Raw genomic sequence first — 46,209 nt, forward strand, 5'->3', positions numbered from 1 at the left:
GTGGCGCCGGCGGGGCTGCGCCGCCCTGCCCCGCGAAGGCCGGCGGGGCCGCCTCCGCATGCAGGTGCGCGCGCCCGTGAGCGCCGGCCGGGGCGCCGGCCGCGGGGGCGAGGAGTAAGGAGGCGGCCAGGGTGAACGGCGTCAGGAGGGCGGTCGGGCGGTTGAGGCCGGGCATGGGGTGCTCTCCTGGGCGGCGGGCGAGATCTCGGCTTCGCGTGATTACTAGTCACATCTGAATCCCAAAGCGGAGGATCGGCCACTCCGGGTGGACCCGGACCACCGTCAAGAGTGATGCTCGGTCAGCCAACCACTCCCAGCGCCCCATCCATGAGCAGCATTCATGGAAACCGGTCTTCCATCACTCCACACCCCTGCATCACCGCAGGTCACCCGGCCTAACGTCAGCTGCGTGACGATCATCCAGACCACGGCCACCTGCCCCGCACCCGCCCGCACCCGCCGCCGCGACGGCCTCGGACGGGACTTCGGGCAGCTGCTCTCGGCGTACGCGATCCAGACCCTCGGCGAGGGCGCGCTGCTCACCGCGCTCCCGCTGCTGGCCGGGCGAATGACCAGCGATCCGCGGCTGATCTCCTGGGTCGGGATGTGCGCCGAGCTGCCCTGGCTGCTGCTCGCCCTGCCGCTCGGCGTCCTGGTCGACCGCTACGACCGGCGCAAGCTGATGATCGGCACCCAGGCGGCGCAGGCGGGGCTGCTGCTGCTCGCCGCGGTGCTGACCAGCCTCGGACTGACCCGGATCTGGGTGCTCTACCTGCTGGCCTTCGGCCTGGGCACCGGTGACATCGTCTTCCTCGGGGCCAGCCGGGCGATCGTCCCGGCCCTGGTGCGGAACGACCAGTTGGAGGCGGCCAACAGCCGGACCACCACGGCCGAGACGCTGGGCCGCAGCTTCCTCGGTCCGCCGCTCGGCTCGGCGCTCTTCGCCTTCCTGCTGCCGCTGCCCTTCTGGCTGGACGCCGCCACCTACCTGGTCTCGCTCGTCCTGCTCACCCGGATCCGCGGCCGGGCCACCTTCACCGCCCGGCGGCCGACACCGACCCCGACCCCGGCCCCGACCACCGCACCGGCGACCACCGCGGCCCCGACGACCACCGCGACCGCCCCGGCCACCGCCGTGCCCGTGGGCACCCCCGGCGCGCCCGTCCGCCGCCGGCTGCTCGCCGAGGCCACCGAGGGCCTGCGCTGGCTGGCCCGGCACCGGGTGCTGCGACTGGTGGTGCTGCTGGCCGCGGTGGGCAACTTCACCGTCTTCATGGCGCAGTCGGTGCTGGTGGTCTTCGCCGACCGGGTGCTGCACGTGGGCGGCCGCGGCTACGGGCTGCTGCTGGCGGCGATGGCGCTGGGCGGAGTGCTCGGCGCACTGGTGAGCAGGCGGGTGGCGGAGCGGGTGGAGCCGCGCACCACGGCGCTGGTGATCCGACTGGCGGGCGGCGCGGCGATGCTCGCGATCGGGCTGATCGGCCGTCAGGTCTGGGTCGTGGTGGCGCTGTTCGGCGCCTGGTCGGCCGGACTGTCGGTGTGGAACGTGACGGCCGCCTCGCTGAGCCAGCGCCTGGTGCCGGACGAGCTGCGCGGGCGGGTGGTCAGCGCCAGCCGGATGGTCTGCTTCGGGGCGCTGCCGCTGGGCGCGCTGACCGGCGGCCTGGTGAGTTCCTGGTTCGGGCCGACGGCGCCGTGGACCGTCGGCGGCGGGATCGGCCTGCTGGTCGGCCTCGCGGTGCTGCCGGAGCTGCGCCGCTGGCCGCCGCGCGCCGAGCTGCTCGGTCCGACTGCGGGGCCGTCCGCCCGGCGCTGAGCGTTCCACTCCCGCCACAGCCCGTCACACCCCCGCCGACCTGGGGTGTGGCGGGCTGTCGGGTTGACGGGCGGCTCCGATTCCCAAGAGTTGACCAAACCTCTCAAAAGATGGCCAAGCCTTTCAACAGCATGTTGACGCTGATGGCGGACGGCTCTACGTTTCTCCCATTCGGAAACTGAATTCCACATCATGGAATCACTGGCGCCTGCCCTCTCGCGGTGGGGCCGCAGTCCCAGGACCGCCCGATACCCGACGGCACCGCCCGACGCCCCTCGCCCCGAACCCTCGGGGCCGCCGAGCCGTGCCCTGCGCCCCCGCAGCCCGGAAGGAGTGCCCCATGAATCTCGCGCCACGGGAGATCGACAAGCTCTACGTGTACGTGGTGGCCGACCTCGCGCGCCGCCGCCGGGACCGCGGGGTCAAGCTGAACTACAGCGAGGCCGTGGCCCTGATCAGCGAGGCGATCCTGGAGTCGGCCCGGGACGGCCGGACGGTGGCCGAGTGCATGGAGATCGGCAAGAAGGTGGTCACCGCCGCCGAGGTGATGCCCGGCGTGCGCGAGATGCTGCCGCTGCTGCAGATCGAGGCGGCCTTCGTGGACGGCACCAAGCTGGTCTCCTGCCACGACCCGGTCGGGGCCTGAGCAATGACGGCCGGAACCCCGGACCCGAGCGCCGGTCGGGCCGCGAGACCCGCCCCCGCCGCCACGCTGATCATGGTCGGCGGGCACGAGAGCGGCGGCGCGAGCCGGCTGCAGCCGCTGCTCGCGGCCGGGCCGTGGGGCCCGGCGGCCCGCGCGGTCGGCGTGGGGCGCGAGCTCGCCGCCGCGGTCACCGAGGCGCTGGCCGCCACCGACCAGCCGGTCTGCGTGGTGCCGATGACGCTCGGCCGCGACCCGCGGCTGATCGCCGACACCGCCCGCACCCTGCGCTGGCTGGCCGGGCCGGACGGACACGGCCGGATCGCGCTGGCCGACCCGTTCGGCGACCCGGCCCACCTGATCGGCTGGCTGCGCGCCGCCGCGGACCGGGCCCTGACCGGCGACCCCGAGGGCACCGCGGTCCTGGTGACCGCCCCCGGCGCGGGACCGTTCGAGGACGCCGAGCTGTTCCGGATCGCCCGGCTGGTCCGCCAGTACCGCACCCACCGCTGGGTGGAGGTGGCCTTCGAGGGCGGCGATCCGACGCCCGCCGAGGGGGTCGAGCGCTGCCGGCTGCTCGGCGCCCGGCGGGTGGTGCTGCTGCCGGCCGCGTTCGGGGCGGCGCCGGCCACGGCGGACGCCGAGGACGGCGGGCCGCTGGTCTCCGCGCAGGCCGTCACCGGCGTGCTGCGGGCCCGGGTGGCGGTCGCCCTGGACCGCCTCGCACACGGCGCGGACGGCATCGCGGCCGGGCTGGACGCCGAGCACGGACACGGCTTCCCGCACTCGCACGGGCCGCAGGAGACCGGGGTCCGGGGGCACCGGCACGGCCACGGCGACGGCCACGGCCATGGCCACGGGCACAGCGCCGGCCAGAGCCACGGCCACGCCCCGCACAGCCACCCCGCGCTGGCCGGGCACCACCACTGAGCCCCGCCCCCACAGCACCGTTCACTCCCCCGGAAAGAGACGACACCATGTCAGGCAGGCCCGAGTACCTGTACGGAGACGATCCGGTCGAGCTCAACGCCGGCCGGGCCAAGGCCAGCGTCGTGGTCAGCAACACCGGCGACCGCGCCGTCCAGGTCGGGTCGCACTACCACTTCTTCGAGGTCAACCGCGCGCTCGAGTTCGACCGCAACCTGGCCTACGGCATGCACCTGGACCTGCCGGCCGGCACCGCCGTGCGGTTCGAGCCGGGCGACACCCGCGAAGTGGCGCTGACCGCGTTCGCGGGCAACCGCCGGCTGGTCGGCTTCAGCGGCCTGGTCGACGGCGGGCTCGGCTCGGCGGACACCCGGGCGGCGGCGCTGCGCCGCGCGGTGGCGGCCGGCTTCCGCGGCGCCCGGCTCGAGGGCCGCGACACCGGTCCGCAGCGGTCGGACCAGCAGCACCAGGAGGGCGAACTCTGATGGCGGTCATCCCCCGCAAGCAGTACACGGACCTGTTTGGTCCCACGGTCGGCGACCGTTTCCACCTCGCCGACACCAACCTGGTGGTCGAGGTCGAGCACGACCACAACCAGGGCCACTACGGCGACGAGGCGGTCTACGGCGGCGGCAAGGGCATCCGGGACGGCATGGCCCAGGACCCGGCGGCCACCAACCTGCAGGGCGCGCTCGACCTGGTGATCACCAACGTGGTGGTGCTGGACCCGGTGCTCGGGGTGGTCAAGGGCGACATCGGGGTCAAGGACGGGTTCATCGCCGCGGTCGGCAAGGCCGGCAACCCGCGGCTGCAGAGCGGGGTGCACCCGAAGCTGGTGATCGGCCCGGGCACCGAGGTGATCTCCGGCGAGCACCTGATCGCCACCGCGGGCGGGATCGACACCCACATCCACTTCATCGCCCCGCAGCAGGTCCAGGAGGGCCTGACCAACGGCATCACCACGCTGATCGGCGGCGGCACCGGCCCCACCGACGGCACCAACGGCACCACCTGCACGCCCGGCCCGTGGAACATCGGCCGGATGTACCAGGCGGTGGAGGACCTGCCGGTCAACACCGGCCTGCTGGGCAAGGGCAACGCCTCACTGCCCGAGGCGCTGCGCGAGCAGGTGGAGGCGGGCGTCTGCGGCCTCAAGGTGCACGAGGACTGGGGCGCCACCCCGGCCACCATCGACGCCTCGCTGCGGGTGGCCGACGAGTACGACGTGCAGGTGGCGATCCACACCGACACCCTCAACGAGTCCGGCTTCTACGAGGACACCCTGTCGGCGATCGACGGCCGCACCATCCACACCTTCCACACCGAGGGCGCCGGTGGCGGCCACGCGCCGGACATCATGCGGATCGCCGGCGAGCCCAACGTGCTGCCCTCGTCGACCAACCCGACGCTGCCCTACACGGTCAACTCGATCGACGAGCTGCTCGACATGGTGATGGTCTGCCACCACCTGAGCCACGAGATCCCCGAGGACGTGTCGTTCGCCGACTCCCGGGTGCGGGCCGAGACGGTGGCGGCCGAGACGGTGCTCCACGACGAAGGCGTGATCAGCATCTTCTCCTCGGACTCGCAGGCGATGGGCCGGATCGGCGAGTCCTTCGCCCGGGCCTTCCAGACCGCGCACCACTGCAAGGAGCAGCGCGGCAAGCTGGCCGGCGACAGCGAGCGCAACGACAACTTCCGGGTGCTGCGCTACCTGGCCAAGCTGACCATCAACCCGGCGATCGCCTCCGGCACCGCCGAGTACGTCGGCTCGCTGGAGCCGGGCAAACTGGCCGACATCGTGCTCTGGCCGATCCACTCCTTCGGTGCCAAGCCCAAGCTGGTGATCAAGGGCGGCATGGTCAACTGGGCGCTGATGGGCGACCCGAACGCCTCGCTGCCGACCACCCAGCCGATCTACTACCGCCCGATGTACGGCGCGTACGGCAAGGCCCGGCAGGCCACCCGGGTCTCGTTCATGTCGCAGGCCGCGGTGGACCGCGGGGTGCCGGCCGAACTCGGACTGGAGAGCCGGGTGCTGCCGGTGCGGCACTGCCGCACGGTGGGCAAGCAGCACATGGTGCGCAACGACGCGCTGCCGCGGATCGAGGTGGACCCGGAGACCTACACGGTCACCCTGGACGGCGTGCCCGCCACCATCGCGCCGGCCGAGTCCCTGCCGCTCAACCACCTCTTCTACATCTGATGGGCACCCCGGTGGGCACCGCGACCCTGGACAGCCTGCTGGTCAGCCTCCAGCTGACCGACTCGGCCTTCCCCAGCGGCCTCTACACCCTCTCGCACGGGCTGGAGGGCTTCCTGCAGGCCAAGGCGGTGGACCGGGACGGCGTGCCGGCCCTGCTCGCCGACCTGCTGCGGCACTCGGTCGGCCCGGCCGATGCCACCGCGCTGGCGCTGGCCCACCGGGCCGCCACGGCCGGTGACTTCGCGGGCGTGGTGGAGGTGGACGAGCGGCTGTTCGCCACCAAGCTCAACCGCGAGCAGCGGCTGGCCGCCACCCGGACCGGGCGGCAGCTGCTGGAGACCGCCCAACTGGCGCTCGGCGGCGAGGCGCTGGACCGGTACGCCGAGCTGGTGCGGGAGAAGCGCACCCCGGGCTGCCAGGCGGTGGCGGCGGGAGTCGCCCACGCCGCCGGGGCGGTGCCGGTGGAACAGGCGGTGGCGAGCGACCTGTTCGCCTTCGCGGTCAGCTTCGTCTCGGCCGCCCTGCGGCTGCGGCTGACCGACCACCGGCAGGCGCAGTGCACGCTGCGCGAGGTGGCGCCGGTGATCAAGGAGGTCACCGCGGCCGCGCTCGACCGGGAGGCCGCCGACCTGGGCGGCTGCGTGCCGGTCGCCGACGCCATGTCGGGCCGGCACGAGCGCGCCGAGGCGCGCATGTTCGTCTCCTGACGCACAGTCAGGACGTTTGTAGGACACGCAAGGAAGAAGGCTGGACATGGCGGACGACGTGCTGCGGGTGGGCATCGCCGGGCCGGTGGGCTCCGGGAAGACGGCGCTGATCGAGGCCCTGGTGCCGGTGCTGATCGCCCGGGGCCGGCGCCCCGCGGTGGTCACCAACGACATCTACACCCAGGAGGACGCCCACCACGTGCGACGCAACCTGGCCGGGGTGCTGGACCCGGAGAAGGTGGTCGGCGTGGAGACCGGCGCCTGCCCGCACACCGCGGTCCGCGACGACCCGACCATGAACCTGGCGGCCGGCGCCGAACTCCTGGAGCGCTTCCCGGAGATCGACACCCTGCTGTACGAGTCGGGCGGCGACAACCTGACCCTGACCTTCAGCCCGGCCCTGGTCGACCTCTTCCTGTTCGTGCTGGACACCGCCGAGGGCGAGAAGATGCCGCGCAAGCGCGGTCCCGGGATCACCGAGTCGGACCTGCTGGTCATCAACAAGGTGGACATCGCCCAGTACGTGCGCTGCGACCTCGACGTGATGACCGCCGACGCCCACCGGGTGCGCGAGGGGCGGCCGGTGCAGCTCACCAACAGCCTGACCGGCGAGGGCATCGAGCAGGTCGCCGACCTGCTGGAGAGCTACCGCAAGGTGGCCGCGTGACGGCGGCGACCCCGTCCGGCCGGCTGGTGCCCGGACACTACGAGCCGGCCCGCGTCCCCGCCCAGGTGCGGCGGTACGCGGGCCGGCCGGACGCGCTGGGCGTCGGGGCGCCGGGCAAGGTCGGCCTGCTCGAGCTCGGCTTCGAGCGGATCGGCGGGCGCACCGAACTGGTCAGCCGCTACCAGAAGTCACCGCTGCAGATCATGCGGCCGCTGTACTACGACCCGGCCCGGCCCGACCTGGCGGTCACCTGCCTGATGTCCACCGGCGGCGGCGTGGTGCAGGCCGACCGGCTACGCCTGGACCTGCACTGCGGCCCGGACACCGCGGTGCACCTGACCACCCAGGCGGCCACCAAGCTGCACCGGATGGACGCCGACTACGCCACCCAGCAGCTCTTCCTGACCGCCGGGCCCGGCGCCTACGTCGAGTACCTGCCGGAGCCGACCATCCCCTACCGGGACTCGCGGTTCTACCAGCGCACCGTGCTCACCGTGGACCCGGGCGCCACCGTGCTGGCCGCCGAGACGGTGCTGGCCGGCCGGCTGGCCCGGGGCGAGCGGAACGCCTACCAGGTGTTCGCCGCCGACCTGGAGTGGCGCCGCCCCGGCGGCCGACTGTTCGCCCTGGACACCGTGCGGCTGGCGCCCGGCAGCTCGCCGGTCGACGGCCCGGCGGTGCTGGGCGGCCACGACCTGGTGGCCGGCTTCTTCGTGGTCAGCCCGCTGGCCCCGGCCGCCGGGATCGCCGACGTGCTGCACGCGGCGCTGGCGGACTCCGGGCTGCTGTACGGGGTGAGCGTGCTGCCCGAGGAGGCCGGTGCCTGGCTGCGGGTGCTGGGCGGCGACTCGCCCGCGGTCGCGGCCGCGCTGCGGCGGGCCTGGGACGCGGTGCGCCGACTGCTGATCGGCGTACCGGCGTTCGACGTGCGCAAGGCCTGACCCCCCATGTTCCTCCCTCCCCCGTTTCCCGTCCCCCCAGAGAGAATCCGGATGCCTACCTCTATCGACACGGGCAATACCGCCTGGCTGATGGCGAGCACCGCGATGGTGCTGCTGATGACGCCCGGCCTGGCCTTCTTCTACGGCGGCATGGTCAAGACCAAGCACGTCCTGGTCATGCTGAAGATGAGCTTCGTCTGCCTGGCCGTGGTCACCCTGCTCTGGCTGGCCATCGGCTACAGCCTCGCGTTCGGCAAGGACGTCGGCGGGCTCGGCCTGATCGGCACGCCGAAGCACTGGATGATGCACGACATCGGGATGACCAGCCTCTGGGGCTCGACCGGCATCCCGACCGTGATCTTCTCCTGCTTCCAGATGGCCTTCGCCATCATCACCGTCGCCCTGGTCAGCGGCTCGATCGCGGGCCGCGCCACGATGCGCGGCTGGGTCTGGTTCGCCATCGCGTGGACCCTGCTGGTCTACGTGCCGCTGGCGCACTGGGTCTTCGCCCCCGACGGCTGGGTGACCGCGCACCTGGGCGCGCTGGACTTCGCCGGTGGTCTGCCGGTGGAGATCAACTCCGGTGCGGCCGGCCTGGCGGTGGCGATCGTGGTCCGCAAGCGCAAGGACTTCGAGCGCGAGACCATCCGCCCGCACAACCTGCCGCTGGTCGTGATCGGCCTCGCGCTGCTCTGGTTCGGCTGGTTCGGCTTCAACGCCGGCTCCGCGCTCGAGACCGGCGGCACCGCGCCGATGGCCTTCCTCAACACCCAGCTCGCCGCCGCCACCGCGATGGTCGGCTGGGCGCTGATCGAGAAGTGGAAGCTCGGCCACGTCGAGATGCTCGGCATGTCGGGCGCGGCGGTCGCCGGCATGGTGGCGATCACCCCGTCCTGCGGTGAGATCTCGCCGATCGGCGCGCTGGCGGTCGGCTTCGCCGCCGGTGTGGTCTGCGCCTTCGCGATCAACTTCAAGTACAAGATGGGCTACGACGACACCCTCGACGTGGTGGGCGTGCACGGCTTCGGCGGCATCGTCGGCACGCTGGCGATCGGCCTGTTCGCCACCGTCCAGATGAGCGGCAAGAAGGGCCTCTTCTACGGCGGCGGCATCGACCAGCTCTGGCGCCAGGCGGTCGCCGTGGTCGCCTGCGCCTCGTTCTCCTTCGCCGCCACCTGGCTGATCGCCAAGGTGGTCGAGAAGACCGTCGGCTTCCGGGCCGACGAGGAGTACGAGCACGTCCCGGGCCAGGAGGAGGAGCAGGCCTACGACGACGAGACCGTCTCCGAGATCCGCGACCGCCTGCTGGCGGCCCGGGTGCCGGTGCCGGCCGGTGCCGCCGGGAGCGAGGCCGACGTGGCCGCCGCGGACCACCAGTTGCTGGCCGAGCTCCGCGCCGTGCTGGTGCGCCGGGATCAGGAGAAGTGATGCTCGACTCGGGCAACTCCGCCTGGCTGATGATGGCCGCGGCCATGGTGCTGCTGATGGCGCCCGGCCTGGCCTTCTTCTACGGCGGCATGGTGAAGACCAGCCAGGTCATCGCCATGCTCAAGATGTGCTTCGTCTGCCTGGTGCTGGTGACCATCATCTGGTTCACCGTCGGCTACTCGCTGGCGTTCGGCAAGGACGCCGGCGGCGTCGGGGTGATCGGCGACCTGGGCCACGCCTTCATGGCCGGCGTCGGGATGGACAGCATCGGGCCGAGCGCCACCGGCAACGTCTCCACGGTGGCCTACTCGGTCTTCCAGATGTCCTTCGCCATCGTCACCGTCGCGCTGATCAGCGGGTCGGTGGCCGGGCGGGCCACCATGCGCGGCTGGATCGCCTTCGTCTGCGCCTGGACCCTGCTGGTCTACGTGCCGATGGCGCACTGGGTCTTCTCGCCGGACGGCTGGGTGGCCAAGCAGGTCGGCGCGGTCGACTTCTCCGGCGGCACGGTGGTCGAGCTCAGCTCGGGCGCGGCCGGCCTGGCGCTGGCCCTGGTGGCCGGCAAGCGGCAGGACTTCGAGCGGACCAAGATCCGCCCGCACAACCTGCCGCTGGTGGTGGTCGGCCTCTCGCTGCTCTGGTTCGGCTGGTTCGGCTTCAACACCGGTTCCTCGCTGGGCACCTCGGGTGCCGCCGCGATGGGCGTGATGAACACCCAGCTGGCGGCCGGCGCGGCGATGGCCGGCTGGGCGCTGACCGTCTGGCTGCGGGCCCGCAAGGTGGGCCTGCTGGACATGTGCATGGGCGCGGTCACCGGCATGGTGGCGCTGACCCCGCTGGCCGGTGGGGTCAGCATGGCCTGGGCCACGGTGATCGGCTTCCTGGCCGGCCTCACCTGCGCCTTCGCGATCAGCTGGAAGTACCGGTTCGGGGTGGACGACACCCTGGACGTGGTCGGCATCCACGGCTGGGGCGGTCTGTTCGGCATGGTGATGGTGGGCCTGGCGGCCACCGGCGTGATGACCGGCAAGAAGGGCGTCTTCTACGGCGGCGGCTGGGACCTGCTGGGCAAGCAGCTGGTCGCGGTGCTGATCCTCGGCCTCTTCTCGTTCGGGATGACCGCGCTGATCGGCAAGATCATCCAGCTCACCATCGGGCTGCGGCAGTCCACCGCCGCCGAGGAGCACGAGCAGGTCTACCAGAACGACTGGGACGCCCAGTTCAAGGAGATCGCGGACGCGCTGCGCGGCAGCGGCACCGGCGAGCAGGTCGGCGCCGGCCCGGATGCCAGCGCGCTGCTGGAGCGGATCCGGCAGGTGCTGACGCCGGACGAGGAGCGGGTGCAGGAGTAGTCCTGCGGGGTTCCGCGCCGAACGCGCGAAGGGCGCCCGGTGGTTCGGCCACCGGGCGCCCTTCGGCGTGCTCGGGGGCCGTCAGGCCCGCTCAGGGGTGCTGGAAGCTCACCTCGGGGTCGGCCGGGTTCGGGCCGGCCAGCAGCGGCTGCGGGCGGCCCTTCAGCTGCTGGTCGAAGTAGGCGGCGAGGTAGTCGCGGGTGAGCTGCATGCCGCGCCGGGCCGGGGTGGTCAGCTGCGGCAGCAGCGGGATGCCGCCCGCGTCGGCCAGGATCGGGACGTCGGTGAAGCTGGCGTGCACGGTGCCGGCCACGGTCAGCCACTCCTTCCAGCCGGTGAGCGCCGCGTAGGTGCTGCCCCAGGTGGGGTCGGAGCCGCCGACGTTGTGGTCCAGCTGGGTGCCGAAGAGCAGGAAGGACCGCCCGGCCAGGCCGTCGGCCGGCACCGGGGTGAAGAAGGTGCCGTCCAGGTCCGCACCGGCCCGCACCCGCGGGTCGGCGGCCATCGTGGTGAGCGCGGCGGCGCCGCCGAGCGAGTGGCCGGCCACGCCGATCTCCTGACGATCGATCAGCTCGGCGTACGGCCACGTGGAGTGATGGTCGGTCAACTGGCTGATGGTGAAGGAGAGGTCCTGGGCCCGACTGTCGGCGATCGCGGTCGGGCCGCCGGGGACCGGCCGGTTGCAGATCACGCAGCCCGGCGTGGTGCCGTCCGGGAAGGTGGTCCCGGGGTTCTCGTAGGTGTGGTCGACCACCGCCACCACGTAGCCGCGGCTGGCCAGGTCCACCGCGAGGCCGGTGAGCATCGCGCGCGGCTGCTCCATCCCCGGCGAGAGCACCACCAGCGGGAAGCGGCCGTGCGCCGGGCGGGCACCGGTGGCGGCGTAGGTCTTCGCGGCGGCCAGTTCGGTGGCGGAGAGCTTGCCGCCCAGGCCGTTGAAGTCGAGGAAGGCCTGTGCGGCGGCGGTGGTCATGTAGGGGGCCGGGCGGCCGGTGTCGTGCAGCGCCGGGTAGTACATCGAGACCATCAGCTGCCGCGGCCCGGCGGACGGCACCCAGGGGTCCTGGCGCTGCCGGTCCACCAGGTGCAGGTCGTCGGTGCCCACCGCGAACGGGCCGGTCGGGCGGGGCAGTCGGATGCTCTGCGCCGGTGCACCGACGGCCGCGGCGGCCGGGGCCGGGGCGGCGACGGCGGTGCCCGCGGCGGCGATCGGCAGCGGCAGGACCAGGGCGAGCAGCGCGGCGGCGAGGGTGGTGCGGCGGGTGGCCTTCAGGCGGCTGGGCTTCGGGCGGCTGGGCTTCATGGGTGAAACCGTAGGCGCGGGCGCCCTGGGCGGGCGTCGGCAGTCGGAGCGATTCCGGGTCGTCACCGCGGAGGAGGGTCGTCCTCGGGGATGATCCCGGGCCGGACGGGCCTCAGTTGACCCAGTGCCAGGGCAGGTCGGCGTGGACGGCGGCCAGGTCGGCGCGGTGGCCGAGCAGTGCGTAGCCCTCGCGCAGCGCGGCCGGCAGCCGGAAGCCCAGCAGGGCCTCGCGGGCGGCCAGCTCGGCCTCGGAGAGGCCGTCCGCGGGCCGCAGCGGGCGGCCGGTCCAGTCGGCGGCGAAGGAGCGCAGGAAGCTCCAGGCCTGCCGGCGGTCGCGCAGGCCGCCGCGCAGGGCGGCGGCCACGTCGAGGGTGTCGGTCACATCGCCGGTGTCGGTCATGGGGTGACCGTAGCCGGGCGGGGTGACGGGCAGGGTCAGCGGTCGGCGAGGTCGGCGGTGACCGCGGCCAGCACGGCCGGGGCCGCGGGGCCGGTGAGGAAGAAGTGGCCGCCGTCGAAGAGTCGGACCGAGGTGTCGGCGGTGGTCACCGCGGACCAGAGGTCCAGGTCGGCGGGGGTGACGTTGTCGTCCCGGCCGCCGAGGACGGAGATCGGGCAGCTCAGTCGGGGAGCCTGCGGGCGCGGCTGGTAGTAGCCCTCGCAGACCTGGTAGTCGGCCCGCAGCGGGGGCAGGATCAGGTCCAGCAGATCGGGCTGGGCCAGTACCTCCTCGGGGGTGCCGCCCATCTTGCGCAGGTCCGCGACCAGTTCCTCGTCGCTCCAGTCGGCCCGCCCGGGCTCGCGCGGTGCCGAGCCGGGGCCGCCGCAGCCGCTGACCAGCAGCCGGACCGGGGCGGGGTCGCCGTGTTCCGCGGCGGCCAGGGCCAGGCCGTAGCCGAGCATCGCGCCCATGCTGTGGCCGAACAGCGCGTAGCGGCCCGTCAGCAGCGGGCGCAGCGCTGCGTGCAGTTCGTCGACCACCTGCCGGTAGTCGGTCAGGCAGGGGTCGAACAGCCGGGTCTCGCGGCCGGGCAGCTGGACCGCCAGCACCTCGACGTCGGCCGGCAGGGCCGCGGGCCAGTCCCGGTAGAGCGAGGCGCCGGCGCCGGCGGGGTGCAGGCAGATCAAGCGGAGCCGGGTCGGCCCGGCCGGGGCGGCCCCGGCGTGGGTGGACCCGGCAACAATGGACGGCGCGGGCCGCGGGGTCAGCCGGCGGATCCACGCCCCGGCGGCGGTGGGGTGCTGCGGTGACATGGCGGCAGCCTCTCACAGGTGCCGGGGGTCGCGGGCAGGGGCCTAGGGCCTGTCTTCGAACCCCCGTCGTCCGCCCGAAGGGCGGGCGCGGCGGCGTTGGGGTGCGTGCATCGGCGGCGCCGAGGAAGGAGTCCATGCGGAGCATCGGCGACTGACGAGAAGCCGTCGAGGTGCGTGCCCCGGCGTCGCCGCGCAGACGGGGGTTGGAAGACAGGCCCTAGGGCCTGGCCCCTGCCCGCTGGACCGGTGTGGCGCGCGCCCGGTTACTCGCCCTCCGCCATCGCGCGGATCAGGCTGGCCGGGCGCATGTCGGTCCAGTTCGACTCGACGTAGTCCAGGCAGGCCTGGCGGTCGGCCGGACCGTGGACGGTGGTCCAGCCGGCCGGGACCTCGGCGAACTCGGGCCAGAGCGAGTGCTGGTTCTCCTCGTTCACCAGCACCAGGAAGGTGCCGTCCGCGTCCTCGAACGGGTTCGCCATGGGTCTCGTGTCCTCTCCGAGCGGTGGTCAGGTGCGGGGTCGAGCAGGGTCAAGCAAGGTCGAGCAGGGTCAAGCGGTGTGCGCACGATACCGGGCCGATCACGACCAGCGTGAAACTTGTCCAGCAGCTCGACGCTCCAAACGACGGCCCGGGGAGCATATTCGGCCAGGCGTGCGGGTAGCTGACGATCCCCCGGAGTGAGCACCGCAGTGAGCAGAGGAGCCCAGCGCCGTGACCGCGAGCACCGCCCGCACCCTTGCCGACACCCTCACCCTGGACGAGGTGGAGGAGCTGGCCCGCACCGTCCTGCCGCCCGACGTCCGGGACTTCGTGGCCGGCGGTGCGGGCGGCGAGCAGTCGCTGCGGGCCAACCGCGCCGCGCTGGCGGAGATCTTCCTGGTGCCCCGGGTGCTGCGGGACGTCTCGGCCCGCGCCACCGCCACCCGCCTGGTGGCCTCCCCGGCCGCGCTGCCGCTCGCCGTGGCGCCGGTCGCCTACCACCGCCTCGCCCACCCGGACGGCGAACTCGCCACCGCCCGGGCCTGCGCCGCGGCCGGGGTGCCGTTCACCGCCGCCACGCTGAGCAGCGACCCGATCGAGCAGATCACGGCCACCGGCGCCGACACCTGGTTCCAGCTGTACTGGCTGCGCGACGCCGGCCGGCGCCGGGAGCTGGTCCGGCGGGCCGAGGCGGCCGGCTGCAGCGCCCTGGTGGTGACCGTGGACGTGCCGTGGATGGGCCGCCGGCTGCGCGACATCCGCAACGCCTTCGCGCTGCCGCCCGAGGTGGTGGCCGCCAACCTCACCGAGGCGACCGGCTCCGCCGCGCACCGGACCGGCAGCGGCGGATCGGCGGTCGCCACCCACACCGCGCTGGCCTTCGCCCCCGACCTCGGCTGGGCGGACCTGGCGGAGCTGCGCACCCTCACCGAGCTGCCGATCGTGCTGAAGGGGATCCTGGCGCCCGAGGACGCGGTGCTGGCCGCCCGGGCGGGCGCCGCCGCCGTGGTGGTCTCCAACCACGGCGGCCGGCAACTGGACGGCGCGGCACCGGCGGTGCAGCTGGTCGGCGAGGTGCGCGAGGCGGTCGGCGACGGCTGCCAGGTGCTGCTGGACGGCGGGATCCGCAGCGGCCTGGACGTGCTGCGGGCGCTGGCCCGGGGCGCCGACGGCGTGTTGGTCGGCCGGCCGCTGGTCTGGGGCCTGGCCGCCGGTGGCGAGGCCGGCGCCCGGCGGGTGCTGGAGTTGCTGGCCGCCGAGTTCGACGACGCCCTCGGCCTGGCCGGCTGCGCCTCCCCCGCCGAAGCCCGTGACCTGCGCACCGTGATCCGGGCCTGCGCGCCCTGACCCGCGTCTGCGCACCGTGATCCGCGCCTGCGAAACCCCGACCCGCCCCACCGCCTGGAGCTGCCGTGACCGATCTGACCACCCTGGCCCTGCTGGAGCTGCACGGCTCACTGGCCGACCCGACCCTGGAGTCGATGAACTTCCTCAACGAGGTCGCCGGCCGCCATCCCGGGGCGCTCTCGCTGGCGGCCGGCCGGCCTTACGAGGAGTTCTTCGAGATCGCCGACCTCCACCGCTACCTGGAGCGCTACCAGCGGTACCTGACGGAGGAACAGGGGCTGACGCCGGAGCAGGCACGCCGCGCCTTCTTCCAGTACGGCCGGACCAAGGGCATCATCCACGAGCTGGTGGCCCGCAACCTCGCGGTGGACGAGCGGATCACCGCCGACCCGGAGTCGATCGTGATCACCGTCGGCTGCCAGGAGGCGATGTTCCTGGTGCTGCGCGCGCTGCGCCGCGACGAGCGGGACGTGGTGCTCGCCGTGGCGCCGACCTACGTGGGGCTGACCGGCGCGGCCAAGCTGGTGGACCTGCCGGTGCGCACGGTCCCCGGCGGTCCGGGCGGGGTGGACCTGGACGAGCTGGCCGCCACGGTGCGCCGGGCCCGCGCCGAGGGCCTGCGGCCGCGCGCCTGCTACCTGCTGGCCGACCACTCCAACCCGTCCGGCCTCAGCCTCGACCTGGCCACCCGGCGGGCGCTGCTGGAGCTGGCCGAGCGCGAGGACCTGCTGCTGCTGGAGGACAACCCCTACGGCGTCTTCGCCACCGACCCCGACAACCGGCCGCCCACCCTCAAGGCGCTGGACACCCGCGGCCGGGTGGTCTACCTGGGCTCCTACGCCAAGACCGGCCTGCCCGGCGCCCGGGTCGGCTTCGTGGTCGCCGACCAGCTGGTGGCCGCGGCGGACGGCTCCCGGTCGCTGCTGGCCGACGAACTCGCCAAGCTGAAGAGCATGCTGACGGTCAACACCGCGCCGATCGCGCAGGCCGTGATCGCCGGCAAGCTGCTGGAGCACGGGGGCAGCCTGGTCAAGGCCAACGAGCGGGAGATCGCGCTCTACCGGGAGAACCTGGCAAGGCTGCTGGCCGGCCTGGCCGCGGCCTTCCCGCCCGGCCGCGGGGTCACGTGGAACACCCCGAGCGGCGGGTTCTTCCTGGTGGTCGACGTGCCGTTCGAGGTGGACGACGCGCTGCTGGAGACCTCGGCCCGGGACTACGGGCTGCTCTGGACGCCGATGCACCACTTCACCGACGCCCCGCAGGCGCGGCGGCAACTGCGCCTGTCGGTCAGCCTGCTGACGCCCGAGCAGGTGACCGAGGGGCTGCGGCGGCTGACCCGGCTGATCGAGGACCGGCTGGGCTAGGGCTCAGCCGGTCCTCGCCGAAGGGCGACCGGGCCGCGATGGTCCCCGCCATCGCGGCCCGGCCCGGTCCGGCCGACTCACCCTTCCCCAACGGGCGGCCGGCCGGGGTCGGTCAGCAGGAGCCCTGGTCCGACCAGACCGACCAGGAGGCCGGCGCCCCGGGGGTGGCGCCGGTGGAGTACCAGGTGGAGAGCCACTTGTGGCCGCCGTAGGAGACCTGGTCGCCCGGCACGTACGAGGTGCTCGCGCCCCACGCCGTCAGCCCCGTGCACCCGGAGCCGCCGCCACCGGTGACGGTCCAGCTGAAGGTGGCGCTGCCGGTGGCGGTGCCCGAACTCGCCGTCACCGTCACCGAGGAGGTGCCCGCCGCCGTCGGAGTGCCGGAGACCAGACCCGAGGAACTGATCGACAGACCCGCCGGCAGACCGGACGCCGTGTAGCTCAACGCCTTGCCCGCCGAGTCGGTGGCCGCGAGCCGGAGCGAGACGGCGGTGCCCACGGTGGCGCTCTGGCCGCCCGGGTCGGTGACCGTGACCGTCTCGGCGGTGGTCCCCGCGGTGAAGCCGGTGGTGCCGTTCGGGGTGCCCCAGCCGGTCGGGCCGTCGTAGCCCGGGCCGGCGGTGCAGAGGTAGGCCGGGGTGCAGCTGCCGTTGCTGCCGCTGGTCACGTCGTTGAAGCTGCCGGTGTGCTGGTACGGGTACTGGTTGGCCCGGTCGCCCGGGCCCGGTGCGCCGGCCAGCGCCCAGACCGAGGCGATGATCGGGGAGGCCGCGCTGGTCCCGCCGTACACCGACCAGCCGTTGCCGCCGTAGGTCTGGTAGACCGCCACTCCGGTGGCCGGGTCCGCGACCGCCGAGACGTCCGCCTCGGCCCGGTTGGCGCAGCCGGTGTCGTGCTGCCAGGACGGCTTGGCGACGTACGCCGAACAGCCGGAGCCGGTGCCCTCGGTGGCGCTGGTGTTCCACACGCTCTCGGTCCAACCGCGGGTGGTGGAGGCCCGGTTGAGCGTGGTGCCGCCGACCGCGGTGACGTACTGCGAGGTGGCCGGGTACTCGGCGCCGTAGCCGGAGTCGCCGGTGCTGGCCGTGATCGCCACCCCGGGGTGGTCGAAGTAGGCCTGGTCGGAGGAGGTGTCGGTGGCGTCCTCGGCGCCGCCGTAGCTGTTGGAGACGAACTTCGCGCCCTGCGCCACCGCCTGGTTGACCGCGGTGCCCAGGTCGCTCATGTTCGCCGAGGCGGCCTCCACCAGCAGGATGTGGCAGTTCGGGCAGACCGCGCTGACCATGTCGACGTCGAGCGAGATCTCGCCCGCCCACCCGGTGTCGGCGGTCGGGTAGCTGCTGCCGCCGTTCTCGTCGATCTTGCGGAAGCAGCCGTTCGCGGTGGTGCAGGCCGGCAGGCCGTACTGGGAACGGTAGGCGGCCAGGTCCGACTCGGCGTTCGGGTCGTCCTGCGCGTCCACGATCGCCACGGTCTGGCCGGTGCCACCGCCGCTGGGCAGGTCGTAGGCACTGGCCAGGTCGCCCGGGCCGTAACCGGACGGGGTGGCCTGGGCGTTGTGCGCGTGCGCGGTCCGGTGCAGGTCGGTGCGCTTCAGGGCCAGGCAGGCCAGCTCGCCGGGGTGGGTGGGCGCGGCGCAGGAGCGGGCGACGGTGATCCCGCCGCCGGCGCTCGCGGGCGTGCCGGCCGAGGCGGTGCCGGTCAGGCCGGCGAAGGAAGCGGCCAGCAGGCCGAGGACGGAGAGCGGCGCGAGCAGCGCGGAGCGTGGCCGGCGGGGGCGCGCCGGTCGGCGCTCCGTTCGGCGCTCCGGTGCGTGGTTCTCCATGCGGACTCCTTGACGGAATTCGCCCATGAGGTGGGGGCGGACGAGGCCCGTGGACGGGGCCGCCCACGAGCACGTGGGGGTGGGGGTGTGCGTCCCGCGTTGACCGGAGAACGTAGTCGGGGCGGCAGGTCGGGTCAATGAATCGAAGTCAAAGTGCCACCCTTGCCCTGGAGTTGCTCGGTTCTAGGGTGACCCTTGCCCACTGGCCCGCCGCTCGGCCGGCGGCTCGGCCCGCCGCTCAGCCCGCCGCCGGGCTGGCCAGCAGGCCGGCGCGGTCGCGGACGCCCAGGCGGCGGTAGAGGCGGGTCAGGGCGGCCTCGACCGACTTGACGGAGACGTGCAGGGCGGCCGCGACCTGGCGGTTGCTGGCGCCCCCGCGGACCAGGGTGACGATCCGGCGTTCCAGGTCGGTGAGGGCCGGGGCCGCGGTGCCGGTGGCGGTGCGGCCGTCGAGCTGGGCCAGCCGGTCGTCCGTGTGGGCCAGCCAGGGCAGGCAGTGCGCGGCGGCGAAGACCTCGCGGGCCGCGTGCAGGGCGGTGCGGGCGGCGGCCCGGCGGCGGGCGCGGCGTTCCAGGTCGGCGAGGGCGAGCAGGGCCCGGGCCCGCTCCAGCGGGTAGGGGTGGGTGGGCGGCAGCTGGGCGCGCAGCTCGTCGGCGGCGCCGCGCGGGTCGCCCTCCGCTCCGGCCAGGACCGCTGCCGCCCGGGTCAGGCCGAGCCGGAGCACGCTGCGGTCCAGCCGCTCGGTCTCCGCCGCCGCCTCCGCGAGGATCCCGCGGGCCGCGGGGCCCGCGCCCGAGCGGGCCAGGGCCTCGGCCAGGTCGGCGTCCACCAGGAAGAGCGCGGGGTCCCGGAACCCGAGGCCGCGCAGCAGGGTGCGGCAGCGGTCCAACTCCTCGGCCGCCTGCGGGAACCGGTTCGCCACCAGTTCGGCGCGCCCGAGCAGGCCCGCGGCGTAGGCGGTCCACTCGGTGTCGCCGGCCGCCTCGGCCGCCCGCAGCGCGGCCCGGCCAGCTCGGCGGCCCGGGCCGCGGTGCCGCCGTTGAGTTCGGCGGCTGCACTCAGCACCAGGCCCGGGGCAGGCGTGGGCCCCAGTTCGCGGCGCAACCGCCCGCCGCGCCGGGCGGCCCGGAAGGCCGTGCCGCAGCGGCCGGCCCGTTCGTGCACCGAGGCGACCAGGTGCAGCACGTCGGCCAGGTCCCGGACCCGTCCGGCGCTCTCCACGTCCGCCCGCAGCCGGTCGACCTCCTCGATCGCCTCGGTCACCGACCCGGTGCGCAGCAGCCCGACCACCAGGCAGCAGCGCAGTTGCACCGCGGCGGCCGTGGGGGCGGCGGTGCAGCGGCCGGCGGCCAGGGCGGTGGCCGCGCGCAGCGCGGGCGGCACCCCGCCGGGACGCTGCTGCAGCTCGGTCGGCGCCCGCAGCGCGATCACCTCCAACTGCCGGTCCAGGTCGCCGCTGCGCTCGGCGTCGCGGGCCGCCTCGGCCAGCTCGGCCAGGCCGTGGTCCCGCCGGCCGGTGCTCAGCGCGTGCTCCGCGCGGTGCAGTTGGACCGCGGTGCGCAGCCGGGGCGTGTCGCCCGCCTCGACCTGGGCGGCGGCGAGCAGCGCGGGGACCGCGGCCCGGTCGCCGCCCGCCAGCTCGACCAGCAGCAGCCGGGCGCCGACCCGGGCGGCCCGGTTGGCGCCGTGCAGCACCGCCGCACAGGCCTGGCGGGCCTGGGCCGGCCGGCCCGCGTCCAGCGCGTGCCGGGCCGCGAGCAGCAGCCGATCGGCGGCCAACTCGGGGTCGTGGGCGGAGCGTTCGGCAGCCAGCTGAGCCAGTTCGGCGGCGAGTGCGGGCGCGCCGCGGTCGACGGCGAGTTCCGCGGCGGCGGCGAGGTCGGCGGCGACCTCGGCGACCTCGGCGGCCGCGGCGGGGTCGGCCGTGGGATCGGCGGCGGGGTGCGCGAGGGCCCGGTGGCGGGCCCGCTCCAGCGGGTCGGCCACCTGCTCGGCGAGCAGCGCGTGGCTGCGGCGGCGCTGCTCGGGGCTCGCCCCCGCGTAGAGCAGCTCGGGCAGCAGCGGGTGGGTGAAGCACGGCCGCCCGCCGGGCGACGGGCTCGCGCCGAGCACCCCGGCGGCCTGCCCGGCGGCGAGCGTGCCGGCGGACAGCGGGACCTGGGGTCCCGCACCGGGCAGCAGCGCTGCGGCCGCCGACGGCAGCAGCGCCTCCGCCGACTCCGCGGAGAGCCGGGCCAGCAGCGGCGCGAACTGCTCCCGCAGCGTCCGCGGCACCGGGAGCGGGTCGCCCGCCCGGATCGGGGTCCGCCACCGCTGCGCCGCCCGGGCCAGCTCCAGCGCGCACCCGGGGTTGCCCCCGCCGGCGGCGGCGATCCGCTCGGCCACCGGGTCACCCGCCGCGAGGCCGCCGCGGGCCCGGAGCAGCGCGCGCAGGTCCGCATCCGGCAGCGGCGCCAGGGCCAGTTCGGACGCCCCGTCGGGCAGCAGCCCCAGCGAGCCCGGTTCACCGGCGCCGCCCACCCGCTCCGCGGCCACCCAGCGCACCCGCGCCGCCCCGAGCCGCCGCGCGGCGAACGCGAGCACCCGGGCACTGGCGGGGTCGAGGAAGGGCGCGTCGTCGAGCAGCAGCAGCACCGGCTGCGCGGCCGCGAGCAGCCGCAGCAGCTCCAGCACCGCGACGCTCAACGCCAGCCGGTCGACGGCCCGTTCCGCCTCCGCCGCCGGAGCCCGCAGCAGCGCCACGTCCAACGACTCGCGCAGCGCGGGCGCCAACGGCAGCGGCTGCGGCGCCCGTCCGGGGTCGGCGAGCACCCCGGCGAACAGGTCGTAGAGTGCCAGGTGCGGCAACTCGGCCTCGCCGGCCACCGGGTTGCTGCGCAGCACCAACTGCCCCGCCCGGACCGCCGCCGTCTGCAGGGCGTCGAGCACCGCCGACTTCCCGATGCCGGCCGCCCCGGTGAGCAGCACCCCCGCGGCCCCGCCGGCGTCCAGCACGGCCCGGCAGCGGCGCAGCTCGTCCTGACGGCCCAACAGCATCGGCGGTGGCGGGGTGGTGTCGCTCATGGGACGAGTCTCCCCCGACACCGCGACAGTGGTCCAGACCTTTCGCGGGCACCCGCGCGGTGCCGGGCCGAGCTGCGGTGATACCAGGACGGACCGGGCGATGCCGAGATGGTCTTGGCCGGCGGGGCGGCGGCCGTGATGGGCTGACGGCATGAACGAGAACGAGACTGCAACGCCGACCGCCGCGGTGGCACTGGTGACCGGGGCGAACAAGGGCATCGGCTTCGAGGTCGCCCGCCAACTGGCCGAGCGCGGCCTGACCGTGGTGCTGGGCGCCCGCGACGCCGAGCGCGGGCGGGCCGCCGCCGAGCTGTTGGTGGCCGCCGGGGCCACCGCCTACCCGGTGCACCTGGACGTCACCGAGCCGGCGACCGTGACGCGGGCGGCCCGGTGGCTGGAGGAGCGGTTCGGGCGGCTGGACGTGCTGGTCAACAACGCCGGTGCGGCCGAGGACCCGCGCCACCGCCCGAGCACCGCCGACCTCGACCTGGTCCGCGAGGTCTTCGAGACCAACGTCTTCGGCGTGCTCACCGTCACCAACGCGGTGTTGCCGCTGCTGCACCGGTCGGCCGCGCCGCGCATCGTCAACGTGTCCAGCGGCATGGGCTCGGTGACCGCCCAGAGCGACCCGCACGGATACCTGAGCAAGGTGCCCGCCGTCGCCGCCTACCCGACCTCCAAGTCCGCGCTCAACGCGTTGACCGTCCAGTACGCCAAGGAGCTGCGCCAGGACGGCTTCCTGGTCAACGCCGCCTCGCCCGGCCCGTGCGACACCGACCTGACCAAGGAGTTGCAGCGCGCCGGCTTCCCGATGAGCCGGACGGCGGCCGACGGCGCGGCCGTGGTGGTCAAGCTGGCCACCCTGGACGCCGACGGTCCGACCGGCGGGTTCTTCGACGAGGAGGGGCCGGTCGCCTGGTGACGGTCGCCTGGTGACGACTGCCTGGTGACGACTGCCGCACCGTCGGGGCCGTGACGGACCGTCGGTGCGGCAGGCTAGTGTGCCCGGCATGGATCTGCGCCGCCTGCGGTACTTCGTGGCCGTGGCCGAGGAACTGCACTTCGGCCGCGCGGCGGCCCGGCTGCACATGTCGCAGCCGCCGCTGAGCCGACGGATCCGCGAGCTGGAGGACTCGCTGGGCACCCGGCTGTTCGACCGCTCGGCCCAGGGGGTGCGGCTGACCGCGGCCGGGACGGTGCTGCTGGGCGAGGCCCGGGAGCTGCTGGCGGCGGCGGAGCGGGCGAGCGAGCGGGTCCGGCAGACCGCCGAGCGGCGCACCATCGTGGTGGGCACGGTGGCCGGGGCCGGGCGCGGCCTCGGCCCGCGCGCCGCCGAGGCCTTCCGCCGCCGGCACCCGGAGGCGCTGGTGCGGCTGCGGGAGGCCGGGATCAGCGATCCCACCGCGGGGTTGCGGGCCGGCCAGGTGGACGTGGCGCTCACCCGGCTGCCGTTCGACACCGAGGGGCTGTCCGTCCGGGTGCTGGCGAGCGAGCCGGTGGTCGCGGTGCTGCCGGCCGCCGACCGGCTGGCCCGGCGGGAGAGCGTGACGGTGGCCGAGCTCGCCGACCGGCCGTGGCTGCGGCTGCCGCCGGAGGCGGACCCGGCCTGGCGGCGCTACTGGCAGGGCCAGGCACAGCCCGCGGCGGGGGCGGCGGACGAAGCACCGCAGGTGGGGAACGGCGGGGGGCCGGTGGTCCGGGCGGTGGCCGAGTGCCTGCACGCCGTGGTCTGGCAGGGTGCGGTCGGCATCCTGCCGATCGGTGCCACCCATCACCACCGGACCGAAGGCGTGGCCTTCCTCCCACTGACCGACTACCCGCCCAGCCGGGTGGTGCTCGCCTGGCCCGCGGAGCACCCCGACCCGATCGTGGCCGCCTTCGTGGCGGCAGCGGCCGCCTCGGTCTGACCCGGCGACCGCCCACCAGGGGACGCACACCCCTCCGGTGCGCCCTCGGGTCGGTGGTCGCCGCGCGGCCGGGGGTTCCCCGGGCGTACTCCCGGCCACGCGGCGACAGCGGGCCCGCGGAGCGGGGTCGACGCCACGCGAGCTGCCCGGGCATCCTCGCAGTTCCGCCCTGACCGGCGACATCCGTCGACCGGCGGGAGTGCGCACCGCCGCTCGGGGGTTGACAGAGTCGGGGCGAACATGTCTATACAGCCTTTATGGTCACCATCGGGTTCCTGCACACCTCGGACGTCCACCCCGCCGACTTCCGCGCCCGGCTCGCCCGGCTCGCCCCCGCGCTGACGGACCACCACCTGGTGGACGCGTCCCTGCTGGCCGCGGCCCGGGCCGGCCTGCCGTACCGGGACCGGCTGCGCGCGCGGCTCGACGAACTGGCCGCCGCCGGCGCCGAGGTGATCGTCTGCACCTGCTCGACCATCGGCGGCGCCGCGGAGCAGCTGGCCCCGCCCGGCACCCGGGTGCTGCGGGTGGACCGCCCGATGGCCGAGGAGGCCGCGCGGTACCGCCGGATCGGGCTGCTCCACGCCGTCGAGTCCACCCTGGCGCCGACCCGGGAGCTGCTGGCCGAGGTCGGGGTCGCGGCGGACCGCGTGCTGGAGCTCGCCTGCCCGGGCGCCTGGGAGCTCTTCGAGGCGGGCGAGACGGCCGCCTACCACGCCGCGATCGCCGACCGGGTCCGGGCGACGGGCGGCGCGGTGGACGTGATCGTGCTGGCACAGGCCTCGATGGCGCCGGCCGTGGCGTTGCTCGGCGCCGCGGCCGTGCCGGTGCTCGCCAGTCCGGAACCCGCGGTCCGGCGGGCGGTGGCGCTGGCTGTCGGTCCCCGTTGAGGTGGGCGAGCACGGCGCGGACGCGGCGGGTGCCCTGATGACGCCCGGGCCGGGAGCGGGGCGTCGGCTCCGGGTCAGGCGCGGGGCATCACGTTGGCCAGCGGCTCGCCCTTGACGAAGCGGGTCAGCTGGGCGCCGATCAGGCGGCGGGCCCGGGGCAGGAAGGCCGAGGAACTGCCGCCCACGTGCGGGCTGATCAGCACGCCCGGCGCGTGCCAGAGCGGGTGCCCGGCCGGCAGCGGCTCGGGGTCGGTGACGTCGAGCGCGGCCCGCAGCCGACCCGCCGTCAGCTCGGCCAGCAGCGCGTCGGTCACCACCACCGGGCCGCGCGCCACGTTCACCAGCAGCGCTCCGTCGCGCAGCCGGGCCAGGAAGGCGGCGTCCACCAGCCCGCGGGTCTGCGCGGAGAGCGGCACGGCCAGGATCACCACGTCCGCCCGCGGCAGCAGCTCGGGCAGTGCGGTGAGCGGCGCCACCGGCCCGGCGGGCGCGGTCCGGGCGGTGCGGGCCACCCGCAGCACCTCGCACTCGAAGGGCCGCAACCGGTCCTCGACGGCCGCACCGACCGAGCCGTACCCCACGATCAGCACCGTCCTGTCCGCGAGCGCCGGGTAGAACCCGGCCCGCCACTCCTCGGCGTCCTGCCCCCGCACGAACCCCGGGATGTCGCGCAGCGCGGCCAGGGTGAGGGTGAGCGCCAGCTCCGCGGTGCTGGCGTCGTGCACCCCGCGCGCATTGCAGAGCGTCACCGCGGCCGGCACGTGCGGCAGGATGTCGTCCACCCCCGCGGTCTGCGTCTGCACCACCTTGAGCGCAGTCATCCGCGGCAGCAGCGGGAGCACGGTGCCGGTTCGCATGTACGGCGTCACCAACAGCTCGACCCGGGCCAGCAGCTCGTCCGAGGGCAGGCCCGCGCGGCCGTCGCAGGCGACCCCGTCGAAGGTGTGCACCGCCAGCCCGCCCGGCAGCCCCGGGATCTCCTCGGGCGGGTAGGGCAGCAGCACCACGGGGTCGGACGGCGGGGTGGCGGGTCGCGTGGTCATGCCGCTGAATCTACCGACCCAGCTCCCACAGCTGCACGGACGTCCCGTCCTTGGACACCGTGCACCACCTGCCGCCCCCAACCGTCCGGGCCGGGCCCGAGACGGGAGCGGGGTAGCCGATCTCCCCGCCCAGCGACATCCCGGGCACCTCGACCAGCCAGTGCCGGGCCGCGCCGAAGCCGGCGTCGCACTCGGAGGTCCCGGCGACGACGGTGTCCTCGGCGACGAAGGCGGCGTCGTAGTCCCAGTGCACCCGGTCGCCGCCCGGGCTCGCCGGGTGGGGCGGCACGGTGCCCTCGGCGGCCAGTTCGCGCAGCACCGAACCGTCGGCGGCCCGGTGGAGCGCGAGCGACCACTGCCCGGCGTCGACGCTCAGCAGGTGGCGGCCGGACGGGCTCACCGCGAGCAGGAGCCGCTCGGTCCCGATCTCCGCGACGGTCAGCCGCCGGCCGTCCCAGCGCCCCCAGAGGACGGGCGAGCCCTCCTCGCCCTCGCCGACGCTCAGGCCCATCCGGGCCGGGTCCGGGTGCGGGGTGTGCGCGGAACCGGAGGCGATGGTTCCGGTGGACAACCGGCCGAGGACCCGGCCGTCGGCGGCGTCCAGGAGCAGCCAGAGCTCCTGGTCGTCGTCGGTGTCCTCGTCGGCGGTGTTCTCATGGTCGATCAACGGGCCGCGGACGTGGGCCCAGACGTACCGGCCGTCCGCACTGACCGCGACCGAGCCGCCGTCGGGGTAGCGGTGCTCCGCGTCGTGCGCGTACTCGTCGAACGACGCGTGCCGGGCGGCGCAGCTGCCGGCCCAACAACCGTGCCGCACCTCCCAGCGCGTCGCCCCGGCCGGCGTCACCGAACGCACCGCGTGCACGCCGGCGAACACCGCGAACTCCCGCCCCGGCGCCACCGCCACCGAGCCGACGCGGCGCGGCCAGGGCGCCGGGAAGCGGACCTCCGTGGCCCGGCCGGGGCCGGACCGGTCCGGGTCGAGGGCCACCAGCTCGGTGTCGCTCCGCTGCGCCAGGAGCGCGCCGCCCGGCCGGGCGAGCAGCTGCGGCGCCGTGGCCGGCGTCGACGCCGGGTCCAGCGGGGCGGCGATGGTGGCGACGAGACGAGCGGGGATGGTCACGGTTCTCTTCCGGCTGGGGGGATCGGGACGAGGCGCTCGGCCGCCCGGGTCAGCTCCGCCCGGAGTTCGGGCACGGGCTCCCGGGCGGCAGCGGCGAGCAGGACCTGACGGGCCGCGGCGGGCATGGCCTCGACCGGCCAGCCCGCGAGGGCGCGCAGGGCCATCCGGCGGTTCCTGCTGGTCCGGTTGCCGAGTGCGGCCTCGATCAACGGCCAGCCGTGACCGGGGTACGCGCCCAGCCGGCTCACGATCAGGTCGAGGCTCCGGTCGGCCTCGTACTCCGCCCCGAGCCCCAGGGCCGTGGTCGGACCGGTCCGCAGGCGCTGCAGGGGCAGCAGGCGCTCCGCCGCCGCGACGACCGCCGCGATCTCCGTGGGCGGACAGTCGTCGACCAGCAGGAACCAGACGGTGTTGTCGTGCGGATCCACCTCCACCCGCCGCAGCAGGGCCGGGCGGGCCGGCAGGTCCATCCGCCGGGCCGCCCAGGCCGCGCGCCGAAGGGTGCCGGGGTCCTCGTCGGCGAGGCCGGCCAGGACCAGGTCCCGGGCCGCCGGCCCGGCGACCAGGTCGGCGTAGCGGCGGCGAACCCGGCGCCACTCCGGGTGGTCCTGGCAGAGCGTGCTCGCGTGCAGGTAGCGGTGGATGGTGAGGAGGCTCCAGAGGCGTTGCAGGGTGAGGCCGTGGGTGGTGGCGTGGCGCAGGTAGCCGTCCAGGGCGGGCACGGCCTCGTCGTACGAGGACAGGGCGGGGCCCGGTCCGTCGAGGTCGGTGAGCGCTTCGAGGAGCCGGCCGGCGCCGCCCAGCGTCTCGGCGTCCAGGGCCTCGCGGGCCAGTACGGCGGCCAACCCACCGACTCTGGCGGCGTGCAGCGCGAAGTAGTTGTCCAGCACGTCGCCGGTGCACGACGCGCGGACCAGCCACTCCCTGATCTCGGGATCGGTCACGGCGCCGAGCCGGCCGACGGCGTCGACCCGGGCCCAGCCTTCGGCCTGCCGGGCCAGCTCGAACAGCGGCCGCTGGGGGTCGGCCAGGGATCGCACGAGGGCGGCACAGGCGTCGGACGAGAACGCCCAGAAGGTGCCGAGAGTCGTCAGGACGGCGGTGTCGTCGGGGGTACCCGACCCGGTCAGGCCCAGCAGCAGCATGCCCAACCGGACCGCGTTGGGGTGCTCACCGTGCACGGCGAACCAGCGGCCCAGGTGGTGCAGGCGGTGCGGGAGGTCGCCGGACGGGGGCTGCTGGTCCAGGAGCGTTTCGAGGGCGGCTTCGAGCGGGCGCGCGTGGTCCCGCCAGACGATCCGCCGCAGCTGTCTGTCCAGGACGGACAGGACCGAGCGATCAGGAGGCGCGGCGGTCACCATCCGGGTGGCGGCTGCGGCGATCCGCGCGGCGGCGTCCTTCGAGCGGTTGGCGCGCCCGCTGGGTTGGGGCGCCTTCCGCAGCGGCCCACGGTGCGGCGGTCGGCCCGATCGGTCCGACGACGGCTCGGGCGTTGCCGCCAGGGCGAGGGTGTGGAGGGAGGGCCGGCCGCTGAGGGTGCCGCCCAGGTCCCAATGCTGTGAGCGGGTCACCGGACGAGGGCCCGGATGTCCTTTCGATTCGTCATGCCGTGATCTTGGCAGCCGGGTTCGGCAGACGCAAGCGCACCTGGTGCGGGAGCCGACGGGGCAGGAGAAGGTGCGGCAGGGGCACGTGCCGGCCCGGCGGGTGGGCCGCTAAAGTCGGACCCGACGACGCTGGGCGGTGCGTGGCACGGGAGTTGGGGAGCGAGTGTCGCAGGAGCGGGTACGGCTGTCACGCGGGGAGGCGCTGCAACGTCGCGGGGAGCGCCGGTTCGTCGGCCGGCGGGCCGAACTGACGTTGTTCACCGACAACCTGGCCAAGGACCCCGATCCGCAGGCGGTGGATCCGGCCGAGTTCCTGTTCCACGTGCGCGGGGTGGGCGGCATCGGGAAGTCCACGCTGCTCGCCCGCTGGCGCCAGGAGGCGGAGCGCGCGGGTGCCGTGACCGCGCTGGTGGACGAGTACGGCGCCACCGGCGTGGAGGCGGCCCTGGTGGCCCTGGCCGAACAGCTGGCCGGGCAACCGGCCGGGCAACCGGCCGGGCCGGACGGCGCCCGGAAGGACGGCGGCCGGCGGGACGGCGGCTGGAAGGACTTCGAGCAGGCCGTGCAACGCCACCGCCGCACCCAGCACGCCGCGGGCGAGCCCGGTGCGGGCGGGGAGGCGGCCTCGCTGCCGGCTCGGGTGGTGGCGCAGGCCGCGCTCGGTGCCGCCGGCCTGGTCCCGGGCGGCGGCGCGGTGGCGGCGATGACCAACCCGCAGCTGCTGGCCCAGAGCGCGGACCGGCTGGCCGGCGGGATCCACCGGCGCCGGGCCCGCGGCCACGGCGACACCGGTACCGCCGAGAGCGAGACCGCGCTCTGCCGGGCCTTCGTGACCGAACTGCGCCGGCTGTGCGAGCGCCGCCCCGGCCGGCGGGTGGTGCTGTTCCTCGACACCTGGGAGCGCACCGGGCAGCTCCTGGACGCCTGGCTCCGGGAGCTGCTGACCGACGGGTTCGGGCGGCTGCCCCTGGAGGTGACCATCGTCCTGGCCGGCCGCGACGCGCTCGCGGAGCGGGACTGGGCACCGCTGCGGGACGTGGTGGTGGACGTGCCGCTGGAACTCTTCACCGACCAGGAGGCCCGGGAACTGCTGGCGGCCCGCGGTGTCGCGGACCCGGGGGCGGTGGCGGCGGTGCTGCAGGCGTCGCTGGGCCTGCCGCTGCTGGTCGCGCTGCTCGCCCACACCCGGCCCGGCTCCGCGGGGGACGTGGCGGTGGCGGGCGGCGACGCGGTCGACCGCGCGGTGGAGCGGTTCCTGCAGTGGGTGCCGGAGCCGGAGCGGCGGGAGGTGCTGTTGGCGGCGGCCCTGCCACGGCAGCTGAACCGGGACGTGTTCGCGGCAGCCGGGGCCGGGGCGGGCGGTGAGGCGGGCGGGGAGGCGTGGGAGTGGCTGCTCGGGCAGCCGTTCGTGACCGGGCACGGGGAGTTCAAGCAGTTCCACGCGGTGGTCCGCGCCAGCCTGCTGCGGCACCAGCGCGCGCACAGTCCGGAGCTGTGGCGCGCGGGCCACGCCCGGCTCGCCGAGTGGCATGCGGCGGCCCGGCAGGCGGGCGGGCCGCGGCGCCGGATGGAGGAGCTCTACCACCGGGTGTGTGCGGACCCGGCCGCCGACCTCGGGGCGCTTCTGGAGGAGACCGCGCGCAGCACGGGAGGCGGGCAGGAGGACGTGATCCCGTGGGCCGCGGTGCTCCGGCAGGCCGCGCAGGACGGGGGCGACGCCGAGGTGCAGGCGTGGGCCGACCGGATCCGGCACGCGCTGACCGCCCCGGAGCCGGTCCTGGAGACCCTCACGGCACTGACCGCGGCCACCCTGCCGCCCCGGGTCCGCGCTGCGGCGCTCGCTCAGCGCGGCCATGTCCACTACCTGGCCGACCGGGACGACGCAGCACTCACCGACCTGGACCAGGCCGTCGCGCTCGACGCCGGACTCGCCCGGCCACTGGCGTACCGGGGAGAGCTGCACGGGTGGCACCGGCGCTTCGACGAGGCTCTCGCCGATCTCGACGCCGCGCACGTCCTGGCACCCCGTGACGCGTGGGTGCTGGTCGTCCGGGGAGAGGTGCACTGGAAGGCCGGACAGCCGGCCGAGGCCATGCGCGACCTCACCGCCGCCCTCGCGATCCGGCCGCAGCACGTCCGGGCGCTGACCGTCCGGGGGGCGGTGCACAGGACGGCCGGACGACGGGAGGAGGCCGTGCAGGACCTCACGTCCGCCCTCGCGATCGACCCCCGGAACGCGTGGGCCCTGGCCCAGCGGGGAGAAGTCCACCGGCTGGCGGGCCGGCCGGAGGAAGCTGTCCAGGACCTCACCGCCGCCCTCGCGATCCGCCCGCAGGACTCGTGGGCGCTGGGCTCACGCGGCGCGGCGCACCTGCTGGCCGGGCGCCTGGCGGAGGCACTGGCGGACCTGACCTCCGCGATCGCCCTCGACCCCCGATACTCGTGGGCCCTGACCTACCGGGGAGAAACCCACCGACAGGCCGGGCACCTCGAGGAGGCGCTGGCGGACCTGACCTCCGCCATCGCGCTCGACCCGCAGGACGCGCGGGCACTGGCCCAACGGGGAGCAACCCACCGACAGGCCGGGCGCCTGGCGGAGGCACTGGAGGACCTGACCTCCGCCACCGCACTCACCCCACAGGACGCGTGGGCCCTGGCGCAACGGGGAGAAGCGTTCCGCGAGGCAGGACGGTCCGCAGAGGCGATCGCGGACTTCACCGCCGCCATCGCACTCGGCCCGCAGTCCGCCTGGGCCCTCGGCTCGCGCGGCCAGGCGCACGCGGCGGCGCAGCAGCTGGCGGAGGCCGTCGCCGATCTGACCGAGGCCCTGGCGATCGCCCCCGACACGTCGTGGGTGGCGTGCGAGCTGGTGGCGGTGCACCGCAGGCGGGGCGACCTGCCTGCTGCCCGCGCGGTGCTGGACGAGGTCGTCGCCGCGGAGCCGGATGACGCTGCTGTCCGGTTGGAGTCGGCGATGACCTTGCTGTACGAAGCCGGCCTGCCCGGCGCGGTGGACGCGTGGACGGCCTACGCTGCCGCTCCCTGCGGCGACGACGCTTTCGCCGCCCTGGACCGGGCCGTCCAGGTGCTGCTGCACGGGCTGGTGCTGGGACAGGCGGAGCCGGCGGAGCTGGTCGACGCCTTCCTGGGCGTGCCCCGTACGAACCTGGCCGTGCCCAACCTCCGGGCCCGCGTGGCGGAGCTGGCCGGGCTGGCTGCGCCCGTCGGACCGCGCGCGGCCGCCGCGCTGGCGCTGCTCGGGTAGCCCGGACGACGCCTGACAGTCACCCGATTTCACCTGACAGCTGACAGATTTCAGATTCTGTCAGCTGTCATCCCGATCAACGCGTTTGGCCGACCCCCGCCCACTCCGTAAAGTTCATCGGGTACCCCCACCGCACCGGCGCCACCGACCTCAGCGCGCCGTGCCCCAGCGAGCAAGGAAGCGCACCAGGATGACGACGGCAGCGGAGCAGCAGTACGACCGGCCGGAGCCGATCGCCGACCCCGCCGACGGCGTCACCGAGGAGTACGGGCCCGGGATCGACCCCGAGCGCCTGCGCTCCTGCCTCCAGGTGCTCGCCGAGCTCGACGACCTCCCGGTCGACCACCCGGACGCGATCGCCGTGCGCCGGGCCGTCGCCGGCATCTTCCGCACCGTGAAGCAGCGCCGCCGCCAGGAGACCCGCGCCGCCAAGACGGCCAACGACCGCGCCGTCACCTCGCGCACCGCCACCGGCGCCCCCGGGCGGATCGACGACGAGACGGCCGGCGTCTTCGGCCTCAGCAGCCCGACGCCGAGCACCGAGATCGCCGGGATCCTGCAGCGCCCGCGCTCCTGCTACATCTGCAAGGGCCGCTACGTCGAGGTCGACGCGTTCTACCACCAGCTCTGCCCGCCGTGCGCCAGCAACAACCGGGCCCGCCGCGACCAGAAGGCCGACCTGACCGGGCGCCGCGCGCTGCTCACCGGTGGCCGCGCCAAGATCGGCATGTACATCGCGCTGCGGCTGCTGCGCGACGGGGCGCACACCACCATCACCACCCGGTTCCCGAAGGACGCGATCCGCCGGTTCAAGGAGATGCCGGACAGCGCGGACTGGCTGCACCGCCTGAAGATCGTCGGCATCGACCTGCGCGACCCCGCGCAGGTGGTGGCACTGGCCGACGCGGTGGCCGCCGAGGGCCCGCTGGACATCCTGATCAACAACGCCGCGCAGACCGTGCGCCGCTCCCCCGCCGCCTACGCCGAGCTGGTCGCCGCCGAGTCGGCGCCGCTGCCGGCGGGGCAACTGCCCGGTCACGAGATCATCGGCGCGTTCGGCAGCGGCGGCGTCGACCGCCCGGCGCTGCCGGGTCAGGCGAGCGGCGAGCGGGAGGCGCTCACCGCGCAGCAGGTCACCTCGCTGGCGCTGGTCACCGGTTCCGCCTCGCCGGAGCGGATCGCGGCCGGCACCGCGATCGACGCCGGCGGTCTGGTCCCCGACCTGGTCGACACCAACAGCTGGGTGCAGACGGTCAACGAGGTCGACCCGATCGAGCTGCTCGAAGTGCAGCTGTGCAACTCCACCGCGCCGTTCATCCTGGTCAGCCGGCTGCGCGCGGCGCTCGCCGCGTCGCCGGCCCGGCGCAAGTACGTGGTGAACGTCTCCGCCATGGAGGGCCAGTTCAGCCGCGGCTACAAGGGCGCCGGCCACCCGCACACCAACATGGCCAAGGCCGCGCTGAACATGCTCACCCGCACCAGCGCCCGCGAGATGCTGGAGACCGACGGCATCCTGATGACCGCCGTGGACACCGGCTGGATCACCGACGAGCGCCCGCACCCGGACAAGATGCGACTGGCCGAGGAGGGCTTCCACGCTCCGCTGGACCTGGTCGACGGCGCGGCCCGGGTGTACGACCCGATCGTCCGCGGCGAGCGCGGCGAGGACCTGTTCGGCTGCTTCCTCAAGGACTTCGAGCCGGGCAACTGGTGACCTCCCCGGGCGGTGCGGGAGCGTCCCGGGAACCGGGTGCGCCCCCGCCGGGAAACCGGGAGCGCCCCGCGCCGGCGGACCCGGCCCGCCGGGCGCCGCGGACGTGGTAAGCCTGAGGCATGATCACCTCCGGAACCCGCCCCGCCACCGCCACCACGCCGCTGATCGGTGCCGGCGTCATCGTCCCCAGCACCGACGGGCGCAGCGTGCTGATCGGCCGCCGCACCGCCGCCGGTGAGCCCCCGACCTGGAGCCTGCCGGGCGGCAAGGTCGACCACCCGGGAGAGTCCTTCGAGCAGGCGGCGGCCCGCGAACTGGCCGAGGAGACCGGCATCCTGCTGCCGGCGGACCGGATGCGGGTGCTCGGCGTGATCCTCGACCACCTGGCCGGCCGCCCCCGGCTCACCGCGGCCGTGCTCGCCCCGGCCAGCGACGCGGTCGCCGAGGTCACCGAGCCGCACGCCTGCGCCGGCTGGCTCCGCGCCCCGCTGGACGAGCTCCCGGAGCCGATGTTCGGCCCCTCCGGCTGGGTGCTCGCCCACTGGCTGCCGTCCGCCGCCCCGCTGCCACCGGGCGTCCACGGCTACCGCACGGCCCAGTGAGACGGCCGGCCGTGACGATCGATCGGCCGTGACGATGCGTCAGAACTCCTTCGCCGCCGCCAGGATCGCCTCACGGATGCGGTGGTAGGTGCCGCAGCGGCAGATGTTGCGGATCTCGTCGAAGTCGGCGTCGCCGATCTCGTGACCGGCGGCGCGGGCCTGCTTGACCTTGGCGACCGCGGCCATGATCTGACCGGGCTGGCAGTAGCCGCACTGGGCGACGTCGAGGTCCAGCCAGGCCTGCTGCATGGGGTGCAGGTCCTTGCCGACGGTGGCCGGCAGGCCCTCGATGGTGGTGATCTCGTCGGTCGGCTGCACGGCGCCGACCGGGACCGAGCACGGGTTGAACGCCTTGCCGTTGATGTGGCTGGTGCAGGCCTGGCAGACCCCCAGGCCGCAGCCGTACTTGGGGCCGGTGACGCCGAGCACGTCGCGCAGCACCCAGAGCAGGCGGACGTCGTCGGCGACGTCCACGGTGACCGGCGAGCCGTTCAGGACGAAGGTGTGTTGGGGCACTTGGACAACTCCTGGGAGCGCGGGGCCCGTAGGCGCGGGCGAGCTAGTAGGCGCGGGTGAGGCCGTCGGTCGGCGACTGCGGGATCGGGGGCGAGGTGGGCAGCGGGGTGAAACCGAGCGGTTCGGTGTGGTTGATCGGGAAGCTGGTCGGCATGGTGCCGGTGGCCCGCCCGTAGGCGCAGGCGACCGCCGCCATCGCCCCGGCGACCGCCAACTCGCCCGCCCCGCCGGGGACCCCGGTGGTCGGCGGCATCACCACGACCTCCAGGTCCGGCGGCACGTTCCACTGCCGGGTGTAGAAGTAGTTGTCCCAACTTCCTTCCAGGAAGGCCCCGTTCTGCAGGTGCAGGCTGGAGGTGAGGGCGACCGCGATGCCGTCCATGATGCCGCCCATCATCTGGGCCTCCAGGCCGCGCGGGTTGACCGCCAGGCCGACGTCCACCGCGCAGACCACCTTGGTCACCCGCGGCCCGGTGTACGCGTCCGGGACCTGCCGGCCGACGGTGGCGGGCGTGCAGTCGATCTCCGCCAGCACGGCGACGAAGCCGTGGTACTCCGGGTGCAGCGCGATGCCCTGGGCGGTGCCCGGCGCCATCGTGCGGCCCCAGGCGCCGACCTGGGCGACCTTGTCCAGCACCGCCTTGGCCCGGTCGTCCTTGAGGAAGTTTCGCCGGAACCGGTAGGCGTCCTGCCCCATCGCCGCGGCCAGCCGGTCGACGACCAGCTCCTGGGCGCAGCGCACGTTGGGCGAGTAGATGCCGCGCATGCTGCCGGTGTTGAATCCGTGGTCGACCTCGTTGAGCAGCTGGGTGGTGAGGCCGAACTCGTACGGGGTCTGCTGGGTGAGCCCGAACATCACGTCGGAGAAGCCGGTGTTGGCGATCGGCAGCTTGTCGACCGAGGAGGTGATGATCTCGCCCAGCCCGTGGCCGAAGTCGGTCCAGACCGAGGTGTGCCGCTGCTCGTAGCTGACCACGTTGCCGAGCGAGTAGGTGGCCCGCACCCGGGATATGGACATCGGGTGGGTGCGGCCCTGGCGGAAGTCGTCGGTGCGGTGCCACATCAGCTTGACCGGCTTGCCGATCGCCTTGGAGACCAGGGCGGCCTCGAGTGCGGCGTCGTGGAAGAGCTTGCGTCCGAACGAGCCGCCGCCCTGGGTGACGTGCACGGTGACCGCGCCCAGCGGCAGGCCGATCGCGGGCGCGATCAGCTCCTGGGCCACGATCGGGGACTTGAACGAGCCCCAGACCTCGGCCCGGTCGGCCCGCACGTCGGCGATCGCGCAGTTCGGCTCGAGCGCGCTGTTGCTGGCGAAGTGGAAGGTGAAGCGGGCGTCGACCGCCTGGGTGAGCAGCGGCAGCGGCGGTACCACCAGCGGGAGTTCGGCGGCCTGCAGCTCCTGCAGCACACTGGCGTCGCTGGCCCCCTCGGCGGTGCCGGGCCCCCAGGTGACCTGGAGCGCCCGGACCGCGTCGATGCACTGCCCGAAGGTCTGGCCGCGCACCGCGACGCCGCTGGGCACGGTCACCACGTCGGTGATCCCCGGCATCGCCAGCACCGCCGCCTGGTTCTGCACCGAGACCACCGTGCCGTTGATCGTCGGCGGGCGGCAGATCATGGTCGGCAGCGCGCCCGGGACGTTCAGGTCCATGGTGAAGCGCTTGCGCCCGGTCACCGCGTCCAGCGCGTCGATCCGGTTCTGCGGGGTGCCGATCACGCCGAACCCGGACGCCGGCTTGAGCGTGACCGCGACCGCCACCGTGCTCTGGCTGGCCGCGGCCGCGGCGAGCGCGCCGTAGCCGATGCTCGCGCCGTTCGCCGCGGTCACCACGCCGGCGCTGGTGGTCAGCGTGGCGACCGGCACGCCCAGCTGGGCCGCGGCGGCCGCCAGCAGGCGCTGGCGGGCGACGGCCGCGGCCGTGCGGATCGGGGTGTAGGTGGAGATGGTGGTGTTGGAGCCGCCGGTCAGCTGGTTGAAGACCAGTTCCGGACGGGCGTCGGCGAGGGTGATCCGGACCTGGCTCAGCGGCAGGTCCAGCTCCTCGGCGATCAGCATCGCACTGGAGGTGGTCACCCCCTGGCCCACCTCGGCCCGCGGCAGCGCGAAGGAGGCGGTGCCGTCGGCGTTGAGTTGGATGGTGATCAGACCGGACGTCGGCAGCGCCGCGTCGGTGAGCAGGTCGTTGAGGTCCAGCAGCTCCGCCGGCTCGGGCAGCGAGGGGATCGCCGCCTCGGCCGGCTCCGGCGCGGCCACCTCGCCCAACTGGGCCGCCACGGTCAGCGTGGAGGCCGCGAGGACGTAGCCCAGGAACCGGCGCCGCCCCAGCGAGTGATCCTGATCACCCATCAGTTGTCCTCTCCCCGACAACCCGACAATGCGTGCGTGGCGGAGCATTCCATACCGGTGACCGGTGAGTAACACCGGGGGCGGTCCTGCTGATCGGACGGCCGCGGGCGGGCCGGGTCGGGTCCGTCGGACCACGCCCCGGGCTCAGCGGTCGGCAAGGGAGTTGAGCCAGCAGGGCGGCAGCGGGCGGGGCGGGACGCGTGTCGCCTTGACCCGGCTGTTCGCGCACCCGTTCACTGCCAACCACCCACCCGCTCCCCCACACCCCTCCCCGCCCAAGGAAGCCCCGTGGAACTCTCCGCCCCTGACGCCCAGTCGACCCCCCTCAGCCGCAGACGCCTGATCCGCGGCGCCGCGGCCGCCGGCGCCGCCGGAGTCGCGGCCAACCTGCTGCTCGCCGCCGACCCGGCCGCCGCCCAGGCCGAACACCCGGACCGCCCCGGGCACCCCGAGCACCCCCACCCCGCGGCGCACCCCGAGCCCGCCCCGCCCGCCGAGCCGCTGATCGTGCACCTGCGCGACGCCCGCACCGGCGCGCTCGACCTGTTCAGCGGCGACCACCACCGCCAGGTCCAGGACCCGGCGCTGGCCGCCGCGCTGCTCCGCGCGCTGGGCTGACCGCCCGACCGCCCCATCGCCCGACCGCCGCAGCACCCCGCAGCACCCCGCAGCACCCCCGGCTCGATCCCACCCGCACCACCCCGCCCGGCAGCACCCGCCAGCACCCGCCCCCCTGCGAGGATCCCGTGTCGTCCCACCGTGAAGCCCCCGAGATCTCCAAGGACCCGGTCGCCGACAGCACCGACGTCTACGCCTTCGTCAGCCCGGACGCCTGCGACACCGTCACCCTGATCGCCAACTACCTGCCGCTGCAGGGCCCGGCGGGCGGACCCAACTTCTACGAGTTCGGCGAGGACGTGCTCTACGCGATCCACGTCGACAACGACAACGACGGCCGGCCGGACATCAGCTACGAGTTCCGCTTCCGGGTCGAGGTCCGCAACCCGGACTCCTTCCTCTACAACACCGGCCCGATCACCTCGCTGGACGACCCGCACTGGAACCGCCGCCAGACCTACAGCGTGGCCCGGGTCGAACTCGCCAGCGGCCGCACCACGCTGCTCGCCGACGGCCTGGCCTGCCCGCCCTGCAACATCGGCCCGCTCTCCACGCCGAACTACCCCGCCCTCGCCGGCGCCGCGGTGCACCCGCTCGGCGGCGGCCGCCAGGTCTTCGCCGGCCAGCGCGCCGAGGGCTTCTACGTCGACCTGGGCGCCATCTTCGACCTGGGCACCCTGCGCCCCTTCCAGGAACTGCACGTGATGCCCGCCTTCACCCAGTCCGCGAGCGGGGTGAACACCACCAAGGCGCTCAACGTGCACAGCATCGCACTGCAGGTGCCGATCACCGACCTGGCCTTCCGGCGCAGCCGCCCCACCGACGTGCTGGACCCGCACGCGACCATCGGCGTCTGGACCACCGCGAGCCGCCGCCGGGCCCGGGTGCTCGACCCGGACGGCCCCGACACCGCGTCGGGGCCGTTCGTCCAGGTGAGCCGGCTCGGCAACCCGCTGGTCAACGAGGTCCTGATCCCGATGGGGAAGAAGGACCGGTGGAACACCCAACCGCCGGCCGACGACAAGAACTTCGCGCAGTACGTCGCCCACCCCGAACTGGCCGGGCTGCTCCCGGCGCTCTACCCGGGCGTCTTCCCCAACCTGGCGGCGCTGGACGCGGCCGGGACGGCCCGCGCCGACCTGCTGGCCGTGCTGCTGACCGGGATCCCCAGCGGCATCGTCAACGGCTTCCAGAACCACACCGGCGACACCCAGGCCGACATGCTGCGGCTGAACCTGGCCGTGCCGCCGGCCGCCAAGCCGAACATCCTGGGCCTGGTGGCGGGCGACCCGGCCGGCTTCCCCAACGGGCGGCGGGTCTTCGACGACGTGGTGACCGTCGAACTGCGCGCCATCGCCGGGCTGACCTACGCGCTGGTGGACAAGACTTTCGTCCCGGACGCCCCCGCCGGTCAGATCACCGACGGCCTGAGCCCGAGCGACCTGGAGAACCCGTACCTGGACGCCTTCCCCTACCTCGGCGTGCCCTACGACGGCTACCACCACCCGGCCGGCTGACCGGCCACCTGACCGGCCAACGCCGCCGAACCGTCACCCACCGACTCGTCAGCCCGGAGGCAGAGCAGCATGTCCCACCCCCAGCCGCACCCCCACGCCCCGCTGCCCGATCCGTCCCGGGAGGGGTCGGTGGTGCTGGAGATCGGCGGCGACCTCGGCGCGCTGGTCATCCACACCGACCCGGCGCAGGACGGCCGGGAGATCGAGGTCAGCCGCGACGGCACCACGGCGCCCCGCACCCACGCCGCGGTCCGGCCCCGCCACCTGGCCGGGCGCACGCTGCACTGCGCGGTGCTGTCGCCGCTGCCCGAGGGCGAGTACACGATCTGGCGCACCGCGGACACCGCGGCGGCCCGGGTCACCGTGCAGGGCGGGAGCGTGACCGAGCACCGCTGGAGCTGACCGCTGGACCCGCCGGAGCCGACCGCCGGAGCCGACCGCTGAACCCGGCCACCCGCGCCGACCGTGCTGACTGACGCGTTGACGCGTCGGCGAGCGCGCCCACCGCACGGCCAACGGCGCGGGTGACCGTTCGTCGCACGCCAACGGCCGCGACGAACGGTCATCGGCCGGTCCGGTCACCGGCGGTCGGGTGACGGATCGACGGGTCGACGGTTGCCCACCGGTGACGCCACGGTGAACGACCCGGTGAGGACCCCGGAAATGCACCGCACACGGCCGCATCAGGCCTGGTCAGAGAGTTATCCCGGGGTTGGCGGAGCCATTGGCGCTTTGTTGGCGGACCGTTGGTGGGCGCTGCCAGTCTGATCGTGTCGAGGTGAGCCCACCGTCCGGTGCGGCCCTCGCTCCTCCGCTGGCCGTACCGAACGCAAAGGCAAGAGTGGCAATGCAGACGCAGGACGCGGCGAAGACCGGTGGCGCCGAGCGGGCCACGCTGGACCAGAAGACCCTGGCGGAGCTCTACCGCCTGCACGGGCCGGACCTGCTGCGCGCACTGGTCCGGCTGACCAGTGGCGACCGCGGGAAGGCCGAGGACATCCTCCAGGAGACCTTCGTCCGCGCCTGGCAGCACCCCGAGGCGATCGCCGACGGCCCCGAGAAGTGCCGCCCGTGGCTGTTCACGGTGGCCCGGCGGATCGCCATCGACCACTTCCGGATGCGCGCCGCCCGGGCCCAGGAAGTCGCGGAGCTCGCCCCGGACGAGCACGTCGCCACCCACGACCCGTACGACGCGGTGCTCCAGGCCCACGACATCGGCCAGGCGCTGACCGAGCTCACCCCGCAGCACCGCGAGGTGCTGACCGAGCTGCACCTCAACGGGCGCTCGGTGAACGACACCGCCACCCTGCTGGGCGTGCCGCCGGGCACCGTGAAGTCCCGCAACTTCTACGCGATCCGCACCCTGCGCCCGGTGCTGCTGCGCCGCGGGCTGGCCGTGGGGGCCTGACCCGCCGGCGCGCCGGCGCGCTGAACTCCCAAACTGTTGAGCGGTGAACCAAACCCGCTGGGGCGGCCGTTCCCCTGGGCAGTAGCGGACCCGTCCCGGACCCGCGCGAACGGTCGAAGGAGACGGGTGTGGTGCGGAACGCGACCCTGGCCGGCTCGTCAGCTGCCAAACTGGTCGTCATGGACGAGACGGGTGGCACACCGGACGAGGTCGGCGAGGACGAGGTCCGCCGGCTGATCGAGGCCTGGCTGTCCGAGCCGCCGACCCTGCCTGAGCTGCCCGAACTGCCCGAGCCGGCGGAGCTGCCCGAACTGGCGGAGCCGGCCAGCGGCCTGGCGGTCCCGCCGGCCGCCGCCGACGTGGTGGTCGCCGCGGCCCGCCGGCTCGCCACCGAGGAGGACGTCGCCGCCGAGGACCTCGGTGCGCCCGACGCGGGCCTGCGCCTGCTCGCCGAGGTGATGGTCCTCGACGAACACCCGTCCGCCGCCACCTGGACCTGCGCCGAGCGCACCGAGGTCCTCGACTGGCTCACCCTGCTCATCCACCGCTTCGGCGAGGACGGTGTGCAGCGCCTGGTGGCCGCGCTCTGCGCAGCCGGCGAGGCGGAGTAGGGCCGCCGCTCGTAGGGAGCTTGTCGGACCAGCCGGCACGCCCCCCAGCCTGACGACTGGGGGGCGTGCCGGCTGGTCGTTGTACGGGGTCCGCCCTTGGACGATCCGCCGGTGAGTCACGGGCGCCTCCCGGCCGAAGGCCGGGGCCAGGGCCAGGGCCGCGGGCGCGTGCCCGGCGAGATCCGTAGCGTCAGGACGCCCGCGCGCGGTCAGCGGCCGCCGTACGGGGGGTCGGCCGGGAGGCGGCCCGGGCGCCAGGTGCGGCGGGCGCCGCGGGGGAGGACCAGGGCGGCCAGGCCGACCAGGACCATCACGCCGAAGGCTCCGCCGGCCACGGCGGCGGCCTGGCTGCCGGCCGTCTGGTGGACCGGGGGCGGCATGGTCAGCGGGGCGGTTCGGGGCGGGGGTGGTGCGGTGGCGCCCTGCTCCTCCGGGAGGACCGCGGTCACCGCGGCGACCGGGTCGACCGTGCCGTAGCCGAAGCGTGGGTCGGGCAGCACGGTGCCGGGGTGGTAGGCGGTGGTCTCCAGGCGGTGCACCAGCTGGTCGCGGGTCAGCGTCGGGTGGGCGCCGAGCACCAGGGCCGCGCTGCCCGCCACCACAGCGGTGGCGAAGCTCGGCCCGGTTCCGGTGAAGAAGCCCGCGCCGCCGGGCCCGACGCTCATCACCGCGTCGCCGGGGGCCACCAGGTCGACCCGGGTGGGGGTCGAGCCGGCGGACGGGGCGGCGCCGGCCGGGGCGCCCACCGGGCCGACGTCGGAGACCGAGAGCACCTCCGGGTAGCCGGCCGGGTAGCTGCCGCCGCCCGACCCGCCGGTGGCGGGGGTGTCCGGCGCGGCCGGGGCGATCACCAGGGCGCCCTTGGCGTCGGCGTAGTCGACCGCGTCCTTGAGGCCGCCGTCGGCCGCGGGCACCGGCACCGCGACGTCGATCACCCGGGCGCCGGCGTCGGCGGCGGCGCGGATGCCCTTGGCCAGCAGGTCGGCGCTGGTGGTGCCGGCCTCGTCGGTGACCGAGACCGCGAGGACGGTGGCGGCGGGTGCCAGGCCGGCGAAGCCCATGCCGTCCTGCTGCTTGGCGGCGATCAGGCCGGCCAGGAAGGTGCCCTCGCCGACGCAGTCGTGCCCGGCGTCGCCGCTGCCGTTCTCGTGCGGCCCGAGCTTGAGCCGGTTGCCCAGCACGCCGGAGGTGCCGTCGACGCCGGTGCTGAGCACCGCCACGGTGACCCCGGCGCCCTGGCTGAAGGGCCAGGCGCGCTGCGGGTCGAGCAGGCTCTGCGACCAGGGCGTCAGGTCGGTGTTCTTGCCCGAGGGCTTGACGCAGCCGTTGCTCTGGTAACCGATGTTGGTCTGGCTGATCTGCGGCAACGCGGGCGGCTGGGCGCTGGAACCGGAACCGGAAGCAACACCGGGACTCGGGCTGGCCCCGGCCCCGGCCCCGGAGTCGGCGACCGCCGGCCCGGCCGCGGCGGTCAGCAGCAGCACGCAGCAGAGCCCGGCCGCGGCGGAGACCCGGCCCCCGTTCACCGCTCGCCCGCTCATCCGACGCTCCCCGCCTGCGGCACCGCGATGTCCTGCGGCAGCAGCAGGCTGAGCTCGGAGACGTCGGCGATCTCGAGCCGGCTGAGCCGCCCCGCCTGCCGGGTGATCATGCTCTCCAGCGTCTGCCGGGCGAACCGGCCGTTGCCGAAGTTGCGGTCGCGCGGCACCGCGGCGAACAGCGTGCCGAGCGCCGCCAGCGTCTCGGGCGTGCAGCTGTAGCCGGCGTGCTCCGCCTGCAGCCGGACGATGGTCACCAACTCCTCGTCCGTGTAGTGCTCGAAGGCGACCTGCCGGGAGAACCGCGAGGCCAGGCCCGGGTTGGAGGAGAGGAAGCCCTGCATCTCCTCCTGGTAGCCGGCCACGATCACCACGACCTCATCGCGGTGGTCCTCCATCAGCTTCATCAGGGTGTCGACCGCCTCCTGGCCGAAGTCGTTGCCGCTGCCCCCGCGCGGGGTCAGGGTGTACGCCTCGTCGATGAAGAGCACGCCGCCGCGGGCCCGGTCGAAGGCCTCCTTGGTGAGCTGCGCGGTGTGGCCGACGTACCGGCCGACCAGGTCGGCGCGGGCGGTCTCGATCAGCTGACCGCCCGGCAGCACGCCCAGCTCGGCCAGCAGTTCGCCGTAGAGCCGGGCCACCGTGGTCTTACCGGTGCCGGGCGGGCCGGCGAAGACCAGGTGGTGGCTGATCGTCGCGGTCGGCAGGCCGGCCTCCTCGCGGCGGCGGACCTGCTTGATCAGGTTCACCAGGTCCTCGACCTGCTCCTTGGCGGCCGGCAGGCCGACCATCGCGCGCAGCTGGTCGAGCAGCTCGGTGCGCGGCTCGGCCGCCTCCGGCTGCGGCGCGATCGCCGCGGCGGCCTCGGCGCCGACGTCCTCGGGCACCAGCAGCGCCAGGTCCGCGTCGCCCACCTCGGCCAGCAGCGCCAGCCGGGAGGCCTGCCGGTCCACCATCTCCTCGAACACCTTGCGGGCCGCCCGGCCGTTGCCGAAGTCGGCGCCCTTGGGCATCTTGGCGAAGTGCACGCCGAGCGCCTCCCGGGTGCCCTCGGCCAGCTCGTAGCCGTGGCCGCCGGCGGCCCGCTCCACGATGGTGACCAGCTCGTCGTCGGCGTAGTTGCGGAACTCGACCGTGCGGCTGAACCGGGAGGCCAGACCGGGGTTGGAGTTGAGGAAGTCGCGCATCTCATCGGAGTAGCCGGCCACGATCACCACCACGTCGTCGCGGTGGTCCTCCATCAGCTTGACCAGGGTGTCGATCGCCTCGCGGCCGAAGTCGGGCCCGGTGCCGCCGGCGCCGGCCGACAGCGTGTAGGCCTCGTCCAGGAAGAGCACCCCACCGAGCGCCTCCTTGAACACCTCGGTGGTCTTGATCGCGGTGCCGCCGACGATCGCGGCCACCAGGTCGGCCCGCGCCACCTCGACCAGGTGTCCGCTGCGCAGCACGCCGAGCTCGGCCAGGATGGCGCCGTAGAGCCGGGCCACCGTGGTCTTGCCGGTGCCGGGCGGGCCGGCGAAGATCAGGTGCCGGCTCATCGGCAGCGCCGGCATCCCGGCCAGCTCCCGGCGCTTGGCCAGCTTGTTGAGGTTGACCAGGGTGGCCACCTGCTCCTTGACGCCGGCCAGGCCGACCAGCGACTCCAGCACCGCCAGCGGGCCCTGCGGGTCCACCCGGGCCGGCTCGACCGGCTCGGCGAGCGGATCCGTGCCGCCCGACTGCCCCGACTGGCCCGGCTGCCCCTGGTGGCCCGCCGCACCGGACTCACCCGACGCGGCGGCGGCCGTGCCGCTGCCGTGCGCGTCGGGCTGCGCGTTGTCCCGGCTGGTGAGCTCCTCGACCGCGAGCCGGGAGCTGGGCTTGGTCTGCCGCAACCCGCTGCCGCGGTTCTCGGCCACCGTGCAGTCGCTGACCCGGACGGACTCGACGGAGTCGATCCGGATGCCGTCCACGCTGTTGTCGAACGCCTCGCAGTGGCTCAGCGCCGCCCGGGCGCCGGCCCCGACCAGCACCCCGTGCCGGCGGTTGCCGCGCACCCGGCAGCGGGTGGCGGTCAGGTCGCCGCCCTCCTCGACCAGCAGGCCGTCCTGGGCGGAGTCCGCCACGTCGCAGTCGCGCAGCGCGCCGATGCCGTCGCCGCCGACCGAGATGCCGGCCGAACCGGAGTCCCGCACGGTGGTGTTGCCGAGGTAGGTGTTGCCGCCGTCGGCGATCCGGACGCCGGCCTGGCCGGCCGCGCTGATCTCCGAGGCCTCCAGCCGGCCGCGGCCGTCGCGCACCACCTCGACGCCGTGCCCGCGCACGTCGGTCACGGTCAGCCGGCGCAGCAGCGGGTTGGCGCCCTCGCGGACGCTGACCCCGGCCCCGCGCACGTCCCGGATCTCCAGCCGGTCGAACTCGGCCGCGCTCTCGCCGACCAGCTCCACCCCCGCCTCGCCGCAGTCCCGCACCGCGGTGCGGGTGAGCGTGGGGCTGGACGACTCGCCCACCCAGATGCCCACCCCGTCGGCGCCGGTGACCTCGCACTCCTCGAAGGTGCCGCGGGACCTGCCGGTGACGTGGATGCCGTGCCCCTTGGAGCGCGCGGTGCGGCAGCGGCGCAGCAGGGGGTCGGTGCCGGCCGCCAGTGCGACGGCGTGGCCGGTGGTCCCGCTGACCGTGCAGTCCTCCAGCACCACCCGGGCGGCCGAGCTGAGGTAGACGCCGACCGAGGTGTCGCGCACCTCGGTCCGCAGCACCCGGGTCGTGCTGTTCTCCTCCAGGGCGATGGCCGGCTTGTCGGTGGCCGAGATCTCGCAGTCCTCGATCGAGCCGCGGGCCTCGCCGTTGGCGCAGACCCCGTTGCCGCGGGCGTCGCGCAGCACGCAGTTGCGCACCATCGGGTTGGCCCGCTCGCCGATCACCACCGCGGAGGTGCCCAGGTGCTCGATCACGCAGTTCTCGATCACGCTGGTGCCGCTGGAGGTCTCCACGATGCCGGCACCGGCCGCGTTCACCACCCGGCAGCCGCGCATCGCCAGCGAGCCCTGCTGGCGGGTCAGCACCGCCGTCCAGGAGTTGCCGACCACCTCGCAGTCCTCCAGCGCGGCCTGGCCGCGCGGCACGTCGACGGTGGGCAGGTCGTCGTCCTGGCCCTGCAGCACCAGCCCGGTCAGCTGGACGGCCTCGGCCACCACCTGCACCACCGCCCCGCGCTTGGGAGCGATCCGCACGCTGCCGCGGACGTCCTCCGCGGTGATGGTGACCATCTTGGTGATCACCAGGTTCTCCTCGTACCGACCGGGCCGGACGCTGATCACCGCCCCGCTGCGCGCGGCCTCCAGCGCTTCACCGATCGTGCGGTAACCGCCGTTTACCTGCTCCGCACACACCGTCAGCACATGGCGCGACATGCCGCTCGCTCCCTCTCGTCCTTCGTCACTACTGGTTCCTGCACCGGTCCGGCACCGGTCCTGCCGGGTTCTGGCCCCGGCAGGCGCTGGTCACCCGGTGCAGGTGGCCTTGATCGCCGCCGCCGCGAGGTGGGCGTAGGTCTTGGTGTTGCCGGTCCAGTCCTGGCCGCGGGTGTGCAGCATCACGGAGATCTGGCCGTTGCTCAGCGGGTAGCTGCCGACGCCCACCCAGGAGCCCAGGTTGTCCACCTGGTTGACGGTGAACGAGGCGATGGTGCCGCTGCGCGGCGTCGAGCTGTTCTGCACCGTGTAGTAGGCCGGGTCGCCGCCGACCGCCTTGATGTCGCCGTCGGCGGGGACGTACACCGAGAAGCTGCAACTCCCGCTGGAGACCGACCCGGTGTTGAAGGTCCACACCACGGAGTTGCCGTCGTCCTTGTTGGCGTCGCCGGACATCGGCACCGAGGTGTACTTGCCGTTGCAGCCGCCGCCGGAGTAGCCCCCGGTGCTGTTGGTGTTCCAGCCGGACTGGCCCTGGTCGAACCAGCCGTACTGCTGGAAGTCGGTGCTGTTGTTGGCGCAGTAGGCACCGGCGATCGCCGTGTAGGTCGGCGGCGCGGGCGCCTGCTGGGCCGGCTGCTGCGGCGCCGGCTGCTGGGCGGGCTGGGCCCGGTCCGGCGGCCATTTGCCTGGCCATGTCCATCGCGGCGTTCTTGGCCCCGAGCTGGCCGAAGTAGTTGGGAACGACCACTGCAGTACACCTCCCCCGTACACGCCGTGCAGCAGCA

Annotated in this window: 38 protein-coding genes; 23 read left to right on the top strand and 15 right to left on the bottom strand. The window is 74.7% G+C overall.

The features are described 5' to 3' along the window. Positions 1-409: 409 nt before the first annotated feature. The 10 genes from ACQRUO_RS17475 (at position 410) to ACQRUO_RS17520 (ending at position 10,687) form a co-directional block, all read left to right on the top strand. Positions 410-1,816 (top strand): MFS transporter, encoded by a 1,407-nt coding sequence (locus ACQRUO_RS17475; RefSeq protein ID WP_428316858.1) that lies wholly within the window; start codon positions 410-412, stop codon positions 1,814-1,816. Positions 1,817-2,156: 340 nt separating this feature from the next. Further along, a complete protein-coding gene (locus ACQRUO_RS17480) occupies positions 2,157-2,462 on the top strand; it encodes an urease subunit gamma (protein ID WP_428316859.1) in 306 nt (101 codons plus the stop codon). Positions 2,463-2,465: 3 nt separating this feature from the next. Beyond that, positions 2,466-3,389, top strand: a complete 924-nt coding sequence (locus ACQRUO_RS17485; protein ID WP_428316860.1) for a sirohydrochlorin chelatase — start codon at positions 2,466-2,468, stop codon at positions 3,387-3,389. Positions 3,390-3,436: 47 nt separating this feature from the next. Next, positions 3,437-3,871: an urease subunit beta gene (locus ACQRUO_RS17490; RefSeq protein ID WP_428316861.1), complete on the top strand. Its 435-nt coding sequence runs from the start codon at positions 3,437-3,439 to the stop codon at positions 3,869-3,871. Continuing rightward, positions 3,871-5,592 carry an urease subunit alpha gene (ureC, locus tag ACQRUO_RS17495; RefSeq protein WP_428316862.1) on the top strand — a complete coding sequence of 574 codons (1,722 nt, stop codon included), beginning with the start codon at positions 3,871-3,873 and terminating at the stop codon, positions 5,590-5,592. The genes ACQRUO_RS17490 and ureC overlap by 1 nt, the downstream gene beginning before the upstream one ends. Further along, positions 5,592-6,299 carry an urease accessory protein UreF gene (locus tag ACQRUO_RS17500; protein ID WP_428316863.1) on the top strand — a complete coding sequence of 236 codons (708 nt, stop codon included), beginning with the start codon at positions 5,592-5,594 and terminating at the stop codon, positions 6,297-6,299. Before ureC ends, ACQRUO_RS17500 begins: the two co-directional genes overlap by 1 nt. A gap of 46 nt (positions 6,300-6,345) precedes the next feature. Beyond that, the gene (ureG, locus tag ACQRUO_RS17505) at positions 6,346-6,966 is read left to right on the top strand and encodes an urease accessory protein UreG (protein WP_428316864.1); all 621 of its coding nucleotides are present in this window, start codon (positions 6,346-6,348) and stop codon (positions 6,964-6,966) included. Continuing rightward, a complete protein-coding gene (locus tag ACQRUO_RS17510) occupies positions 6,963-7,907 on the top strand; it encodes an urease accessory protein UreD (protein WP_428316865.1) in 945 nt (314 codons plus the stop codon). The genes ureG and ACQRUO_RS17510 overlap by 4 nt, the downstream gene beginning before the upstream one ends. A 51-nt stretch (positions 7,908-7,958) precedes the next feature. Continuing rightward, positions 7,959-9,335: an ammonium transporter gene (locus ACQRUO_RS17515; protein ID WP_428316866.1), complete on the top strand. Its 1,377-nt coding sequence runs from the start codon at positions 7,959-7,961 to the stop codon at positions 9,333-9,335. Then, positions 9,335-10,687, top strand: coding sequence for an ammonium transporter (locus ACQRUO_RS17520; RefSeq protein ID WP_428316867.1), 1,353 nt, complete (start codon positions 9,335-9,337; stop codon positions 10,685-10,687). Before ACQRUO_RS17515 ends, ACQRUO_RS17520 begins: the two co-directional genes overlap by 1 nt. A gap of 91 nt (positions 10,688-10,778) precedes the next feature. Here ACQRUO_RS17520 and ACQRUO_RS17525 read toward each other — a convergent pair whose 3' ends face one another. The 4 genes from ACQRUO_RS17525 to ACQRUO_RS17540 all read right to left on the bottom strand — a co-directional run bounded on the left by ACQRUO_RS17525 (position 10,779) and on the right by ACQRUO_RS17540 (position 13,723). Beyond that, on the bottom strand, positions 10,779-11,990 hold the full coding sequence (locus ACQRUO_RS17525; RefSeq protein WP_428316868.1) for an alpha/beta hydrolase family protein: 1,212 nt from the start codon (positions 11,988-11,990) through the stop codon (positions 10,779-10,781). Between the two features lie 112 nt (positions 11,991-12,102). Further along, positions 12,103-12,390, bottom strand: coding sequence for a hypothetical protein (locus tag ACQRUO_RS17530; protein ID WP_428316869.1), 288 nt, complete (start codon positions 12,388-12,390; stop codon positions 12,103-12,105). Between the two features lie 35 nt (positions 12,391-12,425). Further along, positions 12,426-13,244, bottom strand: coding sequence for a thioesterase II family protein (locus tag ACQRUO_RS17535; RefSeq protein WP_428316870.1), 819 nt, complete (start codon positions 13,242-13,244; stop codon positions 12,426-12,428). A 263-nt stretch (positions 13,245-13,507) separates the two neighbouring features. Then, a complete protein-coding gene (locus ACQRUO_RS17540; RefSeq protein WP_428316871.1) occupies positions 13,508-13,723 on the bottom strand; it encodes an MbtH family protein in 216 nt (71 codons plus the stop codon). Positions 13,724-13,955: 232 nt separating this feature from the next. Between ACQRUO_RS17540 and ACQRUO_RS17545 the strand changes: the two genes are divergently transcribed. Together ACQRUO_RS17545 and ACQRUO_RS17550 are read left to right on the top strand one after the other, a co-directional pair. Then, complete coding sequence (locus ACQRUO_RS17545; protein WP_428316872.1) at positions 13,956-15,071, top strand: alpha-hydroxy acid oxidase; 1,116 nt, start codon at positions 13,956-13,958, stop codon at positions 15,069-15,071. A gap of 65 nt (positions 15,072-15,136) precedes the next feature. Then, positions 15,137-16,435 (top strand): PLP-dependent aminotransferase family protein, encoded by a 1,299-nt coding sequence (locus ACQRUO_RS17550; protein ID WP_428316873.1) that lies wholly within the window; start codon positions 15,137-15,139, stop codon positions 16,433-16,435. A gap of 112 nt (positions 16,436-16,547) precedes the next feature. Here ACQRUO_RS17550 and ACQRUO_RS17555 read toward each other — a convergent pair whose 3' ends face one another. The 3 genes from ACQRUO_RS17555 to ACQRUO_RS17565 all read right to left on the bottom strand — a co-directional run bounded on the left by ACQRUO_RS17555 (position 16,548) and on the right by ACQRUO_RS17565 (position 21,323). After that, a complete protein-coding gene (locus ACQRUO_RS17555) occupies positions 16,548-18,260 on the bottom strand; it encodes a hypothetical protein (RefSeq protein ID WP_428316874.1) in 1,713 nt (570 codons plus the stop codon). Positions 18,261-18,498: 238 nt separating this feature from the next. Further along, positions 18,499-18,984, bottom strand: coding sequence for a response regulator transcription factor (locus ACQRUO_RS17560; protein ID WP_428316895.1), 486 nt, complete (start codon positions 18,982-18,984; stop codon positions 18,499-18,501). Then, on the bottom strand, positions 18,966-21,323 hold the full coding sequence (locus tag ACQRUO_RS17565; protein ID WP_428316875.1) for an AAA family ATPase: 2,358 nt from the start codon (positions 21,321-21,323) through the stop codon (positions 18,966-18,968). The genes ACQRUO_RS17560 and ACQRUO_RS17565 overlap by 19 nt, the downstream gene beginning before the upstream one ends. A gap of 151 nt (positions 21,324-21,474) precedes the next feature. On the opposite strand from ACQRUO_RS17565, the gene ACQRUO_RS17570 reads away from it, so the two are divergent. From ACQRUO_RS17570 to ACQRUO_RS17580, 3 genes are all read left to right on the top strand, one after another. Then, complete coding sequence (locus ACQRUO_RS17570) at positions 21,475-22,245, top strand: SDR family oxidoreductase (RefSeq protein WP_428316876.1); 771 nt, start codon at positions 21,475-21,477, stop codon at positions 22,243-22,245. Between the two features lie 88 nt (positions 22,246-22,333). Continuing rightward, on the top strand, positions 22,334-23,230 hold the full coding sequence (locus ACQRUO_RS17575) for a LysR substrate-binding domain-containing protein (RefSeq protein ID WP_428316877.1): 897 nt from the start codon (positions 22,334-22,336) through the stop codon (positions 23,228-23,230). Between the two features lie 257 nt (positions 23,231-23,487). Further along, positions 23,488-24,120, top strand: a complete 633-nt coding sequence (locus tag ACQRUO_RS17580) for an arylsulfatase (protein ID WP_428316878.1) — start codon at positions 23,488-23,490, stop codon at positions 24,118-24,120. Between the two features lie 74 nt (positions 24,121-24,194). Here the strand turns inward: ACQRUO_RS17580 and ACQRUO_RS17585 are convergent, their stop codons facing one another. From ACQRUO_RS17585 to ACQRUO_RS17595, 3 genes are read right to left on the bottom strand one after another with little or no spacing between them, the layout of a single operon-like run. Then, entirely contained in the window at positions 24,195-25,163 is a 969-nt protein-coding gene (locus ACQRUO_RS17585; RefSeq protein ID WP_428316879.1) for a 2-hydroxyacid dehydrogenase, read from the bottom strand. Between the two features lie 10 nt (positions 25,164-25,173). Continuing rightward, the gene (locus tag ACQRUO_RS17590) at positions 25,174-26,286 is read right to left on the bottom strand and encodes a hypothetical protein (protein ID WP_428316880.1); all 1,113 of its coding nucleotides are present in this window, start codon (positions 26,284-26,286) and stop codon (positions 25,174-25,176) included. Next, positions 26,283-27,857, bottom strand: coding sequence for a hypothetical protein (locus tag ACQRUO_RS17595; RefSeq protein WP_428316881.1), 1,575 nt, complete (start codon positions 27,855-27,857; stop codon positions 26,283-26,285). The genes ACQRUO_RS17590 and ACQRUO_RS17595 overlap by 4 nt, the downstream gene beginning before the upstream one ends. A gap of 199 nt (positions 27,858-28,056) precedes the next feature. On the opposite strand from ACQRUO_RS17595, the gene ACQRUO_RS17600 reads away from it, so the two are divergent. The 3 genes from ACQRUO_RS17600 (at position 28,057) to ACQRUO_RS17610 (ending at position 33,474) form a co-directional block, all read left to right on the top strand. Next, positions 28,057-31,158 (top strand): tetratricopeptide repeat protein, encoded by a 3,102-nt coding sequence (locus tag ACQRUO_RS17600; protein WP_428316882.1) that lies wholly within the window; start codon positions 28,057-28,059, stop codon positions 31,156-31,158. Between the two features lie 190 nt (positions 31,159-31,348). After that, a complete protein-coding gene (locus ACQRUO_RS17605; protein WP_428316883.1) occupies positions 31,349-32,872 on the top strand; it encodes an SDR family NAD(P)-dependent oxidoreductase in 1,524 nt (507 codons plus the stop codon). A gap of 119 nt (positions 32,873-32,991) precedes the next feature. After that, a complete protein-coding gene (locus tag ACQRUO_RS17610) occupies positions 32,992-33,474 on the top strand; it encodes a nucleotide triphosphate diphosphatase NUDT15 (protein ID WP_428316884.1) in 483 nt (160 codons plus the stop codon). Between the two features lie 39 nt (positions 33,475-33,513). Here the strand turns inward: ACQRUO_RS17610 and ACQRUO_RS17615 are convergent, their stop codons facing one another. Both ACQRUO_RS17615 and ACQRUO_RS17620 read right to left on the bottom strand, forming a co-directional pair. Continuing rightward, complete coding sequence (locus ACQRUO_RS17615) at positions 33,514-33,990, bottom strand: (2Fe-2S)-binding protein (protein ID WP_428316885.1); 477 nt, start codon at positions 33,988-33,990, stop codon at positions 33,514-33,516. Between the two features lie 43 nt (positions 33,991-34,033). Further along, positions 34,034-36,337, bottom strand: coding sequence for a molybdopterin cofactor-binding domain-containing protein (locus ACQRUO_RS17620; RefSeq protein WP_428316886.1), 2,304 nt, complete (start codon positions 36,335-36,337; stop codon positions 34,034-34,036). Positions 36,338-36,625: 288 nt separating this feature from the next. On the opposite strand from ACQRUO_RS17620, the gene ACQRUO_RS17625 reads away from it, so the two are divergent. The 5 genes from ACQRUO_RS17625 to ACQRUO_RS17645 all read left to right on the top strand — a co-directional run bounded on the left by ACQRUO_RS17625 (position 36,626) and on the right by ACQRUO_RS17645 (position 40,491). Continuing rightward, positions 36,626-36,955: a twin-arginine translocation signal domain-containing protein gene (locus tag ACQRUO_RS17625; RefSeq protein WP_428316887.1), complete on the top strand. Its 330-nt coding sequence runs from the start codon at positions 36,626-36,628 to the stop codon at positions 36,953-36,955. Positions 36,956-37,083: 128 nt separating this feature from the next. Continuing rightward, positions 37,084-38,472, top strand: a complete 1,389-nt coding sequence (locus tag ACQRUO_RS17630; protein WP_428316888.1) for a DUF4331 domain-containing protein — start codon at positions 37,084-37,086, stop codon at positions 38,470-38,472. A 69-nt stretch (positions 38,473-38,541) separates the two neighbouring features. Next, complete coding sequence (locus ACQRUO_RS17635) at positions 38,542-38,874, top strand: hypothetical protein (protein ID WP_428316889.1); 333 nt, start codon at positions 38,542-38,544, stop codon at positions 38,872-38,874. A gap of 445 nt (positions 38,875-39,319) precedes the next feature. Continuing rightward, on the top strand, positions 39,320-39,880 hold the full coding sequence (locus tag ACQRUO_RS17640) for a sigma-70 family RNA polymerase sigma factor (RefSeq protein WP_428316890.1): 561 nt from the start codon (positions 39,320-39,322) through the stop codon (positions 39,878-39,880). A 131-nt stretch (positions 39,881-40,011) separates the two neighbouring features. Next, the gene (locus tag ACQRUO_RS17645; RefSeq protein WP_428316891.1) at positions 40,012-40,491 is read left to right on the top strand and encodes a hypothetical protein; all 480 of its coding nucleotides are present in this window, start codon (positions 40,012-40,014) and stop codon (positions 40,489-40,491) included. A gap of 209 nt (positions 40,492-40,700) precedes the next feature. Here the strand turns inward: ACQRUO_RS17645 and ACQRUO_RS17650 are convergent, their stop codons facing one another. The 3 genes from ACQRUO_RS17650 to ACQRUO_RS17660 all read right to left on the bottom strand — a co-directional run. Continuing rightward, entirely contained in the window at positions 40,701-42,032 is a 1,332-nt protein-coding gene (locus ACQRUO_RS17650; protein WP_428316892.1) for a S8 family serine peptidase, read from the bottom strand. Continuing rightward, positions 42,029-45,421: a right-handed parallel beta-helix repeat-containing protein gene (locus ACQRUO_RS17655; RefSeq protein WP_428316893.1), complete on the bottom strand. Its 3,393-nt coding sequence runs from the start codon at positions 45,419-45,421 to the stop codon at positions 42,029-42,031. The genes ACQRUO_RS17650 and ACQRUO_RS17655 overlap by 4 nt, the downstream gene beginning before the upstream one ends. Before the next feature lie 90 nt (positions 45,422-45,511). Then, the coding region (locus ACQRUO_RS17660) for a hypothetical protein (protein WP_428316894.1) at positions 45,512-46,209 on the bottom strand (698 nt) is incomplete at its 5' end.

Source organism: Kitasatospora sp. LaBMicrA B282, from assembly GCF_050325825.1.
Classification (GTDB): Bacteria; Actinomycetota; Actinomycetes; order Streptomycetales; family Streptomycetaceae; genus Kitasatospora.

Bases quoted from the DNA above. Each gene is read 5' to 3' on its own strand.
- ACQRUO_RS17480 (WP_428316859.1), top strand. From the start codon at position 2,157: ATGAATCTCGCGCCACGGGAGATCGACAAGCTCTACGTGTACGTGGTG.
- ACQRUO_RS17485 (WP_428316860.1), top strand. From the start codon at position 2,466: ATGACGGCCGGAACCCCGGACCCGAGCGCCGGTCGGGCCGCGAGACCC.
- ACQRUO_RS17490 (WP_428316861.1), top strand. From the start codon at position 3,437: ATGTCAGGCAGGCCCGAGTACCTGTACGGAGACGATCCGGTCGAGCTC.
- ureC (WP_428316862.1), top strand. From the start codon at position 3,871: ATGGCGGTCATCCCCCGCAAGCAGTACACGGACCTGTTTGGTCCCACG.
- ACQRUO_RS17500 (WP_428316863.1), top strand. From the start codon at position 5,592: ATGGGCACCCCGGTGGGCACCGCGACCCTGGACAGCCTGCTGGTCAGC.
- ureG (WP_428316864.1), top strand. From the start codon at position 6,346: ATGGCGGACGACGTGCTGCGGGTGGGCATCGCCGGGCCGGTGGGCTCC.
- ACQRUO_RS17515 (WP_428316866.1), top strand. From the start codon at position 7,959: ATGCCTACCTCTATCGACACGGGCAATACCGCCTGGCTGATGGCGAGC.
- ACQRUO_RS17520 (WP_428316867.1), top strand. From the start codon at position 9,335: ATGCTCGACTCGGGCAACTCCGCCTGGCTGATGATGGCCGCGGCCATG.
- ACQRUO_RS17525 (WP_428316868.1), bottom strand. From the start codon at position 11,990: ATGAAGCCCAGCCGCCCGAAGCCCAGCCGCCTGAAGGCCACCCGCCGC.
- ACQRUO_RS17530 (WP_428316869.1), bottom strand. From the start codon at position 12,390: ATGACCGACACCGGCGATGTGACCGACACCCTCGACGTGGCCGCCGCC.
- ACQRUO_RS17535 (WP_428316870.1), bottom strand. From the start codon at position 13,244: ATGTCACCGCAGCACCCCACCGCCGCCGGGGCGTGGATCCGCCGGCTG.
- ACQRUO_RS17540 (WP_428316871.1), bottom strand. From the start codon at position 13,723: ATGGCGAACCCGTTCGAGGACGCGGACGGCACCTTCCTGGTGCTGGTG.
- ACQRUO_RS17555 (WP_428316874.1), bottom strand. From the start codon at position 18,260: ATGGAGAACCACGCACCGGAGCGCCGAACGGAGCGCCGACCGGCGCGC.
- ACQRUO_RS17565 (WP_428316875.1), bottom strand. From the start codon at position 21,323: ATGAGCGACACCACCCCGCCACCGCCGATGCTGTTGGGCCGTCAGGAC.
- ACQRUO_RS17570 (WP_428316876.1), top strand. From the start codon at position 21,475: ATGAACGAGAACGAGACTGCAACGCCGACCGCCGCGGTGGCACTGGTG.
- ACQRUO_RS17575 (WP_428316877.1), top strand. From the start codon at position 22,334: ATGGATCTGCGCCGCCTGCGGTACTTCGTGGCCGTGGCCGAGGAACTG.
- ACQRUO_RS17580 (WP_428316878.1), top strand. From the start codon at position 23,488: ATGGTCACCATCGGGTTCCTGCACACCTCGGACGTCCACCCCGCCGAC.
- ACQRUO_RS17585 (WP_428316879.1), bottom strand. From the start codon at position 25,163: ATGACCACGCGACCCGCCACCCCGCCGTCCGACCCCGTGGTGCTGCTG.
- ACQRUO_RS17605 (WP_428316883.1), top strand. From the start codon at position 31,349: ATGACGACGGCAGCGGAGCAGCAGTACGACCGGCCGGAGCCGATCGCC.
- ACQRUO_RS17610 (WP_428316884.1), top strand. From the start codon at position 32,992: ATGATCACCTCCGGAACCCGCCCCGCCACCGCCACCACGCCGCTGATC.
- ACQRUO_RS17620 (WP_428316886.1), bottom strand. From the start codon at position 36,337: ATGGGTGATCAGGATCACTCGCTGGGGCGGCGCCGGTTCCTGGGCTAC.
- ACQRUO_RS17635 (WP_428316889.1), top strand. From the start codon at position 38,542: ATGTCCCACCCCCAGCCGCACCCCCACGCCCCGCTGCCCGATCCGTCC.
- ACQRUO_RS17640 (WP_428316890.1), top strand. From the start codon at position 39,320: ATGCAGACGCAGGACGCGGCGAAGACCGGTGGCGCCGAGCGGGCCACG.
- ACQRUO_RS17650 (WP_428316892.1), bottom strand. From the start codon at position 42,032: ATGAGCGGGCGAGCGGTGAACGGGGGCCGGGTCTCCGCCGCGGCCGGG.
- ACQRUO_RS17655 (WP_428316893.1), bottom strand. From the start codon at position 45,421: ATGTCGCGCCATGTGCTGACGGTGTGTGCGGAGCAGGTAAACGGCGGT.